Below are 54135 nucleotides of genomic sequence, written 5' to 3' on the forward strand. Positions count from 1 at the left end.
CGTCCGGCTTCCCCAGGTGCCGCAGCACCGCCGGCCACGAGCGGGCCGCCCAGGGGGTCGTCCCCTGCGCGAGGTCGCCCAGCACGGTGAGCGAGCCGAAGGCGGCCCGGCGGGCGATGGCCCGGCACTCCATCGGGGAGAGGTCCTGGGCCTCGTCGACCACGACGTGCCCGTACCCCTCGGGGTGCTCGACCAGCCCGGCGGCCTCGTCGAGCAGCACCAGGTCCGCGGCCGACCAGCGCGCCGACTTCCACGACCGCGGCGCCTTCGCCCACAGCACGGCCTTCTGCTCCTCGGCGTCCAGCACCCCCTCGGCGGCGACGGCCAGCGCCTCGGGATCACCCAGCAGTCCCGCCACCACCTCCTCCGCCCGCGCACGCGGCCACACGGTGTCGACGTACGCCGACACCGGCCGCGACCGCTCGATCCGGCGCACCCAGGCGGCGGCGCGCGGACCGCTGCGCCGTTCGGCCCGCTCCCGCACGGCCCGCACGATCCGGGCCCGCACCCGCTCCCGCCCGACGCCGTACGGCGGTTCCTCGGCCCGTACGTCCGTCACGATCCGCGTCAGCTCCTCCGGCCCGATCCGCCAGCGGTACGAACCGTCGGGCACGGCGAGGGAGTCGGCCCGGTCGGTGCGCACCCGCGCGTACAGGGCCCGGCGCAGCACCTCGGCCATCCGGGCGTCGTGTTTGACGACGGCGGCGCGCTCGTCGTCGGTGCCGGTGACCGGGTGCCGGGCGATCTCCTCGGCGAGGGTCGACTGCCGTACGCCGGTCTCGCCGAGGGCGGGCAGGACCTCGGAGATGTAGGAGAGGAAGGTGCGGTTGGGGCCGAGGACGAGCAGTCCGCCGCGCCGGATGCGCTGCGGGTGGGTGTAGAGCAGGTACGCCGCCCGGTGCAGGCCGACGGCAGTCTTGCCGGTGCCGGGGGCGCCCTGCACGCACACGGTCAGGCCCAGGTCCCCGCGGACGAGGTCGTCCTGCTCGGGCTGGATGGTGGCCGCGATGTCCCGCATGGGGCCGACGCGGGGCCGTTCGATCTCCCGGGTGACGATGCCGCTGACCCGCTCCTCTCCCCGCTCCAGGTGTTCGTCCTCCAGGCCGGTCAGGTCGGCGGAGTCGCCCCGGCTGCCGGGCGCCCAGCCGAACCGCCGGCGTACGGCGACGCCCTGCGGGTCGCGGGCGGTGGCCTGGTAGAAGGCGCGGGAGACGGGTGCCCGCCAGTCGATGACGAGGGGCGGGGCGGCGGGGTGTTCGGTGATCCGCAGCCGTCCGACGTGGTAGCTCTGCCCCGCGTGGCCGGTGCCGTTCCGCGAGAAGTCCAGCCGCCCGAAGAACAGCGGCCCCGGGGGCAGTTCCCGCAGCTCCTTGGCGTGACTGCGCAACCGGCGTCCGAGGACCTCGGCGTCGGCTCCGGAGGCGGAGACGTCCTCACCGGTGACGACCTGTTCGTCGGCGTCGTCGGCCATGGCGGCGAGGGCGGTGCGGCAGCGGTCGTGGTGTGCGCGTTCCCGGTCGAGGGCGGTCTCGGGTGGTGTCATTCCACCGAGCGTACCGAATAAGGCAACCGAGTAACATTTTTTACCGAGTATCTTCCATGCGGCCCTTCAAGCGCGGCAGCGTCTCCGCCAGCACCTCGAACGCCCGCCCGGCCGCCGCCACCGCGTCCCTCCGTACGTCGTCGATCCGCTCCCCCGCCGCGATCCGCCGCCAGTTCTCCTGCGCGAGGATCCGCCGTACGGCGATGATCTGCCCCGCCGCCAGCCGTGCGTCGAGCCCGCCGCCGAGCGCCCCGGCCAGCGCGTCCTCGGCCCGCTCCAGATGCCCGTACAACCGCGCGACCAGCGCCGGTGTGCCGTACAGCAGTGCGTGGAAGGCCAGTACCTCGGGATCGTCGTTGAGCCCGGTGACCGGATCGCACCGCCGGAGCCCGTCCAGGAAGTGCCGCCGCAGCGCCTCGACCGGCTCCGGCCCCTGCGCGGCCACCCGGGCGGCCTCGCCCTCGTGATCGGCGATCCGGTACAGGACGAGGTCCTCCTTCGCCGGGAAGTACCGGAAGAGCGTCGGCTTGGAGATCTCGGCCGCGGCCGCCACCTCGGCGACGGACACGGCGTCGAAGCCGCGCTCCAGGAAGAGCCGGATGGCGGTGTCCGACACGGTCCGGTACATCCGCCGTTTCTTGCGCTCCCGCAGGCCGATCTCACTCATGCGGCGAGCCTACGCACACGGCCTCCGGGACGGCGGCGGGCCGCTCGGCCGTGTGACGAGGCGTGCCCGGGTCAGCCCGGGAGGACGTCCACGGCCTTCCCGTGCTCCGCGCGCCAGCGCACGAGGGCGTCCGCGATACGGTCCGGGGCCGGCACGGAGGCGAGGCCCAGCGGGACGGCGGCACCGATCAGGACGCGGCGCAGCTTCCTTCCCGCGTCTTCCGGCCGGCGCCGGCCGGTGCCCTGTCCGGGGTCCGGTGCCAGGGCCGCGCGGATGACGTCGGTGAACACGGACTGGGCCTTCTTGAAGTCCATCAGCAGCCCCAGATCGCGCTGCCAGCCCTCCGAGCTGCCGGGGCGGACGTCTTCGACGGTGCTCACCCAGTGCCGGGTGAGCCTGCGGGCCTGCCACTCCGGATACCGCATGAGATACAGGTGGGTGGCCAGGTCGTAGAGCGGGTCGCCGACCATCGCGAGCTCCCAGTCGATGGTCCAGAGCCGCTGCCCGGAGCCGACGATGAGGTTCTCGCGGTGGAGATCGGCGTGGAGGAGGCAGAAAGGCCGCTCCGCCAGGCCCGACACGTGCTCCCTGAGGCTGTCGAACACGCCGGCGTCCACGCCGAGTTCGCCGAAGAGCGCCGCGAACTCGTCGAGGTTCGACAGGTAGACGTTCTCCTCCGTGAAGGAGACGAGCCGGTCGAGGAACCCGTTGGTGTCACCGTCCCGGGGGCGGTCCCTGGCTTCACAGCGCCGCTTGACCACGAGCGTCTCCGGCCTCACCCCGGCCAGCTCGCGGAAGAGACCGACGACCTGTCGGAGCAGCGGGCCGGGAACCGGGAGACCGGACCTCCGCAGCGCGCCCAGCGTCCGGCCCTCGATGAACCGCTGCAGGCGCAGGCCGCCGAATTCCGTGACCTGCGGGATGCTGCTGATCCGGCCGCTCAGCGCGGTCAGGAGCTGCTCCTCCGAGTCGAAACACCGCCGGTCGAACCAGAGCAGACCGGCGCGCGGCTCCCGGCACTTCCATCGTGTCGTCGAGGGCGCCCCCGCCTCGTCGCCCAGGGGAAACACATAGGTCTCGTGGTGATAGCCCTGGAGCGGTCCCTCGACCGCGCCCGGATTCCCGCACGCCTCGATCGCGTGCCGCCGGGCAGGGGAAGGTGTTTCGGGTGACATGGGCCCGTTTCTCGCGTGCTGGACCCTTCCGCGGGTTACAGAAGTGGCAGTACGTTACCCCCGCCACCGCCGTGCTTCCCGCCGGACTCGTCCGTCCACCGCGCGCGTTCCCCCGAAGGCGCCCCGGCTCACGGGCGTACGACGCCACGGCCCGGGACGCGCCCCCGGGCAGGTCCTCACCGGCGGAGCAACCGGAGGACCGGTTCCAGCGAGTCCACGACCGTCCTGGCGCCCGCGTCGCGCAGGAGCCTGCCCTTGCGCTCATTGCGCGCGTAGCCGAGGAAGGGGACGCCGGCCGCCTGGGCGGCGAGGAGGTCCGTCGGGGCGTCGCCGATCAGCAGGGCGGTCGCGGGGGCGGCGCCCATGGCGTTCAGGGCCCGGTTCACGCAGTGGGGGTCGGGTTTGAGGAGACCCAGCTCCTGGGTGCGTCCGTATATGTGCGGGGCGAAGCAGGCGCCGAGGCCGCGGGAGGCGAGGTACTCGCGCACCACACGCGGGGAGTTGTTGGTGGTGACGGCCAGCCGGGAACCCACCGCGGTCCAGGTGCGGATCAGCGGATCGGCGTACGGGGTGGGCATCGCCGATCCGGATGCCCGGAGTTCCTCCTGGGTGAGCCGTTCCTCCAGCTCGGCGACCAGGTCGCTGCCGGGATGCCGGCGGTCGACGGCGTGCAGGAGCACCTGCGGGTCCAGGGACTTGCGTTCGGTCTCGGTGAACAGGCCGTGCAGCCTCCGGCTCTCCAGCCAGGACGCCAGGTCGTTCGCCACCCGTTCCGCCGAGTGGCCCGCGAACAGGCGGCAGACGGGACCGTCGAAGTCCCACAGCACCACCCGGGCGCCTTTGATCAGGTGCCGCAGTGCGTTCGGTTCGTCGTCGGTCCGGGTCTCGTTCCGCTTCTCGGCCGTCACCGCGTCGGTCTGCTTCGTCTCAGAAGTCACTAGGAGAGTGTCAGGTCCGTCGTGATGGTTTCCCAGAGGGCGTCGAACCACTTCTGGGATTCCTCCACGAACGCCCGCTCCCGCTGTCCGTCCCGCTTGACGAAGGGGAAGAGGAGGGACTGGGAGCCCAGGGCGTCGTACATCTCCAGGGTGTGGCTCTCCCACTCCTCCTCGCGCCGGGTCAGCATGTAGTAGCCGATCAGTGCCTCCTCCCCGTTGAGCAGGTACAGCTTCACCGGCGGGGTGAAGGGCAGGGCCCGGAAGGAGACGCGCACGTCGACGCCGTGGGTGGCGCGCAGCGCGAGGAGGTTGTGCTGGAGCACGCGGGCCTGGGCGTTGCGCTGGGCCAGCCACCGCTCGTGCACCGGGTCGTCGTTGCCGTCGCGGCCCTCGACCGGAACGGGGAAGGCCAGGTTGATCCGCCGGGAGGGCAGCAGGATGCGGACGTCGACCGACTCGGGGCGGGTGCGGCCCTCGTGGATGTGCCGGACCGGTTCGCTCAGCGCCAGCATCAGGCTCTCGGCGGTCAGGCACACCGCGTCGATCCGTACGTGGGCCGTCGAGAACGCGGCCGTCAGGCGCGGTGCCAGCCCCACCGTCGTCGGCTGGGGCTCCTCCAGGGCGGAGGCGGGTTCGGCGATCCGCGGCGGGCTGCCCTTGCCCTGGTTGGTGAGCAGGCCGTCCTCCCGGAGGGTGTGCAGGGCCTGGCGAACGGTGCCGCGCTCCACGCCGAACTCCTCGGCCAGCTCCGCCTGGGTGGGCAGGCGGTCGCCCGTCCTGAGCTCACCGGACCGGATGCGTTCCCGCAGGATGTCGGCGATCTCCTGCGGCGAGACTCTGCTGCTGCCGTTCACTGCCACGTTCTCCTGAGCCACGACCAAACGCTACAACTTTGATCCATCTGAAGGGAGTTGTTTGAAAGTTGTTTGTGAGTAGGGGCCAAGTGGGGACAACCTCTACAGAGTTGGCAACCAACTTCTTCAAGTTGGCAGCTTCCTGGTTCCCTGGCCCCGCCCCGCACCCCGAAGGAGGAACACGCCATGCCCGTCCTCGCCCTCGTCTCCGCCGTCCTGGTCGTCACCGTCGAACAGCTCGTCCAGTGGCAGTACGGCGCGGCCGGCATCCTCGGCCTGCTGCTGCTCACCATAGGCGTCAGGGCCAACCGGCCGGGGGTCAGCTCCGCCGGAGCGGTCCTGCTCGCGCTGCTGGTGGCGAGGCCGGCCCTGTGAGGAGCCGCGGTGAGAAGCCACCGCCGTACCCGGCCCGTGGGAGACGTCAGCCCGTGAGCACCAGCTCCGAACTGATCGTCTCCCACAGTGCGTCGAACCACAGGTGCGACTGCTCCACGAACGCGGTGTCCCTCAGGCCGGGCCCCTGCTCGAAGCCGAACAGCAGGGACCGGACGCCCTGAGCGTCGTACGTCTCCAGGTACTCCTGGTCGATCTGCGCCTTGCCGCGCGCCAGCGTGTAGTAGGCGAACAGCGCCTCCTCCCTGTTGAGCAGGTACAGCTTCACCGGCGGGGTGAACGGCAGCGCGCGGAAGGAGACGCGCACGTCGACGCCGTGGGTGGCGCGCAGCGCGAGCAGATTGTGGCGCAGCACCTGCCCCTGGGCGTTGCGCTGCGCCAGCCACCGCTCGTGCACCGGGTCCTCGCCGCCGCCGCGCCCCTCGACCGGCACCGGGAAGGCGAGGTCGATGTTCCGGCTGGGCAGCAGCACCCGCAGGTCGACCTTGGCCGGTTTCAGCCGTCCGGAGTGGATCCCGCGCAGCGGCTCCCCGAGGGCCAGGGTGAGGGAGATCGAGGTCAGGCAGACGGCGTCGATCTCGACGTGCTCGGCCTCGAAGGCGGCGGCGATCCTGGGCGCGAGGCCCACGGTGGTGGGCAGCGGGGGCGCCGAGGGGCCGGTCGGTGCCCTGCCGGGGCCCGCGGCGACGGTCGCCGGGGCGCCCTTGGAGACGTTGGTGAGCAGTTGCTCGGACTGCAGGATGCGCAGCGCCTGGCGCACCGCGGGGCGCTCCACGCCGAACTCGGCGGCGAGCTGGGCCTGGGTGGGCATGCGCTGACCCGGCTGCAGCGCCCCGGACCTGATCCGCGCGCGCAGTTCGTCGGCCACCTCGCGGTGTGTCCTCTGTGGCCGCTGTGGCTTCTTCCGTCCATTGACGGAGGCGTGTTCCGGGTCCACGACAGAACCCTACAACTTCCCGCCATCTTCAGGCAGTTCAGCGAAGGGTGGTTATAAGCCTCTTCCAAGTGGCTATAACTAAGAGCAAGTTGGCAACCAACTCCTACAACCTGGTCGACCTCCCCAAGGGTTGGTCGGCAGGGAAAGGGTCGGGAGCCACGGACACCAAGGGGGACCGCCATGCCGCTCATCGCCATCGCCCTCGCGGCCCTGGCCATCGGGTTCGAGCAACTCGTCCAGTGGAAGTACGGGCCGATGGGAATCATCGCCTTCGTCGCCCTCACCGTGGGCATCAAGGCACGCAACACCACGATCAGCGGTATCGGCGCGGTCATCCTCGTGATGCTGCTCGCCCAGTCCGGCTGACAGCACACCGCACGGACCGCCGGCCGGGCTCCCTTCCGGAGGGGAGCCGGGAGTCCCGCCGACGGGCACCACCCGCACAACAACCACAACCACAACTGAACAGCTCGCTACGGATGAGAACCCACCCGTCGTCGGCGGAAGGAGACAGGCAGCGGGAGCGCGACAGCGACAGCGCTCAGCACACGTCCGGGCACCACGGTCGCCCGGACATACGCAGCAGGGCGTCGGCCTGACGGGCGGCGCCCGCTCGTTCTTCCCGGACCCGGCACGGCACGGCAGGGCGCACCGCGGACCCGTCCCCCGGCCACAGCGTCGAAGAGGTCCCCCCCGGCCCGCTCACACCAGCAGGTCGTCCACCTGCGCCTCCCCGTCCCGGTACCGGCGCGCGATCTCCGCGCCGCACTCGTCGGCCGTGCGCTGCAGCCGCTGCCGCCGCCGGGACACCTGCTGCTCGCAGAGCACGAGCCGCCCCATCGCGGTGTTCAGCTCCCCGTCCGTGCGGGCGCCCAGGTCGGAGAGCTCCACCTCGGCGAGCGTCTCGGCCGCCAGCCGCCGGTACTCCTCCCCCTGCGGCGTCCCCAGCGTCACGTGCCGGGCGGAGGAACGGTGCCGGGCCGGGGTGTCCCGCAGGATCTCCCCCAGCCGCTCGACGACGGACGCCTCCTCCGGCGCGACGACCGAGGGCGTCCCCTCCGGGAGGCGCCGGGCCAGCTCCGCCCGCAGGATGTCGATCCGCCCCTGCAGCAGCCGCCGTACGTAACTCAGGTCGGCCTCGTCACGCTGCGCGTCGCGCCGCACCGTCCGCAGCTCGGCCAGGCTGAGCACGATCAGATCGCGCACCGCCCGGTCCTCGGGCAGCACCGGGCTGTCCGTGCGCTGTGTGGGCGGCCGGCAGAACTCCCGTTCCCCGATTCCCCCGTGGGTCGACGAGACAGCCCCGAGCGGCTGTCCGATCCCTGGTGTGCTCATATGCCTCAACCGTCCCCTCGACCGGCATGTGCCAGCATCGTGCCACCCCGAGCGGCCACATTGTGAGCGAGTGCCCCCGATCCGCCCCAGATGGGCGTTAAGGAGTAAAAATAGCCCGGCCGGGGTCTCCCGTGGGCCGCCGTCGGCCGCCTGTTCGCCGACCGGCATGATGGTCGTATGCGAGCAGTGGTGCAGAGGGTCGACGGCGCGAGCGTGGTCGTGGACGGCGAGACGGTGGGGGCGATCGAGGGCGAGGGGCTGTGCGTCCTCGTCGGCGTCACCCACGGGGACACCAAGGAGAAGGCGGCGCAACTCGCCCGCAAGCTCTGGTCGGTGCGGATGCTCCAGGACGAGAAGTCGTGCAGCGACCTCGGCGCCCCGCTGCTGGTGATCAGCCAGTTCACCCTGTACGGCGACGCCCGCAAGGGCCGCCGCCCCACCTGGAACGCCGCCGCCCCCGGCGACGTCGCCGAGCCGCTGGTCGACGAGGTGGTCGCGCAACTGCGGGCGCTGGGCGCGACGGTGGCGACGGGCCGCTTCGGCGCGAAGATGAGCGTCTCGCTGACCAACGACGGCCCGTTCACCGTCCTGCTGGAGATCTGAGCCGTACGGCTGGAGATCCGAGCCGTACCGGCTGAGGAGAAGGTCTGATCCGTACGGCTCAGGGCTCGACGACGGTCTCCTGCGCGGCGGCCGTCTCCCCCGCGAGCAGCCGCGCGTCCACCGGCACGTTCCGCTTCACCAGCGCCAGCGCGACCGGCCCCAGCTCGTGGTGGCGTACGGACGTGGTGACGAACCCGATCTTCCGCCCGTCGGGACCGTCGTCGGCGACCCGGAGCTCGGTCCCGGCCACCGGCAGGTGCACCTCGCTGCCGTCCAGGTGCAGGAAGACCAGCCGGCGCGGCGGCTTCCCCAGGTTCTGCACCCGGGCGACCGTCTCCTGCCCCCGGTAGCAGCCCTTCTGCAGGTGCACGGCGCTGCCGATCCAGCCCAGCTCGTGCGGGATGGTGCGGTGATCGGTCTCGAAACCGAGCCGCGGCCGGTGCCGCTCGACCCGCAGCGCCTCGTACGCGAGGATCCCGGCGGCCGGCCCCGCCTTCTGTGCGTACGACTCCAGGTCGCCGCGCGGCAGGAACAGGTCCCGCCCGTACGGCGTCTCACGGACGGCGACCCCCTCGGGCACCTCCGCGATGGACCCGGCCGGCAGGTGCACCACCGCGGTGTCGGCGGTGCGGTCGGCGACCTCGACCCGGTAGAAGAACTTCATCGACTCCAGGTACGCGATCAGCGCCTCCCGGGTGCCGGGCTCGACGTGCGCCCAGACCGTCTCCCCGTCGTCGACCAGGTAGAGCGCGTGTTCGATGTGGCCGTTGGCGGAAAGTATCAGCGCCTCGGTGGCCTGGTGCGGCGGCAGGTCGCTGACGTGCTGGGTGAGCAGCAGGTGCAGCCAGGCCAGCCGCTCCGGACCGGAGACGGTGACGACCCCGCGGTGGGACAGGTCGACGAAACCGGTGCCGTCGGCGAGGGCGCGCTGCTCGCGGAACAGGTCGCCGTAGTGGGCGGCCACGCCTTCGTCCACGCCCTCGGCGGGAACGGCGCCGGGCAGGGTCAGCAGGGGGCTCTTCATGCGCCTAGCCTACGACTCGGTGGCCGGGGCCTTCCGGGAGCAGTCCTCGCACCGGCCGAAGATCGCGAAGTGCTTCATGTCGGTGTCGAAACCGAACTGCTCGCGCAGCTTGGCGGTGAACTCGGCGGCCACCGACAGGTCGGCCTCGATCACGTTCGTGCAGTCCCGGCAGACCAGGTGGATGTGGTGGTGCCGGTCGGCGAGGTGATAGGTCGGCGCCCCGTGCCCGAGGTGGGCGTGGCTGACCAGGCCCAGCTCCTCGAGGAGCTCCAGCGTGCGGTACACGGTGGAAATGTTGACCCCCGACGCCGTCTTCCTCACTTCGCCGAGGATGTCGTCGGGGGTCGCGTGTTCCAGGGTGTCCACGGCTTCGAGCACGAGCTGCCGCTGCGGGGTCAGCCGGTAGCCGCGCTGCCTGAGGTCGCTCTTCCAGTCGGTGCTCACCACACCCACGAGTCTAGGGGGTGTCGTTCGGATCAGGTCGGCTTCAGTGAGCGGTGCCTCATAGCCGAGCCGAGGGGGGTCTGGTGGTGGGGGCACCTCCCACGCCCTTCAGGCAGTGGGGGAGCATCGCAAGGCGGAGGAGGGCGCCAGGGCGGAGCCCTGGCAACCGACGACAACGCGGCGAGGTGCGGTGCCAGGCCCCGCGACCCCGGCATGATCCGAACGACACCCCCTGGGACCTCTTGGACGGAGGCCTACTTGAAGAAGGCGATCCCGTCGTCGGGCATGTCGTCGGGCAGGGCCTTGGCCCAGCGCTCGACCTCCTCCGGGGTGACGACCTTCTTCAGGTGCGCCGACATGTAGGGGCGCAGCTCGACCTCGGGGGTCTGCTTCTCGCCGACCCACATCAGGTCGCTCTTGACGTAGCCGTACAGCCGCTTGCCGCCGTTGTAGGGCCCCGAGGCGGCGGTGCGCGCGACCGCGTCCGTCACCAGGTCGATCTGCGGCTTCTGGTGGGCGAGCTCGCCGTACCAGATCTCGATGACGCCGTCGTCGCGGGTCATCGTCACCTCGACCTTGCGGTCCGCGTCGATCCGCCAGAAGCCGTGCTCCGACTCCAGCGGGCGGACCTTGTTGCCGTCGCCGTCCAGCACCCAGGTGTGGGAGCTGTACTCCAGGAAGTTCCGGCCGTCGTGGGTGAACGTGACCTCCTGGCCGAAGTTGCACTTCTCGGCGCCGGGGAAGTCGTGCACGCCCGCGCCGGCCCAGTTGCCGAGCAGGAAGGCGAGCGGGACGAGGTCCTTGTGCAGGTCGGACGGAATCTCGATCATGAGTGGAACTTCCTGGCGTCGGTGATCAGCGCTGGCCCTGGTACAGCTTCTTCACGGTCAGCCCGGCGAAGGCGAGAACGCCGACGGCGACGAGGACCAGCAGGATTTCGAAGAAGAGGATCACGGGGTGCTCCTTGAGCGGGGGTGCGATGGTGTGCACAGGACCGGGCCCCAGCTTACGCGGCCGGGGTCGGCCCCTGTCGTGCGAGGTGGTGCCTGCCGTACCTCAGCCCGGCAGCCGGCTCCGCGGCACGACCGTCCGCCGGAACGGCACGGCGGGCGCGGTGCCCTTCCGGAATGCGTGAGCCCGTCAGGCTGCGACAGCGGCGGCAGCCTGACGGGCTCACGGCCGGCCCGTACGAGGTATCCGGTGCGGGTGCCGGTGACCACGCCGAGCACGGCCGCGGCGGCGATCAGCACGGCCGTCCGCCCCCGCCGGCGTTTCCGGGGCGCCTTCGAGGCCGGGGCCTCCGGTGTTCCCGGGACTGGGACGGCCTCCGGCACATCCTCGGATCCCGGTGTGTCAGGGGCGTCGGCTGCTTCTCGGGGGTGTCCCAAGACGTCCCCCACAGAAGGTGAAGCGCGCATTCCGTCCACGCGTGCACAGGAGACCGACAGGCGGCGACCGGAGTTGCGGCGATCATGATTACGATTCGGTCATGGCGAAGAAGCTTGTGATCAAGGTGACCGCGGGAACCGACGCGCCCGAGCGCTGCTCGCAGGCGTTCACGGTGGCGGCGGTGGCCGCGGCCAGTGGTGTCGAGGTCTCCCTGTGGCTCACCGGCGAGTCCGCGTGGTTCGCCCTGCCGGGCCGCGCGGCCGAGTTCGAGCTGCCGCACGCCGCCCCGCTGCCCGACCTGCTGGACACGATCCTGGCCACCGGCCGGGTCACCCTGTGCACCCAGTGCGCGGCCCGCCGCGACATCACCGAGAAGGACGTCGTCGAGGGCGTACGGATCGCCGGTGCGCAGGTCTTCGTGCAGGAGGCGATGGCGGACGGGGCGCAGGCGCTCGTCTACTGAGCGGCCCGCCCTACCGGGGCCGCTTCCTGCCGTCCAGCTCGTCCCACCACTCGTCGGACTTCGGGTCGCCGGACGGATCGTCCCACCAGCGGTCCTCCGGCCCCCGCCGGTTGGCGACCATCGCGGCGACCGGCGGAATCACCATGGCCACCACGCACATGCCCACGGCCGCCGGCACCGACCACAGCCGCACCACGCCCCACGCCAGGACGAACAGCCCGACGCAGGTGCCCATCAGGGCGAAGTAGGCGTGCCGCCTGCGCGCGTACATAGGACCAGCGTAGGTCCGGACACGCCGAAGGGCCGCACCCCGGGCGTCCAACCCGTGGGGTGCGGCCCCTCGGCCGTTCCCGTGTCCTCAGACCGCGATCGCGACCTCGGCCAGACCGCCCTGCTGGGCGACGACCGTGCGGTCGGCGGTGCCGCCGGGCACCAGGGCGCGGACGGTCCAGGTGCCCTCCGCCGCGTAGAAGCGGAACTGTCCGGTGGCGGAGGTCGGGACCTCCGCGGTGAACTCGCCGGTCGAGTCCAGCAGACGGACGTAGCCCGTCACCGGCTCTCCGTCGCGGGTCACCTGACCCTGGATGGTGGTCTCACCGGGCTTGATCGTCGAGGCGTCCGGGCCGCCGGCCTTCGCACCGCACATGTCTTACTCCTGAGGGGGTCTGGAGAGGTCGGTCGGGAGGGATTACTTGCCGGGGCCGAGCTCGATCGGCACGCCGACCAGGGAGCCGTACTCGGTCCAGGAGCCGTCGTAGTTCTTGACGTTCTCCACGCCGAGCAGCTCGTGCAGCACGAACCAGGTCAGCGCGGAGCGCTCACCGATGCGGCAGTAGGCGATGGTGTCCTTGGCCAGGTCGACCTGCTCGGCCTCGTAGAGCGCCTTGAGCTCGTCGTCGGACTTGAAGGTGCCGTCGTCGTTGGCGTTCTTCGACCAGGGGATGTTGGCGGCCGACGGGACGTGACCCGGGCGCTGCGACTGCTCCTGCGGCAGGTGGGCCGGGGCGAGCAGCTTGCCGGAGAACTCGTCGGGCGAGCGTACGTCGACCAGGTTCTGGTTGCCGATGGCGGCCACGACGTCGTCGCGGAAGGCGCGGATGGACGTGTCCTGCGGCTTGGCCTTGTAGTCGGTCTTCGGGCGCTCCGGCACCTCGTCGCCGGGGACCAGCTCGCGGGCGTCGAGCTCCCACTTCTTGCGGCCGCCGTCGAGGAGCTTGACGTTCTCGTGGCCGTACAGCTTGAAGTACCAGTAGGCGTACGAGGCGAACCAGTTGTTGTTGCCGCCGTAGAGGACGACCGTGTGGTCGTTGCCGATGCCCTTGTCCGACAGGAGCTTCTCGAAGCCCTCCTGGTCGACGAAGTCACGGCGGACCGGGTCCTGGAGGTCCTTGGTCCAGTCGATCCGGATGGCGTTCTTGATGTGGTTCTTCTCGTAGGCGGACGTGTCCTCGTCCACCTCGACGATGGCGATGGTCGGGTCGTCCAGGTGCTCCTGGACCCAGTCGGCGTCGACCAGGACGTCGCTGCGGCTCATGTTCTTTCTCCTCCGGGGCAGTTGCGGCGGGGCGTGCGGGTGAGAGGGTGCGCGCGGCCTCACGGGGCCGGCGCACGGATGCCCTCAGCGGGGGCGGGGCGGGACAGCGGACGTCGACGTCCGCTCAGAAGTCAGAAAGAACGACAGAGCATGGCGGCGACACGGCACAGGTCCACTGCCCGCCGCTTCGTGAGATCCGCCTGTCCCCTCGACCGGAGGACGCTCGTCTGATCCTGCATGGGTCCGATCGTAAGGAGGGACGGGCGGGCATGTCACCGGTGTGTCGCATACTGAGACACGATCGTCCGTCATGCGGGATGACTCATCGCGGGAGCGGCCCCTCCCGCCCCCCGGCTCCTCCCGTTCCCGCCCTCACATCTGCCCTACGGACGCCCCCGTCTCGCCTGTCGGACAGCTCTCCCCGCCAAACCCTTCCCTACCCGACCAGACGGACGTCGGAACCCTTCACCGTGATGTCCACGCCGTCCTCCGCCGCCTCGACCTTGTCCAGCCGGATGCCACCGGGCAGTCCGTCGATCCTCTGCTCGAAGTCGGTGGTCCGCCGCACGCTGGACTCGACGATCTCGACCCCGCCGAACTCCGGGACCGCGTCGGCCTTCACGCGCACGGTGTCGCCGTCCACGACCGTCACGGAGCTGAGCACGGAGACCGGCTCGGGCAGCTCGGCGCCCAGCACGCTGGCCTCCAGGGCGACCTTGATCTTCCCGTTGCCCCCGTCGGACAGGCCGACGATCCTGGCGGTGACGCCGGGGGCCACCCGGCTGGGCTCGGACTTGCCGGCGGCCTTCAGCAGCTCGTCGTAGGCGATGGTGGCGGTGCCGGTGGCGCTGTCGGCGACGGCGGAGCTGAAGTCGGTGGAGAAGTCGACGCCGTGCATGTCCGCGCGCAGGTCGGCGATACGGATCCGCTGGGCGCCGTCACCGGTGCCGGCCTCGTAGTCCCGGATCCCCACCTCCACCTCGTCGAGGGTGCCGCCGGCGAGCTGGGTGAGGAAGGGGAAGCCGTTGATCGACACGTCGGGGGTGCTCGCCAGGTTCTCGGTCGCCTTCAGGCGGTCCGCCGCCTCGCCCTCCGCGAAGTTGACGGCCACGCGGTCGACGACGACGAAGATTCCGCCGAGTATCACGATGACGATGAGCAGTATTCGCAGTGCGCGCATGCGGTGTCCCCCACCTGGCGGTTTCGACGAGGCCGTGCCGCGAGGGTAACCCTGTGGGGGGTGGGAGCCGGGGGATTGTCGATCACCTGTGACAAGGGACCGCGCCGCGGGCATCCCACCCGCCGGCCGTCAGGCGGACAGCCGCCCCAGGACGTACACCGCGGGGGCCGCCGCGGCCAGCGGCAGGGCCACGCCCGCCGTGAAGTGGACGAAGCGGGACGGGTAGTCGTACGAGGCCACCCGGTGGCCGATCAGTGCGCAGACCGCCGCGCCCGCACCGAGCGCCGCCCCCGCCGGACCGTCGACGGCGTACCCCGCCCCGGCCGCCGCCGGCAGCGCGACCACCACGGACACCGGCGTCGGCAACGGCAGCGCCCGCGCCACCGCCCCCGCCGCCACGGCCACCGCCCCCGCGGTCACCGCGGACGCGTCCGCCGCCAGGTACCCGCCCGCCGCGATCGCCAGCGCCGCCGCCACGACCGTCGCCATCAGGCCGTACATCCGCTCGTCGGGATCCGCGTGCGACCGCAGTTGCAGCACCAGCGACAGCAGCACCCACACCCCCAGCGTCCCCAGGATCGCCGCGGGCGACCGGTCGGACACCAGCAGCGCCGCGTCCGCGGCCAGCGCGCCGAGGAACCCCAGCGCGATGCCCTGCCGGGCCGGCCACATCCCGTTCAGCCGGAACCAGCCCGCCGCCGTGAGCCCCTGCAGCACCACCAGTGGCACCAGCAGCGCGTACGTCCCCAGCGCCGCCCCGCCCGCCAGCAACAGCCCCAGCAGCGCGGTGAGCACCGCCGGCTGCATCCCGGGCTCGATGATCGGCGACCGCCCCTCGGCCCGCGCCCGCTGCGCGTCGGTGACCCGCGAGTTCCCGGCCAGCGTGGCCGGCCCGTACTCGGGCCCGGCCTCAGGAACGGCCGGACCCGCGGCCACCGGAGCCGGGTCCGGGGCCATCGGGGCCATCGGAGCCGCCGGGGCCATCGGGGCCGGAGCCGCCGTCACCGGCGGCTGCATCCGCGTCTCCCACGTCTGTCCCTGCCACTGCTGCGTGTACTGCTGGTCCGCGTACGGATCCTCGTACGCCTGCGGCTGCCCCGGCCACACGCCCTGAGCCCGCTGCGGATCCTGGTACGGGTCGTACGCCTCGTACGGCTGGTTCGTCATCGCTCACCCTCCTGCGAACGGCGGAAGCACCTCGACCGTGCCGCCGTCGGCCAGCCGTACCGTCTCATGCGCGCGCTTCCCCACGGGATCACCGTCGACGAGGAACGAGCACCGCAGCAGCACGCGCGCGAGTTCACCGGGGTGCCGCCCGCGCACCGCGTCGAGCGCGCCGGCGAGCGTGGCCGCCTCGTACGCCTCCTCGGCCACCCCGGCCGCGGCCTTGGCTGCGGCCCAGTACCGCACCGTGACCTTTGCCATCTGCTGATCCTCAATCGGTCGACGACGAACACCGTCAGGCTAGCCCGCTCGGCTCGCCACCCAGTCCCCGATCCGCCCCAGCAGCGCCTGGGGTGCCGCGTTCTCCGCGTGCCCCATGCCGGACTCGACCCACAGCTCCCCGTGCTCCCCGGCGGCGGCCGCCAGCATCCGCGGGTGGTCGAGCGGGAAGTACCCGTCCTGGTCCCCGTGGACGATCAGCAACGGCGTGGGCGCGATCCGCGGCACCGCCTCGACGGGCGACAGCGGCACCGGGTCCCACTGCCGGTGGTGGATCCGCGTCCGCAGCCCGTACCGCCCCACCAGGCGCCCGGACGGCCGGGTCACCAGCCAGTGCAGCCGCCGCATGGGGGCGGTCCCCCGGTAGAACCACCGCGCGGGCGCGCTCACGGAGACGACGGCGTCGACCCCGGCGTCCCGGCCGGCCGCGGCGTGCCGCAGCACCACCGAGCCGCCCATGGAGAACCCGACGGTGGCCACCCGCGCGTACCCCAGTCCACGCGCCCACCCCACCGCCGCCGCGAGGTCGAGCACCTCCCGGTCCCCCACGGTCGACCGCCCGCCCGACGCCCCGTGCCCCCGGAAGGAGAACGTCACGACACCGCCGTACCGCGCGAGGGCCCGCGCCGCCCGCCGCACGTGCGGCCGGTCCGCGTGCCCGGTGAACCCGTGCGCGACCACGAACACGAGATCCCCCGGAGAAGCGGTCCCCGGTTCGTATACGGAATCGATCGCCACCCCGTCCGCGGTGCGCAGGAATGTCCGCAAAGGCTTACCGCCCCGCGTTACGCCGACCGTCTCGGAATATGGACGAATGGTGGATCGATCGGTGGATCGCGCCACATGACCTGCCGGACCGGTGTTCATGTCGGCTATTCTGCTGCGAAGAGGACTCGGGCAGCGAAGCCCCCGGGTCCTTTTGTGCTTTCGGAAGCGTTGTATACGAACGCGGGAAACCGCGGGTGTACGGGCCGTCGAACGCACACGGCAATGCCGTAAACGTCCTCGCAGGTACCGAGGAGGAACCAGACGTTATGGGCGAGCGAACCGTGCACGAGCGAACGACGACGACCCGGGCCGGTGGGGTGCGATGAGCTCTCTGCTGCTCCTGACCAACGCGCTCCAGCCGTCGACGGAGGTGCTCCCCGCCCTCGGCCTGCTGCTGCACAACGTGCGGGTGGCGCCCGCGGAGGGCCCGGCGCTCGTCGACACCCCCGGCGCCGACGTGATCCTGGTCGACGGCCGGCGCGACCTCCCACAGGTCCGCAGCCTGTGCCAGTTGCTGCGCTCCACCGGCCCCGGCTGTCCCCTCGTCCTGGTGGTGACCGAGGGCGGCCTGGCCGCCGTCACCGCGGACTGGGGCATCGACGACGTCCTCCTGGACACCGCGGGCCCGGCCGAGGTGGAGGCGCGCCTGCGCCTCGCCATGGGCCGCCAGCAGATCGTCAACGACGACTCCCCGATGGAGATCCGCAACGGCGACCTGTCGGTCGACGAGGCGACGTACTCCGCGAAACTCAAGGGCAGGGTCCTCGACCTGACGTTCAAGGAATTCGAACTGCTCAAATACCTCGCGCAGCACCCCGGCCGGGTCTTCACCCGCGCCCAGTTGCTCCAGGAGGTCTGGGGCTACGACTACTTCGGCGGCACCCGCACGGTCGACGTCCACGTACGGCGCCTGCGCGCCAAACTCGGCCCCGAGCACGAATCACTGATCGGCACGGTCCGCAACGTCGGCTACCGGTTCGTCACTCCTGAGAAGCCCGAGAAGACCGAGAAGCCCGAGAGGCCGGCCCGCGCCGCGGAGGACACCGAGGCCGAGGAGCGGACGGAGACCGCGGAAGCGGCGGAATCCAAGGTGTGATACGCCCTGCCCGTACCGGGTATATCCGCGTAGACTCCGCGCGTGGCCAAGGTAACCAGGGATGATGTGGCGCGGCTGGCGGGGACGTCCACCGCCGTCGTCAGCTATGTCATCAACAACGGACCCCGGCCGGTCGCCCCGGCCACGCGCGAGCGCGTCCTCGCCGCGATCAAGGAGCTGGGGTACCGGCCGGACCGGGTCGCCCAGGCGATGGCCTCACGGCGCACGGACCTCATAGGCCTGATCATCCCGGACGCCCGTCAGCCGTTCTTCGGCGAGATGGCGCACGCGGTCGAGCAGGCCGCCTCCGAGCGCGGGAAGATGGTCCTGGTCGGCAACACGGACTACATCGCCGAGCGCGAGGTCCACTATCTGCGGGCCTTCCTCGGGATGCGGGTCTCCGGCCTGATCCTGGTCAGTCACGCGCTCAACGACCAGGCCGCCGCGGAGATCGACGCGTGGGACGCCCGGGTCGTGCTGCTGCACGAGCGCCCGGAGGCGATCGACGACGTCGCCGTCGTCACCGACGACCTCGGTGGCGCCCAGCTCGCCGTGCGCCACCTGCTGGAACACGGCAACGAGTACGTGGCCTGCGTCGGCGGCACCGCGGAGACCCCCGCCGTCGGCGACCCGGTCTCCGACCATGTCGAGGGCTGGCGGCGCGCGATGGAGGAGGCCGGGATACCGACCGAGGGCCGTCTCTTCGAGGCCCCGTACAACCGCTACGACGCCTACCGCGTCGGCCTGGACATCCTCTCCGGTCCGGACCGTCCGCCCGCGGTCTTCTGCTCCACCGACGACCAGGCGATCGGCATCCTGCGCGCCGCGCGGGAGCTGCGCATCGACGTGCCGGGGGAGCTGGCGGTCGCCGGGTTCGACGACATCAAGGAGGCGGCGCTCGCGGACCCGCCGCTGACCACGGTCGCCTCCGACCGTTCGGCGATGGCCCGCTCGGCGGTCGACCTCGTCCTGGACGACGGCGTACGGGTGGCGGGCTCGCGCCGCGAGCGGCTGAAGGTGTACCCGTCCCGGCTGGTGGTACGCCACTCCTGCGGCTGCAAGTAAGCGGGTCCCCGCCGGTCGCGGACCCGGCGGTCGCCACCGAGGCCCCGGCGGTCTTTATATCGGGCATACGAGGTTCTGCCGGGCTTCTCAGCACACGCTCAGCTCGCTCTCATGGTCGGGCGCGAGGCTCGGAGCCATGACCGAGAGCCTCCGCCCCAGTGGTGAGTACGGAAACCCCGCCCCGGTGAACCCCGAGTGGCCGCCCCCGCCGGCGTACGCGCCGCCCCGGCAGCCCGCGCCGGAGTTCGCGCAGGAGCCCGCACCGCAGCCCTCCTCGGCGTTCACGCAGGAGTTCGCGCAGGAGCCCGCCCCGCAGCCCGCGAAGAGGAAGCGCGCCCGGGGGCCGGCGGCCCTGCTCGCCGCCGTGGCGATCGTCGCGGCGGCCGTGGGCGGCGGCACCGCCTACGGAGTACAGGAGCTGACCGGCAACGACACCGTGGCCTCCGGCTCGACCAGCACCAACGTCGTGCCGTCGAGCCAGAGGGGCACGGTGTCCGGCGTCGCCGAGGCGGTCACCCCGAGCATCGTCGAGATCAACGCGTCCTCGAACGCCGGCTCCTCCACCGGCTCCGGTGTGATCATCACGTCCGACGGCGAGATCATCACCAACAACCACGTGGTGTCCGGGGCCTCGTCGATCGAGGTGCGGACCAGCGACGGCAAGACGTACACGGCGGAGATCGCCGGCACCGACAGCGGCAAGGACCTCGCCCTGATCAAGCTGAAGGACGCCTCCGGACTACGGGCGGCCACCCTCGGCGACTCCGACGGCGTGCGGGTCGGCGACCAGGTCGTGGCGATCGGCTCCCCCGAGGGCCTGACCGGTACGGTGACCAGCGGCATCGTCTCCGCCCTCGACCGTGACGTGACGGTCTCGACGGACGAGAGCGAGGGGCAGCAACAGCAGCGGCAGGGCGGCGGCTGGCCGTTCGAGTACGGCGGCCAGGAGTTCAACGGCGACACGGGGAGCTCCACGACCACGTACAAGGCGATCCAGACCGACGCGTCCCTGAACCCGGGCAACTCCGGCGGCGCCCTGATCGACATGAACGGCGACATCATCGGCATCAACTCCGCGATGTACTCGGCGAGCGGCAGCGGCTCGTCCTCGGCCGACGCGGGCAGTGTGGGCCTGGGCTTCGCCATCCCGGTCAACACGGTGAAGTCGGACCTGTCGGCGCTGCGCTCCGGCTCGACGACCTGACGCGCCGCCCGCGTGACGTGCGAGGCTGAAGGCCTGACACCGTAGAGAGCCGTGAGGAACCCCGAGCCCATGAGCCCCGCAGAAGGCGACCGTGACCCCCAGCGCATCCTGATCGTCGACGACGAGCCGGCGGTGCGCGAAGCGCTCCAGCGCAGCCTGGCCTTCGAGGGGTACGGCACCGAGGTCGCCGTCGACGGCGCGGACGCCCTGGAGAAGGCGGCGGTCTACCGGCCCGACCTGCTGGTCCTGGACATCCAGATGCCCCGGATGGACGGCCTGACCGCGGCCCGCCGCATCCGCGCCACCGGCGACACCACGCCCATCCTGATGCTGACCGCCCGGGACACCGTCGGCGACCGGGTGACCGGCCTGGACGCGGGGGCGGACGACTACCTGGTCAAGCCGTTCGAGCTGGACGAGCTGTTCGCCCGCATCCGCGCGCTGCTGCGCCGCAGCTCGTACGCGGCGGCGCTGGCCGCCTCCGCCGAGTCCGACGACGTCCTCTCCTTCGCCGACCTGCGCATGGACCTGTCGACCCGTGAGGTCACGCGGGGCATCCGGCGGGTGGAGCTGACCCGTACGGAGTTCACCCTCCTTGAGATGTTCATGGCGCACCCGCGCCAGGTGCTCACCCGTGAGCAGATCCTGAAGGCGGTCTGGGGCTTCGACTTCGAGCCGTCGTCCAACTCGCTCGACGTGTACGTCATGTACCTGCGCCGCAAGACCGAGGCGGGCGGCGAGCCGCGCCTGGTGCACACGGTGCGGGGGGTGGGGTACGTACTGCGGCAGGGCGGCGCGGAGTGAGCGGGCTGGTCCGCCGCGTCCGCGCGCTGCCCATCCGGGCCCGGCTGTCGCTGCTGGTGGCGGCGGCGGTGGCGTTCGCGGTGGCGGCGGTGGCGGTGGCCTGCTGGTTCGTGGTGAAGAGCGTGCTGGTGAGCTCGCTGGACGAGGCCCTGAGGGCGAACCGCATGAACGGGCAGCAGGTGAGCAAGTACCTCGACCTGCGCACCGGTCTGTGCGCCCACGACCCCGTCACCCACGAACAGAACCCCTTCGGTTCGTCCGTGCAGCTCGTGGACACCAAGGGCGGGAGCTGCCTCATCATCGGCACGGAGGAGGTCCCGCTCACCGACGCCGACCGCGCCGTCGCCGAGGGCACGTCCACCGACGCGCTGCACCAGGCGACGGGGTCCGACGGCGGGCAGTACCGGGTCTTCACCTACACCGTGCCCGGCCTGCGGGACGTCGCCGTCTCCGCCGCCCGGCCGCTGAACGAGGTGAACGACTCCCTCAGCAACCTCGCGCTGGTGCTGGTCTTCGTCGCGGGCGCGGGGGTCGTGGGCGCCGCCGCCGCCGGTCTCTGGGTGGCCCGTACCGCCCTGCGTCCCGTGGACGAGCTGACCAGGGCCGTCGAACACGTCGCCCGCACCGAGGACCTCACCGTCCGCATCCCCGTGGAGGACGATTCGGAGGACGAGATCGCCCGCCTCTCCCGCTCCTTCAACTCCATGACGTCCGCGCTGGCCAGCTCCCGCGACCTCCAGCAGCAGCTCATCGCGGACGCCGGCCACGAGCTGCGCACCCCGCTCACCTCGCTGCGCACCAACATCGAGCTCCTCACCCGCAGCGAGGAGACGGGCCGCCCGATCCCGGAGGCCGACCGCAAGGCCCTGCTCGCCTCCGTGAAGGCGCAGATGACGGAGCTGGCCGCGCTCATCGGCGACCTTCAGGAGCTGTCCCGCCCGGACACCGGCCAGCACGCGGGCCGCGCGCAGATCGTCGCCTGGCAGGACGTCGTCGAGTCGGCCCTGCGCCGCGCCCGGCTGCGCGGCCCGGAGCTGACCATCACGGCGGACGTCCACCCCTGGTACGTACGGGCGGAGCCGTCGGCGCTGGAGCGGGCGGTGGTCAACATCCTGGACAACGCGGTGAAGTTCAGCCCCGGGGGCGGCACGATCGACGTACGCCTGACCGACGGCGTCCTCACCGTCCGCGACCACGGCCCCGGCATCCCCGCCGACGAACTCCCGCACGTCTTCGACCGGTTCTGGCGCTCCCCGAGCGCCCGCGCCCTCCCGGGCTCCGGCCTCGGCCTGTCCATCGTGGCCCGCACGGTGCAACAGGCGGGCGGCGAGGTGTCCTTGACCCGGGCGGACGGCGGCGGCACGACGGCCACGGTCCGCCTGCCGGGCGCCCCGACCCCACCGCCCGAGGTGCCGTAGGCGGGGCGGCAACCTTTCCGTGCCGGGCGGCGACCGATCGTCGTCCCCTCCCCCCACACGGAACGGATCGCCGCATGAGCGAGCACCGCAGCAGGGCCCGGCACCGCAGGTCCGGGAAGTTCCTGGCCGTCGGCCTGCCGCTGGCCCTGGCCACCGCCGGAACACTGGTCTACGGCACGGACCTCCTCCCCCAGCAGCAGGCGTCCGCCGCGACGGCGACCGCCGCCCCCGCCTGGGCCACGGCCACCGCCGACGGCTTCGCCTCCGTCGACGCGCTCGGCCAGAGGGGCACGTACGGCGGCCGGGACGGACGGACCGTCACCGTCCGGACGCAGGCGGACCTGGAGAAGTACGCCACGGCCGCCGAGCCGTACGTCATCGTCGTGGCCGGGACGATCACGACGAACCCGGTCGGCAAGGAGATCAAGGTCGCCTCCGACAAGACGATCGTGGGCTCCGGCACGTCCGGGCACATCGTCGGCGGCGGCTTCTTCCTCGGCCAGGGCGTCCACAACGTGATCATCCGCAACCTGACGATCCGGGACGCCTACCAGGGCGTCTGGAACGACAAGGAGCACGACTTCGACGCGGTCCAGATGGACGGCGCCCACCACGTCTGGATCGACCACAACGACCTGCGGAACATGGCGGACGGTCTGATCGACGTCCGCAAGGACAGCACGTACGTGACCGTCTCCTGGAACAGGATGAGCCACAACAACAAGACGTTCGGCATCGGCTGGACCGAGAACGTGCTGACCGACATCACGATCCACCACAACTGGATCCGCGAGACGGAACAGCGCAACCCCTCCACCGACAACTGCGCGCACGCGCACCTCTACAACAACTTCCTGGAGGACGTCTCCGGCACGGACATCACCTCCTCCTACGGCAACTACTCGCGCGGCGGCACGAGGATGGTCCTGGAGAACAGCTACTTCCAGGGCATGAGGAACCCGGTCGTCAAGGACACGACGGCGACGGTCGTCCAGCGCGGCAACGCCTTCTCGGGCACGTCGGGCCGCAACGAGAGCGGCGGTACGGCGTTCGACCCGAAGGCGTACTACCCCTACACGCTCGACAAGGCGGCCGACGTGCCGGTCCTGCTGAAGTCGGGCACGGGGCCGCGTCCGACCACCGGCACGACGGCGTCGGCGGCATCGGCGGAGGCGTCGACGAAGGCCGTGGCGGCCACCACGCTCACCGTCGCCCAGGACGGCAGCGGCCAGTACAGGACGGTCCAGGCGGCCGTGAACGCCGTCCCCGCGAACAACGCCTCCCGCGTCGTCGTCTCCATCGAGCCGGGCACGTACCGCGAGACGGTCAAGGTTCCGTCGAACAAGCCGCACGTCACCTTCCAGGGCACCGGCGGCAGCCGCAAGGACACGGTGATCGTCTACGACAACGCGTCGGGCACGCGCAAGCCGGACGGCTCGGGCACGTACGGCACCTCCGGCAGCGCCACGGTCGCCGTCGAGGCCGACGACTTCCAGGCCCGCAACCTCACCATCGCCAACGACTTCGACGAAGGCGCCAACCAGTCCCTCTCCGGCCACCAGGCGGTCGCCCTGCGCACGGCGGCCGACAAGATCCTCCTCGACGGCGTGATCGTCGAGGGCGACCAGGACACGCTCCTGCTGGACACTGCCGCCAAGGACAGGCTGGGCCGGGTCTACGTCACCGACTCCTACGTCGTCGGGAACGTCGACTTCATCTTCGGCCGGGCGACCGCGGTGATCGACCGCTCGGTCATCACCCTGAAGAAGCGCTGGGACGGTTCTTCCGCCGGTTACGTCACGGCCCCGAGCACGGCGGCGAACCGCAAGGGCATCCTCATCGCCAACTCGACGGTCAACGGCGACGTCTCCGACCGCACCTTCCACCTCGGCCGCCCCTGGCACGCCGGCGGCGACGCCTCCCTGGACCCGCAGACCACGGTCCGCAACACCACCCTCAGCGCCGCGATCCGCACCACGCCCTGGACCGACATGAGCGGCTTCTCCTGGAAGGACGACCGCTTCGCCGAGTACAGGAACACGGGCGCGGGTTCCGGTTCCGCGAGCTCCGACCGCCCCCACCTGACGGACGCCCAGGCGGCCGACCAGGAGGTCGCCGACTGGCTGGCGGGCTGGACGCCCTCGGCGTCCTGACCCCGCCTCTCGCACCAGGTCCCACGCCGTCCTCCCGGCGTGGGACCGGACGCCTCAGTGGAAACCGAGCATTCCGGGGGAGTCGATGTCCACGGTGACCACACCGGGCGGATAGGCCTCTTCGCGGCCCGTCAGCAGGATCGACATGCCGGTGAACTCGGGACGCGGTAGCGCGCAGTACAGGGCGTGACAGGTGTCCGAGCCTCCGTAACCGTCACGGATCATGGTTCCGACACTGACCGAGGCGACCGTACCGAGATCGTCGACGACGACCGACGAGAAGGCGAGCACGCGCTGCGCGGCGCCCGCGTCCTCCGACTCCGCCTGCATCAGACAGAGCGCGGGGACCCGAAGGAGGTCGCCCGGGGTACGGGCCATGTTCCCCGCGAGAAGGTTCAGCGTCTTGTGCCCGTCCGCGAGGGCTCGAGTGGCACTCGTGTCCAGGATGATCATGCGGCCGCGTTCCGGGCGACGCGAGCCTTCTCGGCAGCCATCCGGTAGATGTTGCCGAGTACGTCAGGGGCCCGGTCGAACTCCTCGTCGCTGATGTCGAGGCCGATCACCTCGCGCACGACCTGCCGGTCGGCTGCGACTCGTTCGGCGATCTGCTCCGCGGTGGGCTGCTCCGAGGCCAACTGCTCGACCAGCTGCCCAAGGGTCATGCCCCGCTCCTTCGCGACCTGGGCGAGGTGGTCGCGGGTCTGCCGGGACACCTGGATGGTGGTGTGGTCTGCCATAGCTTCACCATAGGCACACTTCAGTGGCGCGCGGGCCGATCCGATCGGATCACCCGAAAGAGGGGTTTGTGACACGCTTCCCCCATGTCGACACCACCCGACGGGCTGCCCGTCTACCGCGTACTGACCGGACCCGATGACGCCTCGTTCTGCCGTCGGGTGAGCGAGGCACTCGCCACGGGGTACCGCCTGCACGAAGGGCCGTCGGTGACGTTCGACGGGGAGCGGGTGATCGTCGCTCAGGCAGTGGTGTGGGGCGACATGGGGGACTGAGACATGCGTCGGGGCCGGTACGAGGCGGTGAACACGCCTCGTACCGGCCCCGTCAGTGCCTACCGCACGATGGTGATGCGGTCCGCCTTCGGCGGGGCGATCGGGTTCGTCGCCGTCGAGTGGGCGGTCAGGTACCGCTCCAGGGCCGCCAGGTCGTCCTCGCCGACCAGGTCGTTCGTGCCCTCGCCCAGGGTCGCGAAGCCGTCGCCGCCGCCCGCGAGGAAGCTGTTCGTCGCGACGCGGTAGGTGGCGGACGGGTCGATCGCGGAGCCGTTGAGCTTGATGGAGTCCGTGACCACGCGGTCCGCGCCGGACTTCGTCAGGTCCAGGGTGTAGGTCAGTCCTGAGGAGATCTGGAGGATCTTCGGTGCCGCCTCGTTCGGGCCGCTGACCTGCTCCTTCAGGGCCTGGATGACCTGTGCGCCCGTGAAGTCCTGGAGGTTGACCGTGTTGGCGAACGGCTGGACGGTGAAGCCTTCGGCGAAGGTCACCACACCGTCGCCCTCCGCACCGCCGGCCGCGTGGGTGAGCGACGCGCGGATGCCGCCGGGGTTCATCAGCGCCAGGTCGGTCTCCGCGTCCAGCGTCCTGCCGTACTCCAGTTGCGCGTCGGCGATCAGGTCACCCAGCGGGGACTCCGTGCCGTCCTTCACGATGTCACCGGAGATGTAGCCGATCGGGCGGTTGCCGATGGGGGCGGCGAGGGTGTTCCACTTGCCGATCAGCGCGGTCATGTCGGGCGCCTTGGGGACGTCCCGGGTCACCACGTGGTTCGCGGACTTCACGGCCGTACGGGCGATGTCACCCGTCGCGCGGTCGTAGGTCAGCGTGGTGTCGGTGTAGAGGCGGCCGAAGGACGCGGCCGAGGTGACCATGCGGGGCTTGCCCGCCGGGTCGGGGACGGTGCACACGTACGCGTTGTGGGTGTGACCGGTGACCAGCGCGTCCACCTGGGGCGTGATGTTCTTCGCGATGTCCGCGATCGGGCCGGAGATGCCGTCGCCCGCGCCCGGGGAGTCGCAGTCGTAGTTGTAGGAGGACGAGGCCGGGAAGCCGCCCTCGTGGATGAGCGCCACGATCGACTTCACGCCCTGGCGCTGGAGCTCCTTGGCGTACTTGTCGATCGTCTCGACCTCGTCCTTGAAGGCGAGGCCCTTCACGCCCTCCGCCGAGACGATGTCCGGGGTGCCCTCCAGGGTCACGCCGATGAAGCCGACCTTGACGCCCTGCTTCTTCCACACCCAGTACGGCTTGAGGAGGGGCTTCTTCGTCTTCTCGTCCAGGACGTTCGCCGCCAGGTACGGGAAGTCGGCGCCCTTGAACTCCTTGTCGGTGTAGCAGCCCTCGTCCGGGTGGCAGCCGCCGCTCTGAAGACGGGCCAGTTCGGCCGCGCCCTCGTCGAACTCGTGGTTGCCGACGCTCGTCACGTCCAGGTCGAGCTTGTTCAGCGCCTCGATGGTGGGCTCGTCGTGGAAGAGGCCCGAGATGAGCGGGGACGCGCCGACCATGTCACCGCCGGCGGCGGTGATGGAGTAGCGGTTGCCCTCGCGCGCCTCGCGCAGGTGGGTGGCGAGGTACTCCACACCGCCCGCGTCCACGGTCTTCGTCGTGCCGTCAGGCTGGAGTTCGGTGACCCGGCCGGAGGAGCCGGACGGCGGCTCCAGGTTGCCGTGCAGGTCGTTGAAGGACAGCAGCTGCACGTCCTGGTAGCGGCCGGGGTGGGACTTGCCCTTGTTCCCGTGGTTCTCGTCCGCCGTCGCCGACCCGGGCAGGGCGGCCGCGGCCAGGGCGCCGACGGTGAGCACACCGGCGGCGGTCGCGAGAAGACGGTTCGTACGACGTCTGCGGCGCTGGTGGTGCGCCGGGGATGTGGCTGGCATGCGCCCCCCTGAGGGTCCGAGTGGGTACCGGCGCAGCCTAGAGTCAACGCGCGTAGCGCGACAGGGTCTTCAAGGTTACGGCCTGGTTTAACTTTCGCCGACACCGTTGCCGTCCGTTTTGCGGCCGCCTCCCCTTAACCTCGTACGCATGACCAGCGACGACTTCGCACGGCCCGGCCGCCCCCGCTCGCTCCAGACGTATGCCGCGCTCGGCCCCGGGCAGACCGAGGCGGTGCTCGCCCTGCTCGCCGAGGCCGCCCGCGTCGACGGACAGCAGGCGGTGTCCGAGCAGGGGCGGTTGCAGCTGCGCGGCGGGGAGCGGGACGGGGTCTCGCACCTGCTGCTCTCCGTCGACGACGAACTCGTCGGATACGCCCAGCTGGAGGACACCGATCCGGTGGAACCGCCCGCCGCCGAGCTGGTCGTGCACCCCTCGTACCGGGGCCACGGACACGGGCGGGCGCTCGGTTCGGCACTGCTCGCCGCCTCCGGGAAGCGGCTGCGGGTGTGGGCGCACGGCGGCCACTCCGCCGCCCGGCACCTCGCGCAGGTCCTCGGGCTGACGCTGTTCCGGGAACTGCGGCAGATGCGGCGGCCGTTGGCCGGCCTCGACCTGCCCGACCCGGTGCTGCCGGACGGCGTGACCGTACGCACCTTCGTGCCGGGCCGGGACGACGCCGCCTGGCTCGCGGTGAACGCCGCCGCGTTCGCCCACCATCCCGAGCAGGGCGCCCTCACCCAGCGCGACCTCGACGACCGCAAGGCCGAGGCGTGGTTCGACCCCGAGGGGTTCTTCCTGGCGGAGAAGGACGGCCGGCTCGTCGGCTTCCACTGGACCAAGGTGCACGCGGCGGAGCGCCTCGGTGAGGTGTACGTCCTCGGGGTGAGCCCCGACGCCCAGGGCGGCGGCCTCGGCAAGTCACTGACCACGATCGGGCTGCGGCACCTGGCGGACCGGGGTTTGCCGACGGCCATGCTCTACGTCGACGCCGACAACAAGGCGGCGGTCTCCGTCTACGAGCGGCTGGGCTTCGTCACGCACGAGACGGACCTGATGTACCGGACGGAGACCTGAGCCCCCGGAAGGTGACGCGGCGCCTCGGTTCCGTCGCGCACACCGCGCCCACCAGCAGCGCCGCGCACAGCAGCACCGCCCAGCGGTCGTGGCCCGCCGCCCACCTCGCATCGTCCGGGGTCGTGAACAGGGCCCAGCTCCCGGGGGTCAGCAGCGGGCCCAGGACGGACCCGACGAGCAGGAACGCGGCGACCGCCTGACCCGGCCGGGCGCCGTCCCCGCGGCGGATCGCGAACGCCGCCCCGGCCAGGGCGAGGGCGAGGGCCGTCACCGCCTCCAGGGTGATCGCGGCGGCCGGGGGGCGTACGGGCGCGGGCACCAGGAGCAGTACGGCGGTCCACCACACGGCGGCGACCGGGGCCACGAGGAGGACGCGCAGTCCGTGGCGGACGGCCCGCCGGGTGGGGACGGCGGCCGTGGTGTGCCGGGCCGGGTCGTCCAGCACGAAGGCCGCTCCCAGCGCGAAGGTCACGGCGGACGCCCGCAGCGCGTTCAGCGCCAGCCGGCCGTCCGACCCCTCGCCCATCAGCCTCGGCGCGGCGGCGAGCAGCAGGCCCAGGGTGCCGGCCGCTCCGATCGCCTTCCAGGGCATGGTCCGTACGGTCGGCCGCAGCAGGGCCGCGTCCACGGTCCTCACAGGCACTCGTCCTCCGCCTCCGGTTCGTCCAGGCCCAGCAGCTGCGCGACCCGGTCCGTCGTCACCTCCGGGGCCGTCAGCTCGGCCCAACGCGCCTTCACCTTCGCGGCGGTCCCGTCCTCCGGACGCCGCAGCAGCTCGCGCACCACCTCCGTCTGCGCGGCGGTCATGGACAGCGGGTTCGTCTGCGAGAGGACGCCCGCGGAGCCGGTGTCGCTGTCGTCCAGGCGCACCCGCCGCAGGTCGGACATCGGGTCGGGCCGGCCGGCGAGCGCCAGCCACATCACGGTGACCATCCGGCCGTCGCACATCTCACCCGTCCCCGCCTCGGTGCCCGTGATCAGCACACCGGCCACGGCGACGGCGAACTCCGGGACCCGGTTGCCGCCCCAGGCCGTGCCGACGGTGATCTCGCCGGGGCGGGTGGCCGGGGCGATCGCCGCGTCGCTGTCCAGGCCGTAGCGCGCCTCGACCCGCTGCCGTACGACGAGCGGCCGGTTCTGCGCGGTGCCGCCCGCGAGGGAGCGCACGCTGTTCAGGACCTCCGCCCAGTCGTCGGTGCGCACTCCCCACGCCGGGAAGGCGCAGTACGTCACGGCGCCCCGTTCGGCGCACCGCTGTTCCTTCTCCGGGGTGACGGAATACCGCGTACGCGCCTCGGTCGTCTCCGGCGACACGCCCTGGGACTGGGCCACCGCGCCCACCAGGGTCAGCACCACCGCCCCGGCGGTGCCCACCCGCACGGTCCGCAGCCGGGCGCCCCCGGAGACCAGCACCGCGAGCAGGGCCGCGCTCAGTGCGAGACCCGTGAGGTAGAGGGCGTGCCAGGCGGCGGGGCGGCCCAGCAGCTCGGACGGCAGCGTGTTGGAGGTGTACTCGCCGACCGTCAGCGACAGCCACCGCGTCCACCTCTCGCCACCGGCGTCGGTGATCAGCAGGGAGAAGAACAGGAGGACGACGAGCAGCAGCGGGGCCGCGAAGGGGGCGGCCAGCAGCCGGCCCAGCAGCACCCCGAGGGCACCGAGCACCAGGACGGACAGCGGCCCGGCCAGCAGCTCGCCCGGCGAACCGTGCCCGACCGCGCCGGGCTTGAGCGCCTCCCAGATGAACTGGCCGGCCACGCACACCCCGGTGAGCAGCGCGACGACCGCGACGGACAGCAGGTGCGCGGCCGTACGGCGCCACGGCTGGACCACCAGCACGTCGAGGTGCCGGTCGGTGTCGTACCGCCGGGAGCGCAGCACGGCCTGGTTGACGCAGAGCAGCACCGCGAGGCCGACGAGCAGGGGCGCGCCCTGGGTGGCTCGGTCGGCGTCCTGCAGCGCGGGGAAGCCGTCCCAGGAGGTGCGGGTCTTCCACACCGTCGCGCCGAGGTACACCGCGAAGGCGACGAGGACCGGCACCCGCAGCAGGAGCCGGTGGGTCTCGAAGCGGGCCAGGGTGAGGACGGCCGCCCAGGACGCGCGGGGGCCGGACGTCGTGGCCGTGGCGGCCGGGGGCCCGGCGGTGAGCGTGGTCATGCGGCCACCTCCGTGTCCGTGCCGTGGAGGCCGTCGAGGGTGAGCAGGTAGCCGTCCTCCAGGGTGGGTTCGAGGAGGTCCGCGCCGGCGGGCGGGTCGCCCACGTTGCGGAAGGTGCCGAGTCCGGTGCGCCAGCCGGCCTTCGCGCCCGGATCGCGTTCGGTGCTGCTCCACACCCGGCCGGCGGCCCGCGCGGTCAGCTCGGCGGGGGTGCCGTCGAAGCGGACGGTGCCGTCGGCCAGGACGACGACCCGGTGGCAGAGCATCGCCACGTCCTCGGTCTGGTGCGTGGACAGCAGCACCGTGCGGCCCTCACCGGCCCGCGCGATCAACTCCCGGAACCGCATCCGCTGTTCCGGGTCGAGTCCGACGGTGGGCTCGTCGAGGACGAGGAACGCGGGATCGCCGACGAGCGCCGCCGCCAGCGCCACCCGCTGCCGCATCCCGCCGGACAGCTTGCGGATCCGTTTGCCGCGTACGTCGCCGAGGCCGGCCTCGTCGAGCACCCTGCGCACCTCGCGGTGGCGGGCGGCGCGGTCGGTGAGCTCCTTGAGGATCGCCACGTAGTCGACGAACTCGAAGGCGGTGAAGTCGGGGTGGAAGCCGGGCGTCTGCGGCAGGTAGCCGAGGTTGCGCCGGACCTCCTGCCGGCCGCGCGAGGTACCCGGGTCGTGACCGAGCGCCGTGAGGGAGCCCCGGTCGGCCGGTACGGCGGTGGCGAGCACCCGCAGCAGCGTGGTCTTGCCCGCGCCGTTGGGCCCGAGCAGCCCGGTGACACCGGCGGACAGCCGCAGCGACACGTCGTCGAGGGCGCGGACACCGCCGTAACGGAGGCTCAGCCCGGAGGCGGAGACGGTGGGGGTCATACGTAACTCCCGTACAGGTGGATGAGGTCGGGGGCGGTCAGACCGCGTTGCCCCGGCTGAGGTCGAAGCGGTCCCGGAGCAGGACCAGCAGGGCGGCGGCGAGTGCGGTGACCGCCGCCGACACGCCCTGCCCGGCCGCGGTGAACGGGGCGAGCGGGCCGTCCCCGCCGGCCCGGGCGGCGTCCGCCGTGAGCAGCAGCGCGATCCAGCCGCCGCCGACGAGGGACGGGCCGAGCACCGGGCCGAGCCGGGCGGTCAGCGCGAGTCCGGTCGCGGTGAGCGCGAGGGCGGGCAGCAGCCAGGCCAGGGCGTACAGCCCGTACCCGGGCAGGGCGAGCGTGGCCAGTCCGTTGAGGCCGAGCCCGGCGCCGAGCACTGCCACCGTGCGGATCATCAGCAGCCGGAAGCCGTGCGTCGGGGCGACGACCGCCATCTCGTACGTCGGGTCCAGCGCGGGCCCGTACGACAAGGCGACCCCGGCGAGCGGCAGCAGCGGTGCGAGGGCGAGGAAGAGGGCGGGGGAGCCGCCGGTGCCGTGACCGGCGGTGACGGCCACGGTGAGCAGGAGGACCGCAGTGACCGCGCCCAGCCAGGAGCGGCGCAGCGCCGGGGTGGCGACGAGCAGCCGCGCGGTGTGGTCGGCGATGCCGAGCCGCAGCAGCAGCGACTCCAGGAATCCGGTCCTGGGTACGTCCAGTTCGGCGTCGAGCCGGTCCCATCCGGCGTCGAGGGCGACCGGGTCGCTCACCTCGGCGAGGACGGTGCGGCAGTGCGCGCAGGCGGTGAGGTGGGTGTCGGCCGACCAGAGCACGGGCGGCTCCAGGTCACCTTGCGCGTACGCCCGCAGGTCGTCTTCGGACACGTGCCAGCCCGTCGTTCCGTACGTCATGCCAGCGCCTCCCGGAGTTGCCTGCGGGCCCGCATCGCCCGCGTCTTGACCGTGCCCGGCGGGATGCCGAGCAGGACGGCGGCCTCACGGGTGGTCAGCCCGTCGACGACCGTCGCCTGGAGCACCGCGCGCAGTTCTGGTGACAGCCGGACCAGCGCACCGGCGAGGTCCCCGTGCTCCACCCCCGCGAGCACGCGGTCCTCCGCCGAGACCTCGTCCCGGTGCCGCAGCCGCGCCAGCGTCTGCCGCAGCCGGCCCCGCGCGCCGGCGCCGCGCAGGGCGTCGACCAGCCGGCGGGAGGCGATCCGCCACAGCCAGCCGGCCGCGTCCCCGTCCTCCCGGTACCGCGCGCTCCCCCGCCACACCGCCAGGAACGTCTCCTGCACGACGTCGTCGACGATGCCCGCGTCGGCGCACCGGCCGCGCATCCGGGCGGTCAGCCACGGCGCGTACCGCCGGTACAGCTCCTCGAAGGCGCGCCGGTCCCCGTCCGACGCGACGGCGCGCAACAGCTCCCCGTCGCTTCTCGTTTCGCTCACATCCCCCTCATCGGACGACCCCCGCCGTTCGGTTCGGGGGAGCGCGATTGACTTTCCCACCGTCTTGCAACCCCCTTTCACTGCTTAAGTAGTGAAAGGGGGTTGCCGAGTGGTCGACTACCGGATCGACCGGCGCAGCGGCGTGGCCACCTACGTCCAGATCGTGCAGCAGACCAAACAGGCCCTGCGCCTGGGCCTGCTGGAACCCGGCGACAAGCTGCCCACGGCCCGCGAGGTCGTCGAGGCCACCGCCGTGAATCCCAACACCGTGCTGAAGGCCTACCGCGAACTGGAACGCGAGGGGCTGGTGGAGGCCCGGCGCGGCCTCGGCACCTTCGTACGGCGTTCCCTGGGCGCCACCCCCGCCGACTCCCCGCTGCGCGCTGAGCTGGAGGACTGGGCGTCCCGGGCCCGCGAGGCCGGTCTCGAACGGGAGGACGTGGCCGCGCTCTTCACCGCCGTACTCGAAACGCACTACCCCACGCACCCGAAGACCCCCCAGGGAGACCCGTCATGACCGGCCCGGCCATCGAGGCGGACGCGCTCGGCAAGCGCTTCGGCCGGCGCGCCGCCCGGGCGCTGCGCGACTGTTCCTTCCGGCTGCCCGCCGGCCGCGTCTGTGCCGTCGTCGGCCCCAACGGTGCGGGCAAGTCCACGCTGCTCGCGATCGCCGCCGGGCTGCTCGCCCCCACCGACGGCACGATCACCGTCCTCGGCACCGACCCGGCGTCGGCCCGCCCCCGGGTGGGCTTCGTCGACCAGGCCAAGCCGCTGTACCCGCAGCTCACGGTCGACGAGACGCTGCGCATGGGCGCCGATCTGAACCCCGGCCGCTGGGACGCGGACACCGCGCGGCGGATCGTGGCCGGCGGCGACCTGAACCCGGGGAAGCGGATCCGCGCGCTCTCCGGCGGCCAGCGCACCCGCGTGGCCCTCGCGCTCGCCCTCGCCAAGCGGCCCGAACTGCTGCTCATGGACGAGCCGATGGCCGACCTCGACCCGCTGGCCCGGCACGAACTGATGGGCGTACTGATGGGGCAGGCCGCCGCGCACGGCACGACGATCGTGATGTCCTCGCACGTCGTCGCCGAGCTGGAGGACTCCTGCGACCACCTGCTGCTGATCGGCGGCGGCCGGGTCCGGCTCGTCGGTGAGATCGACGACCTGCTGGCCGCCCACACCCGCGTGTCCGCCCCGGCGGAGACCGAGCCGGCCCCGCACGACGTCGTGGAGTCCCGCACCACCGGCCGCCAGGTCAGCGCGCTGATCCGCCCGGCCGGACCGCCGCCCGGCGACTGGCGCACCGTCGCACCGTCCCTGGAGGAGCTCGTCCTGTCCTACCTGCGCAACCCCGGCGCCCCCGCACTCACCCCGGCGCCCGACACCACGGAGACCGCCGCGTGACCGCCATCCTGACCACCGCCCCGTCCGAGACCACCACCGGCCCCGCCCACGCGCCCCGCCAGCTGCGCTGGCTGATACGGCTGCACCGCCCCGGCCCTCCTCGCCGGTGCGGTACTCGTGCTGCTGACCGGTGCGGGGCTGCTGTGGCTCGGCGGTCCGCTCGCCGACGCCTCGGCGACGGCCTGGAAGCAGTACAACGCCTGCTCCTACGACGAGAACTGCTCCTACGACCAGGACGCCATCCTCCGCTACAAGGACGTGTACAACTACACGACCTACGCCGTGCTCGCCGTGCCGTTCCTGGTCGCCGCGTGGGCCGGCGGCTCGCTCACCGGCCGTGAGATGGAGTCCGGCACGGCCCGCCTCGCCTGGACGCAGGGCGTCTCCCCGGCCCGCTGGCTGGCCTCCCGGCTCGCTTTCCCGGCCGCACTGACCCTCGCGGCGACCGGCCTGCTCGCCCTGCTGCACCGCCTCGCCTGGACCGCGGCCGAGGGCCGCGTCGACACCGCCCTGTCGTGGGACCACTACCCCACCTTCTACGCCAACGGCACCGTCCCGGTGGCTCTCGCCCTCGCCGGGCTGGCCGCGGGCGTCCTCGCGGGGCTGCTGCTGCGCCGTGCGATGGCCGCGCTCGCCGCGGCCGCCGTCGTGCTCGGGGCGCTGTGGGCGGCCGTCCACGCCGCCCTGCCGCAGCTGTGGCCCGCGGTCACCAGGGTGAGCAGTCTGCGGGACGGCCCGACGGGGGACGGCATCTGGGTCGGGCAGGGTGTGGTGACCGCCGACGGCGACCGGCTGGCCGCTCCTTGCTACACCAGCATGATGCCCGGCTGCGAGGCGAGCCTGTCCGACGTGCACGCCGTCGGCTTCTACCGCGACCTCCACCCCGCCGCCCACTACTGGCCGCTCCAGCTGGTCGCCTCCGGCATCGTGCTCGCCGTCGCCGCACTCCTGGCCTACGCGGCCTTCCGCCTCCTCCGCCACCGCACCCCCTGACACCCACGTCCGTACGTCCCTCCCGGGGGGGGAGGGACGTACGGCTCCCCGCGCCGGACCCCGCACCCCCGCGAGCCGCCGCCCGATATCCCGGACGTCATGTCTCCGTAACCGTCGATTCAGACAGGCTTGCGACGCTCGGCCAATGAATCCCGCTGTGCCAGAGGCTTCGCCGCCCCGAAGGGTGAACGGGGGGAACGGGGACGCCCCAGGGCCCCCACCGCTCCCACCCGCGTTTTCCGACGCGCCCGTGACGCCGGTGGCGCGGAACAATGGGGTCATGAGCCAGCCCAGCACCCAGGCACAGGTACAGCACCCGCAGCCCTCCGTGGGCTCCATCGCCGCCCACCGCCCGCACACCGTGGCCGGAACGGTCTCCGACCTGGAACCCGACATCGACGCGGACCTCGACGGTTACGAGGAGTCGGTGGCCGACGGCGCCACCCCGCTCCCGCAGGGCCGTTTCCTCGACCGGGAACGGAGCTGGCTCGCGTTCAACGAACGCGTCCTCGAGCTCGCCGAGGATCCCGCCACCCCGCTACTGGAGCGCGCCAACTTCCTCGCGATCTTCGCCAGCAACCTGGACGAGTTCTTCATGGTCCGCGTGGCCGGACTGAAGCGCCGCATCGCCACCGGTGTCGCCACCCGCTCCGCCTCCGGTCTCCAGCCGCGCGAGGTGCTGGAGATGATCTGGGCCCGCTCCCGCGAGCTGATGGCCCGGCACGCCGCCTGCTACCACGAGGACGTCGCCCCCGCGCTCGCGGAGGAGGGCATCCACCTGGTCCGCTGGAACGAGCTGACGGAGAAGGAGCAGGCCCGCCTGTTCACCCTCTTCCGGCACCAGATCTTCCCGGTCCTCACCCCGCTCGCGGTCGACCCCGCGCACCCCTTCCCGTACATCTCCGGCCTGTCGCTGAACCTGGCCGTGGTGGTGCGCAACCCGGTCACCGGCCACCGGCACTTCGCGCGGGTCAAGGTGCCGCCGCTGCTGTCCCGCTTCCTGGAGAGCTCCCCCGGCCGGTACGTCCCCATCGAGGACGTCATCGCCGCACACCTGGAGGAGCTGTTCCCGGGCATGGAGGTGCTGCAGCACCACGCCTTCCGGCTCACCCGCAACGAGGACCTGGAGGTCGAGGAGGACGACGCGGAGAACCTGCTCCAGGCGCTGGAGAAGGAGCTCATGCGGCGCCGCTTCGGACCGCCGGTGCGCCTCGAGGTCGAGGAGTCCATCGACCGCGAGGTGCTGGACCTGCTGGTGCGCGAGCTGAAGGTCGGCGAGGCGGAGGTGTACCCGCTGCCGGGCCCGCTCGACCTCACCGGTCTGTTCCGCATCCACGGCCTGGACCGGCCCGAGCTGAAGTACCCGAAGTTCATCGCCGGCACGCACCGCGACCTCGCGGAGGTCGAGTCGGCGTCCCAGCCCGACGTCTTCGCCGCCCTGCGCAGCCGGGACGTGCTGCTGCACCACCCGTACGACTCGTTCTCCACCTCCGTGCAGGCGTTCCTTCAGCAGGCCGCCGAGGACCCCGACGTGCTGGCCATCAAGCAGACCCTGTACCGCACTTCGGGCGACTCCCCCATAGTCGACGCGCTGATCGACGCCGCCGAGGCCGGCAAGCAGGTGCTGGTCCTGGTCGAGATCAAGGCGCGTTTCGACGAGCACGCGAACATCAAGTGGGCGCGCAAGCTGGAGGAGGCCGGCTGCCACGTCGTGTACGGCCTGGTCGGCCTGAAGACCCACTGCAAGCTGTCCCTGGTGGTCCGTCAGGAGGGCGAGACGCTCCGGCGGTACAGCCACGTCGGCACCGGCAACTACCACCCGAAGACGGCCCGCCTCTACGAGGACCTCGGGCTGCTCACCGCCGACCCGCAGGTCGGCGCGGACCTCTCCGACCTGTTCAACCGGCTCTCCGGCTACTCCCGCCGCGAGACCTACCGGCGCCTGCTCGTCGCCCCCAAGTCCCTGCGGGACGGTCTGGTCTCCCGCATCGACAAGGAGGCCCAGCACCACCGTGCCGGGCGGCCCGCCTACGTCCGCATCAAGGTCAACTCGATGGTCGACGAGGCCGTCATCGACGCCTGCTACCGGGCGTCGCAGGCGGGCGTACCGGTCGACATCTGGGTGCGCGGCATCTGCGCGATCCGGCCGGGCGTGGCGGGCCTGTCGGAGAACGTGCGGGTACGGTCCGTCCTCGGCCGCTTCCTCGAACACTCCCGCGTCTTCGCCTTCGGCAACGGCGGCGAGCCCGAGGTGTGGTTCGGCAGCGCGGACATGATGCACCGCAACCTCGACCGCCGTATAGAGGCGCTGGTACGGGTCACCGACCCCGCGCACCGGGCGGCTCTGAACCGGCTGCTGGAGACCGGCATGTCGGACACCACCCAGTCCTGGCACCTCGCCGCGGACGGCGAGTGGACCCGGCACGCGACGGACGCGGACGGCCAGCCCCTGCGCAACGTCCAGGAGATGCTCATAGACGCCCGGAGGCGCCGGCGTGGCACAGCTACACCCTGACCCGACGGACCCCACGGCCCTGGCCGGTTATCTGCGGGCCCAGGCGACCGAATTCCTCCGCGCGCTGCGCCTCCACCGGGAGACCGGTGCGGGCGCGGCGGCGTCGGAGGGTTCCGTCGAGGCGGCCCGCGCGCTGCGCCGCGCGGCCCGCCGCGTCAGCGCGAGCCTGCACACCTTCCAGCCGGTCCTGGACCCCGACTGGTCGGAGGCGATGCGCCCCGAACTGGCCTGGGTCTCCGGCACCCTGGCCCTGGAACACGCCTACGCCTCCCGCCTGGACCAGCTCCTCCTCGCCCTCCACCGCCTGTCGGGGGCATCGCCCCGCACACCGGTCCCGGCCGCCAGGACGCTCGCCGCGGCCGCCGACGGCGAGAAGTCCCCGCAGGGGCCACCCGCACCCGGCCACGAGACCCGCACGGGCGGTGCGGGCCGGAACGGCTTCCCGGCCGAAGGCGAAGCCGAGGCCGAACACCGCACCGCCACGGCGACCGCCCCCGGAGGGCCCCGCACCGCCACGGCCACCGCCCCCGGAGCGCCCCGCACCACCACGGCGACCGCCCTCGGAGGGCCCCGCACCACCACGGCCACCGCCCTCGGAGGGCCCCGCACCACCACGGCCACCGCCGACCGCAAGGTCACCACCCCCGACCGGGGAAACCTGACCGTCGGTGCCGCCAAGGCCGGCGCGCTGCTGGACCGCCAGCTGACCCTGGCGAGGACCCGGGCGCACTCCACCGCCCTGCAGGCCCTCGGCTCCTCCCGCTTCCACGCGATCGCCGACAAGGTCGCCGTACTCGCCAGCGAGGTCCCCCTCTCCCCGGCGGCGGCAGCCGGCGCCGACCTCCGCCCGCTCGCCGACGCCGCGCGCGAGCGCCTCACCGACGCCGTCGCCGCGCTGCCCCTGCTCACCGCGGGCAGCCCGTACAACGCCGAGGCGCTGATCCACGGGCTCTCCCCGGACCCCGCCCCGCATCCGCAGGACGCCCCCTGGCACCAGGTCCGGCTCCTCCTGCGCCTGCACCGCTACGCCCTGGAGGTCCTCCACGCCGACCCGGACCCGGCCCTCCTCGCCGCCGGCGAGGCACTGGACCGGCACCGTGACGCCTCCGAGGCCGCGGCCGCCGCCGCGCAGGCGGCCCGCACCCCGCGGATCGCCCCGGCCACGGCGTACGCGCTGGGTGTGCTCCACGCCGACCAGCGGCATGAGGTGGAGGCGGCGCGGTACGCGTTCCAGCGGGTCTGGCGGAAGGAAGCCGCCGGCGCGTTAGAGGGAGGCACCCGGTGAGCACCCCGCACTCCGAGCACACGCACACGCACGCACCGCACCGCACCCTCACCGTCCAGGCCGCCGGCTGCGTCCTGTGGCGCCGCTCCCCCGTGACCGGCGAGCTCGAGCTCTGTCTCGTGCACCGGCCGAAGTACGACGACTGGTCCTGGCCCAAGGGCAAGCTCAAGCCCGGCGAGGACCCGCTGGCCGGTGCCCTGCGCGAGGTCGCCGAGGAGACGGGCCACACCGCCGTCCCGGCCGCCGAGCTTCCCAGCGCGCACTACCTGGCGAACGGCCGCCCCAAGCGGGTCCGCTACTGGGCGGCCGAGGCCGTCTCCGGCGCGTTCACCCCGAACGACGAGGTCGACCGCATCCTGTGGCTCTCCGCCGACGAGGCCCGACGGCACCTCACCGAGGCCCGTGACCGGGCCCTCGTCGACGCGCTGATGCGGTCGTTCGCACACATGTAGCGACATGGCGAGCGCCGGGCGACGGAGGAGCGGAGGAAGGCCGTCGCCGCGGAGACGGAGCGCGAGGCCGCGACGGTCCGGCGGGCGCTCGATGTCCTGGGCCTCACAAAGGGCGCGGCACGGCGCGGCATACCGCGTACGCCACGGGTCTCCAGGACGGGATCGGCCCGTGTCCTCGACGTAAGCGTTCCGTGACCTCACCGCACCGTCCGCAGGGGTTCACCCCACGTTCATTTACGCCCATCGGCAGCTTCACCTGATCTGCCTAATTTCGGCCTTACCGATACGGAGCGCAGCCCGAAAGCGCGTCTGTATCACCCAGGCTTGTTCGTCTTCAACGCCACTCCTCGCACGCCGCCGAATTCAGGACGGCGGCTCCTGGAAGGAACTCCCTTAAGTGAAGCTTCAGCGCAAGAACCGGCGGGCCCTCGCTCTCGGTGCTCTCGCCGTCTCCGGCGCCCTGGCCCTCACGGCGTGCGGCTCCGACGACACTGGTGACAACGGCAGCGGCGATGCCACCACGAGCACGCAGGCCGGCAACATCAAGTGTGACGGCGCCAGTGGCCAGCTCCTCGCCGACGGCTCGTCCGCGCAGAAGAACGCGATCGACGCGTGGGTGAAGCAGTTCGCCGCCGCGTGCAAGGGCGTTCAGATCAACTACAAGGGTGGCGGCTCCGGCGCCGGCATCACCGCGTTCACCCAGGGCACGGTCGGCTTCGCCGGCTCGGACTCCGCGCTGGACCCCGAGGAGATCACCGCCACCAAGGAGGTCTGCTCCGGCGGCCAGGGCATCGACCTGCCGATGGTCGGCGGCCCGATCGCCGTGGCGTACAACCTCGAGGGTGTCGACAACCTCGTCCTGGACGCGCCGACCCTGGCGAAGATCTTCAGCGACAAGATCAAGAACTGGAACGACCCGGCGATCGCGAAGCTGAACCCCGACGCCAAGCTCCCCGACCTGAAGATCCAGGCGTTCCACCGCTCCGAGGACTCCGGCACCACGGACAACTTCACCAAGTACCTGATCAAGACCACCCCGGAGAACTGGAAGTACGAGGGCGGCAAGGCCTGGACGGCCCCCGGCGGCCAGTCCGCGTCCGGCTCCTCCGGTGTCGCCCAGCAGGTCAAGCAGACCAACGGCGCGATCAGCTACATGGAGCTCTCCTACGCCAAGGGCTCCTCCGTGGTCGCCATCGACACGGGCGCCTCCGAGCCCGTCCAGGCCTCGGTCGAGGGTGCCACCAAGGCCATCGCGGACGCCAAGGTCGTCGGCACCGGCAAGGACCTGGCCCTGGAGCTGAACTACGCCACCAAGGCCGAGGGCGCCTACCCGATCACCCTGGTCACCTACGAGATCGTCTGCGACAAGGGCAACAAGGCGGAGAGCCTGCCGACCGTCAAGGCGTTCCTCAACTACATCGCCAGCGAGGACGGCCAGCAGGTCCTCGCCGACAACGACTACGCCCCCATGCCCGACGAGATCATCACCAAGGTCCGCAGCACCATCGCCGGCCTGAGCTGACCCGAGTGTGCGGCCCGGTCCCCGCGGGGCCGGGCCGCACCGTCCGGTGCACCGCCGCCAGGAGCCCCGCGCACAGCGGGGCGCCGCAGACCGGAGAACCCGATGGACATAACCACCAAGACACCTCCTCTCCCACCACAGCCGACCGTGGCCGAGCAGAAGCGCACCGTCCGCGGCGCCACCCGTCCCGGAGACCGCGTCTTCCTCGGTCTCGCCCGCGGCTCGGGCATCTTCCTGCTGGTGATCATGGCCGCCATCGCGGTCTTCCTCACCTGGCGTGCCGCCGTCGCCATCAGCAAGAACGAGGGCAACTTCCTCACGACCTTCGAGTGGAACACCGGCGGCACCGAGCCGGTCTTCGGCATCGCGGTCCTGGCCTACGGCACGGTCGTCTCCTCGGTCATCGCCATGGTCATCGCGGTCCCGATCGCCGTCGCCATCGCGCTGTTCCTCACCCACTACGCCCCGCGCAGGCTGAGCGGCCCGATCGCCTACGTGATCGACCTGCTCGCCGCCGTACCGTCCATCGTGTACGGCCTGTGGGGCGCCCTGATCCTCGTACCGCACATGAACGGCCTCTTCGGCTGGCTGAACGACTACTTCCGCTGGACCGGCATCTTCTCGTGGGAGGAAGGGCCGGCCCGCTCGATGCTCACCGTCGGCATCCTGCTCGCGATCATGATCCTGCCGATCATCACCAACGTGAGCCGTGAGGTGTTCCGGCAGGTCCCGCGGATGAACGAAGAGGCCGCCCTGGCTCTCGGCGCCACGCGCTGGGAGGTCATCCGGATGTCGGTGCTGCCCTTCGGCCGTTCCGGTGTGATCTCCGCCTCGATGCTCGGCCTCGGCCGCGCGCTCGGCGAGACGATGGCCGTCGCCACCGTGCTCTCCCCGGACTTCCTGATCCACGGCAGCCTGCTCAACGCGGGCGGCGGCACCTTCGCCCAGAACATCGCCAGCAAGTTCGGCGAGGCGGACGAGTTCGGCCGTGACGCGCTGATCGCCTCCGGTCTCGTCCTGTTCGTCATCACCCTGCTGGTCAACGGCGCGGCCCGCATGATCATCGCCCGCCGCAAGGAGTACTCGGGGGCCAACGCATGAGCACCACGACCGTCCAGCACCCGAGCACGCTCCAGGGCGCCCGGCTGCCGAAGTGGTCCCCCTGGGCCATCGCCGCGGGTTCGCTCGCCGTCTCCATCGGCCTCGGCCTGGCCACCGGCATCGAGAGCAGGGTCCAGTGGGGCCTGATCGCCGCGCTGCTCTTCGTCCTCGGTACGTACTTCATCGCCGCCGGCGTCGAGGGCAAGCGCCAGGCCAAGGACCGCGTCGCGACCTCGCTGGTCTGGGTCGCCTTCCTGCTCGCCGTGGTGCCGCTGGTCTCCCTGGTGTGGACGACCGTCTCCCGCGGTGTGAAGGTCCTCGACGGCTACTTCCTGAGCCACTCCATGGGCGTCGTCGCCGACACCGAGCCCGGCGGCGGCATCTACCACGCCATCATCGGCACCGTGGAGCAGGTCGGCATCGCCACCCTGATCGCCGCGCCGATCGGCGTGCTCACCGCGATCTACCTGGTCGAGTACGGCCGCGGTCACCTGGCCCGCGCCGTCACCTTCTTCGTCGACGTGATGACCGGCATCCCGTCGATCGTCGCCGGTCTGTTCATCCTCAGCCTCCTGCTGATCTTCGACCTGGGCTTCTCCGGCTTCGCGGGCGCACTCGCCCTCGCGATCCTGATGATGCCGGTCGTGGTCCGCTCCACGGAGGAGATGCTCAAGCTCGTCCCGAACGAGCTGCGTGAGGCGTCCCTGGCGCTGGGCGTGCCCAAGTGGCGCACCATCCTGAAGGTGGTCCTGCCGACGGCGGTCGGCGGTATCACCACCGGTGTGATGCTGGCGGTCGCCCGTATCGCCGGTGAGACCGCACCCGTCCTGCTGCTGGTGTTCGGCAACCCGTTCATCAACAACGACCCCTTCGACGGGGCGCAGGCGTCGCTGCCGCTGTACGTCTACCAGCAGTACGCGAACAGCGCGGGTTCGGAACCGGCGTACGACCGTGCCTGGGCCGCGGCTCTCACCCTGATCGCCTTCGTGATGATCCTCAACCTCGCGGCCCGCGGCATCGCCCGCTGGAAGGCCCCGAAGACCGGTCGCTGACGCGGCCATACAGCGACCGATCGCAAGACTTTCCCGAAAGAAGCAGTGATTTCCATGGCCAAGCGCATCGATGTCAGCGGCCTCAACGCCTACTACGGCTCGTTCCTGGCCATCGAGGACATCTCGATGACCGTCGAGCCCCGCTCCGTGACGGCCTTCATCGGCCCGTCCGGCTGCGGCAAGTCCACCTTCCTGCGCACGCTCAACCGCATGCACGAGGTCACCCCCGGCGGCCGGGTGGACGGCAAGGTCATGCTCGACGACGAGAACCTTTACGGCGTCGGCATCGACCCGGTGTCCGTGCGCCGCGAGGTCGGCATGGTCTTCCAGCGCCCGAACCCGTTCCCGACGATGTCGGTCTACGACAACGTGGCGGCGGGCCTGCGCCTGAACGGAAAGTACAAGAAGTCCCAGCTGGACGACGTCGTCGAGAAGTCCCTCAAGGGCGCCAACCTCTGGAACGAGGTCAAGGACCGCCTGAACAAGCCGGGCTCCGGCCTCTCCGGCGGCCAGCAGCAGCGTCTGTGCATCGCGCGGGCGATCGCGGTGGAGCCGAAGGTCCTCCTCATGGACGAGCCCTGCTCCGCCCTGGACCCGATCTCCACCCTCGCCATCGAGGACCTGATCGGCGAGCTGAAGGAGCAGTTCACGATCGTCATCGTGACGCACAACATGCAGCAGGCGGCGCGTGTCTCCGACCGCACCGCCTTCTTCAACCTGGCGGCCGTCGGCCAGCCCGGCAAGCTGATCGAGATCGACGACACGGAGCGCATCTTCTCCAACCCGTCGGTTCAGGCCACGGAGGACTACATCTCCGGCCGCTTCGGCTAGACCGTGGAACTCCTCGCGGTGCTGCATGGCGGTGCCACCGCGAGGCACAAAAGGGCCCGCCCCCGGCTCCCGGGGGCGGGCCCTTTCACGTACCTGCATAGCCGCGGGCAGTCGTGCCGCTGGGGCGGCACGGGTGGGCGCGACGGCGCCCGGCAAGCGCCGGCCAGCGAAACCCACCCCCGCCCAGCAGGCACCGGGGTCGGCTGAGCCGGGGGGTGTCACGCAGCCCGGCGTGAGCGGGGTGCCGTCGCGCCCACCCCCTCCCCCATCGCCCTGCGGCACGACTGCCCGCGGCTACGCGACACGATTGCCCGCGGAGTACGGCGGCACGGCTACAGCACAGCCAGATTCACCAGCCCGAACGACAACGCGGCCACCGCAGCCGCCGCCGGCATGGTGATGAACCACCCGAGAACGATGTTCTTGGCCACCCCCCACCGCACGGCGTTGACCCGCTTCGTCGCCCCCACACCCATGATCGCCGAAGTGATCACATGCGTCGTGGAGATCGGCGCGTGGAACAGGAACGCCGACCCGAACATGATCGACGCACCCGTCGTCTCCGCGGCGAACCCCTGAGGCGGATCAAGCTCGATGATCTTCCGCCCCAGCGTCCGCATGATGCGCCACCCGCCCGCGTACGTCCCCGCGGACAGCATCACCGCACAAGCGATCTTCACCCACACCGGAATCGGATCGCCGTAGTCCTCGACATCCGCGATGACCAGCGCCATCACCACGATGCCCATCGTCTTCTGCGCGTCCTGCAGACCGTGTCCCAGCGCCATCCCCGCCGCGGAAACGGTCTGCGCGATCCGGAACCCCCGCTTGGCCTTGTGCGGATTGGCCCGCCGGAAGATCCACAGGATCACGGTCATCACCAGGTACCCGGCGAGCAGACCGACGACCGGCGACACGAACATCGGGATGACGATCTTGTCGACCACCCCGTCCCAGTAGACGGTCGTCCCCCCGGCCAGCGCGGCCCCGACCATGCCCCCGAACAGCGCGTGCGACGACGACGACGGCAGTCCGAAGTACCAGGTGATCAGGTTCCAGACGATCGCCCCGACCAGCGCGGCGAAGAGGATCCCCATCCCCTTCGACCCCTCGGGTGTCTGGATCACCCCCTCACTGACGGTCTTGGCGACCCCGGAGCCCATGAACGCGCCGGCGAGGTTCATCACGGCCGCCATCGCCAGCGCCGCCCGGGGCGTCAGCGCCCGCGTCGACACGGACGTGGCGATCGCGTTCGCCGAGTCGTGGAAGCCGTTCGTATACGTGAAGAAGAGCGCGACGCCGATGGTCACGACCAGAGCGAAGGTGTCCATGAAGTGCTCAGGACTCCTTGACGGCGATGGTCTCCACCGTGTTCGCCACGTGCTCGAAGGCGTCGGCCGCTTCCTCCAGTACGTCCACGATCTGCTTGAGCTTCAGCACCTCGATCGCGTCGTACTTGCCGTTGAAGAGGTGGGCCAGCAGCTTGCGGTGGATCTGGTCGGCCTGGTTCTCCAGCCGGTTGACCTCGATCCAGTACTCGGTGAGGTTCTCCATGGTGCGCAGGTGCGGCATGGCCTCCGCGGTCAGCTCCGCCGCCCGCGCCAGGACCTCGATCTGCTGCTCGACACCCTTGGGCAGCTCCTCGACGTTGTAGAGGACGACCAGGTCGACGGCCTCCTCCATGAAGTCCATGATGTCGTCGAGGGAGGACGCCAGGGCGTAGATGTCCTCACGGTCGAACGGCGTGATGAACGAGGAGTTCAGCTGGTGGAAGATCGCATGCGTGGCGTCGTCACCTGCGTGTTCCGCGGCCCGCATACGCTCTGCGATCTCGGCCCGGGCGGAGGGGTCCGCCCCGAGCAGTTCCATCAGGAGTTTCGAGCCCGTGACGATGTTGTCCGCGGACGCGGCGAACATGTCGTAGAAGCTCGTCTCCCTGGGGGTCAGACGAAAGCGCACGTGGGGTCCTCAGTGAGCATCGGTTTCGGTCAGGCTGATGCTAGGCGCATCATCCGGCCACGACGAGCGGGCCGCCCACCAGTGTCGCCCATCGGGCAGAGTGATGAGTACGAGGGCGGTCCGAGGTCCGTTTCCGGCCGCTGCGCACGTCATCGGCCAAGAGGCCTATACCCAGCAAAATTCGCTACCATATACCCACCAGGGGTATGTGTCGCCCGTCAGTGCACCAGGAGGACGCGATGACGACCACCGAGACCGGCGCGGACGCGCCCTCCACTCCGGATGTGACGGACGTAACGGACGCGACGGACGTGACGGACGTGACGGACGTGACGGACATCGTGACCGATCACGACCGCGGCATCCACGGCTACCACAAGCAGAAGCAGGAGCACCTCAAACGCCTGCGCCGCATCGAGGGCCAGATCCGCGGCCTGCAGCGCATGGTCGACGAGGACGTCTACTGCATCGACATACTCACCCAGGTGTCCGCCTCCACCAAGGCGCTGCAGTCGTTCGCGCTGCAACTGCTGGAGGAGCACCTGCGCCACTGCGTCGCGGACGCGGCCGTCAAGGGCGGCGACGAGATCGACGCGAAGGTCAAGGAGGCGACGCAGGCCATCGCCCGCATGCTCCGGACCTGACCGGCCGCGTCAGGGACGGTCCGGCTCCGCCCGCGCCTCGGCCACCCGCAGCACCTCGTCGATGCTCTCCAGGCTGAGCCGCTCCTCGGCGTTGGAGGCGGCGATGATCAGCTCCCCGCAGAGTTCGATCTCGGCGAGCGCCACGTGGTCCTGCACCGGAACCGTCCCACCGCCGAGCGGTGCCACGCGCCTCACCTCACCTCTGTCGTCACCGACTTCCTAGAGTAGGGAGCGCCCTACACGCCGCGCATGGCACGGAAGGGCTAGTTCAGGCCGGTCACTCCCGGCCTTCCCCCTCCCCCCGGCTCACTCCGCGGCGATCCGGCCCGCGTAGATGTCCTCGCCCCCGGGAAGCCGTACGTCGGCCGGGGCCCCGAAGTCGTACAGCAGTGTGGTCGAGGCGACCGCGACGGGCTCGTCCTGCCGGCCGTTGACGAAGCTGAACCGGTGCCGGAGTTTGCGGATCCGCCCCTCGTCGTCGAGGTAGACGTCGAACGGCACCCGCGCGGTGGCGAACCCTTTCGCCGCCGCGCCCAGCGCCTCCCGGTTCGCGCCCGAGGCGTCCCGCGAGGCGTGCCGCAGGTCGGCGGTCCCCCGGTAGTGGCGCACTTTCGCCCCCGCGACCTCGGTCCGCTCGACGAACGTCGCCGACCGTGTCCCGCGCAGCACCTCGGCGGCGGCGAACGGATCGGTCGCCCCGCCGGTGACGAGGTTCCCGTCGGACAGCGTCCCGGTGTCCACCCGCACCCACTTGTCGGCGGGCACCCCGGCCCCCCGGTTCTTCATGAAGAGCGCGCCGGGGGCGAGCAGTTCCGTGATGGGCCGCCGGACGACCTTCCCGGCCGGATCCTTCGGCAGCAGCACCTTCAGCCGCCCGAGCCGCCTGCGGTAGTCGTACACGCCCTCGCCCCGGATGGTGACCCGGGTCCCGCCGGCCGCCATCTCCAGGGAGGTGGTCGCCCTGGAACTCCCGGCGTCCACGAGCGCGTCGGCGGCCCCTCTCAGCACTCGCACCGGATCCCCGACGGGAGCCCCTTGGCTCAAGGCGTCACTTCTCGCACAACTCACGCCACCGAGCCCCAGACAGCACACCACCCCGATCCCAGCCACCACGCCGCGCATCCGAGCCATGCCCGGTTAACGACCGATAAATGACCCCGTCACGCCGGCGATCAGGGCGCTACCGTGGTCGACGTGCCGCACCAGGACGACGCCCCGCCCCCCGCTTCCCACACCACGACCACCACCGAACAGGGCCCCTTCTGCACAGCCCACTGCACCTGCGGCTGGCGGGGCCCGGCCAGAAGAGCCAGAAGCCAGGCCAGAAAAGACGCCGCGAACCACACGGGCGAGTGACGCAACTACACGTAACTGCGGGCAATCGTGCCTCCCCCAGTGCCTTAAAGGCCTGGGAGGTACCCCCAGGGCGGCACGGGTGGGCGGTGGGGGCACCTCCCGCTCGAGCGGAGCCGAGAGTGGGGGAGGCACCCCGTAAGCGCCGAGCCGCGCACCCCCCCAGCAGCAGAAGCCGGCTCAGGCCGCCAGGTCCCGCTGCTCCGCCCCCGGCGCCCCACTCCGCGAGGCCCCCGGAGCAACCCGTCCCCGCTCGGCCTTCCGCCGAGCGGAAACCAGCCACCCACCCCGAGGCGACCGCTCGACCGCCCGCATCAGCGGTGTCAGCAACGCCATCGCGAGCGGCGACAACAGCAACGCGACCGCCGTACCGAGCGCGAGCCCGCCCACGACGTCCGTCGGATAGTGCACACCCATGTAGACCCGGATGAACCCGCCCAGCAACCCCAGCACCAGCCCGACGATCCCGAGCCGCCGGTTGACCAGGAACAACCCCACCGCCAACGCCATGCAGAGCGTCGCGTGATCGCTCACGAACGAGTAGTCGTTCTTCCCGTCGACCAGGACCTCGAGCCCCTCATGGTCGAGGAACGGACGCCGCCTTTCCACGAACCCACGTATCGGCACGTTCACCAGCACGGCGACGCCCGCCGCGAGCGGGGCCCACACCAGGCCCGCCACGGCCGGAGCCGCGTCCTCGCCGCCCCGCCGCCTGACACCCCACCAGCACCACACCAGCAGTCCCACCAGGGCGAAGAGCAGGCCGAACTCGCCCACGAACTCCATCACATGGTCGAACCACGTCGGTGCGGCCTTCGCCAGGCCATTGATGTCATACAGCAGGTCGACGTCGGGGTTCGACCCGGAATCGGCGAGTCCAGCCATAGCGCTGCGGCCCCTTCGTCATATCTTCCGACGCACAGTTCGCACGCCGCTCCCGCCACCCCCGTGGTTTGTAGATCCGCTCGTCCGATCGGCTACGACAACAGGAACGCACGGCCCCCGTTGATACGTTCCACACTCCACCGAATGATCACGCAGACGTTATCGAAGAGAGATACGTCTCCGCAGCTCAGGGGGCGGGTTGACGCTCCGCTCACACCGTGGTGGGCAGTGCTTTCGCGCCATCCTCGGTGACCCGGGTGGCACCAAAGTAGTCAGGAGTGTCGATCGGGTCGAATCGGATCACGGCCCCGGTCCGGGGCGCGTCGATCATGTACCCGCCGCCGACATAAATACCCACATGCCGGATGGCCCGGGAATTGGTGAGGTCGTCCGAGAAGAACACCAGATCACCCGGCAGCAGTTCGTCCCGCTTCGGATGCGGCCCCGCGTTGTACTGGTCGTTGGCCACTCGCGGCAGCGTGATCCCCACGCTCTCGTACGCCGCCTTGGTCAGCCCCGAGCAGTCGAACCGTCCTCCCTGCTCAGGCGTGCCGTTACCGCCCCACAGGTACAGCGTCCCGAGCTTCTTCTGCGCGTACGCGATGGCCCCGGCGGCCTGCTTCGACGGATCGACCCGCCCCACCGGCGCGGCGAAGCTCTCCTCCAGCGCCCGGATCCGCTTGACGTAGTTCTGCGTCTCCTCGTACGGCGGAACACCCCCGTACTTGATCACCGCGTACGCCCCCGCGTTGTACGAGGCGAGCATGTTTTCGGTCAGGTTCCCGCCGACGTCCTTCACATAGGACGCGAGCGCGCAGTCGTACGCCGCCGCCGACGGAATCGCGTCCTTCGGGTCCCACACGTCACGGTCCCCGTCCCCGTCTCCGTCGATCCCGTGCGTGGCCCATGTGCCGGGGATGAACTGGGCGATGCCCTGCGCCGCGGCGTGGCTCTGCGCCTTCGGGTTGAATCCGCTCTCCTGGTAGAGCTGGGCGGCGAGCAGGGCCGGGTTGATGGCGGGGCAGTGGTTGCCCCACTTCTGCACGAGCGCCTGATACGCGGCCGGCACGCTCCCCTTGGCCAGGGTCTTGGCCGCCCCGCCGCCCACTCCGTTGACGAGGTTCCCGGCGATGACGTAGACCCCGACGACGAGCAGCATCACGAAGGCGAGCGCGGAACTGACGGCGATCCCCGCCGCGATCCATGCCTTGCGCATCGTCAACCGCCCCTCGTCGTCCGGCAGTCCACCGCCGCACGTCAGTGTAGAGGTGGCACCCGTCCTTCGGAATGATCACAGAGGACTTTGGCGCGGTTGCTACGGCAGGCCGCTCCAGCCGCATTCCGCCCACAGCACCTTCCCTCCGGAGGGCCCTCCCGGTTCGCCCAGCAGCGATGCGCCCCAGGCGTCGGCGTACGCCCGTACGAGGGCCAGGCCCCGTCCGCTCTCCGAGGCTTCGTGCGGCATGACGCCGTGGGCGAAGCCGGCGCCCAGCCCGGAGGGGATGGTCGAATCCTTGTCCCAGACGCCCACCCGGAGCTGACCTGACGCCATGGGCCGGATGTGCAGCGCGTACGGGCCGCCGGTGTGCAGATGGGCGTTGGTCAGCAGCTCCGAGGCGAGCAGTTCGGCCGTGGGGGCGAGTTCGCCGAGCTCGTAGGCGGCCAGTACGGACCGCAGGGTCGAGCGGGCGATCCCCGGTGAGCGTGGATCGCGCGAGAGGTGGAGGGTGTAGGACCAGGGCGGGGCTACGGTGGACATGGAAGTCTCCGATCAGTGAGGGCGGTTGGGTGAGTGCGAACGGTTGCCCAGTGGCATGCCGACCCGTCGATCGGTGCGCTTCTGAGCGGGGCGCCTGCAACTAAGCTAGCCGGAAACGTAAAACCCTTTACACGGTTCTAGCGAAACCCCACATACTGCACTCGTGTGAGTGACATGCACGGCAAGGAGGCGGACCAGCCCGTGAGAAGCAATCCGACGGGTCGCCAGCTTCGCTTGGGCGCTGAACTGCGCAAACTCCGGGAGCGCGCGGGCCTGACGGCCGTCGAGGCCGGTCAACTCCTCGGCGTCAAGCCGAACCAGATCAGCAACATAGAGGCGGGACGAGCGGGCGTGAGCCCCGAGCGCGTCCGCGCCATGGCCTGCCACTACGACTGTGCCGACAAGGCCCTCGTCGAAGCCATCGCCGGAATGACGGGCGAGCGCAGGCGCGGCTGGTGGGAGGAGTACCGCAACCTCCTGTCGCCCGCGCTACTCGACCTGGCCGAGCTTGAGCACCACGCCACCCACCTGCGCGGCTCCGTGACCGTCCACATCCCCGGGCTTCTGCAGACCACCGATCACGCCCGTTCCCTGTTCCGTCAGGTCGTGCCCGAACTCGCGCCGCCCGACATCGAGCACCGCGTCTCGTTCCGCATCAAGCGCCAGACCGTGATCTACCGGGACAACCCGACGCCGTACTTGGCCCTCATTCACGAAGCCGCGTTGCGCATGCAGTTCGGGGGCTCCTCCATCGCCGGAGCACAACTGCGGCACCTGCTGGACATGAGCGAGCGGGAACACATCACCATCAAGGTGATCCCGTTCGCCGCCGAAGGCTTCCCGGGGTCGGGGCAGTCGATCTTCTACTCGTGCGGGCCCGTCCCCCAGCTCGACACGGTCCACCTCGACCAGTCACACGGCCCCACCTTCCTCGATGCCGAGGCCCAGCTCGGCAAGTACCGCGCCGTCCTGGAGCGGGTGGAAACTCGCGCCCTCACCCCCGAGAAGTCACGGGACCTCATCCACACCATCGCCCAAGACCTCTGAAGGGAACCGAGATGCCCCAGCTCACCTGGCAGAAGTCGTCGTACTGCGGCGAGGGCGACTCCTGCGTGCACGTAGCCGCCACCCCCGACGGGATCCACATAACCGAGTCCGCCGACCCCGGCGGAGCGATCCTCACCACCACCCCCGACGCCTTCCGCACCCTTCTCCACTCCCTCAAGGGAGAACCGCACCGGGACCCCCAGGCCCCCGCCCTCGAAGTGACCACCGCCGACGACGACGGCCGCACCGTCCGCCTCCACGCCCCCGGCGCCCCCACCGTCACCACCGACCGCCGCCGCTGGGACGCCTTCGTTCAGGGCGTACGCGCGGGCGAGTTCGACCACTTCACGGCATAGCTCGATCAGGGCGCTCCGATACCGAACGGAAGCCGTCACGGTTCGTTGTGAAGAATCACCCAGCGTGATACACAGAGTGACGATACGACTCTTCACCCATCGGAACGCGCCCCTACCGGAGTACGGCGCGCGCCGGTGGCAAGCTATTCGTACGAAACCCGCCAACAGATGACGCCAAGTAGACATGCGACAGCCTCATCGTCGGCGACAATGAGGTCTGACCCCTGCACCAACGCAGGGGGTACAGAACTACCCATACAGGGGCGGTGACTTACATGTTCTTCGCGGCCGACGAGGGAGACATCAACACCATTATCGGCGGGATCGCTCCGGATTGGGGCCCCTTCGGCAGCCTGGGCAACGAAGCCAAGATCATGATCGAAGTGGTCATGGCGGTCGCCATCCTCATCTGCCTGGGTATCGCCATCTGGGGGGCGGCCAAACAGCGCATCGGCGCCACCGCGTTGAGGGACACGTTCAGTGCCGAACAGGGCAAGGGCCTCATCATCGCGGGGCTCACGGGCGTCTTCATCATCGGCTCGCTCGGCACGCTGTTCACCATCGTGTACGGAATGGCCGTGTAGCCCCGCTCCATCGCTCCCGGCCGGGCACGCCCGGCGCCCCCTCCATCCCACCCGCCCGTCGTGCCCACCGGCTGAGGTTGCGTTTCCCTGATGTCCAGTCACCACACCGCGCCCGCGCGGAGACCAGCACGGCTACCGTCGTACATGGAGTACGCGGAGTACGAGGTGTTTCCGCACGACGCTGAGGGGGCGTACGCGGCATGAGTCTCGGAGACGACACGGGCCAGACCCGCACCCGGATGCCGGAGCGGGGCGGTGATCCGTACGGCGGTGCGCGCAGAGGCGGCCGTTCGTCGTCGCGCAGCCTGGTGACGGTGGTCGGCGTGGTGGTCCTCCTGATCGCGGCGATCGCCTTCGCGAACCGTGGAGGCGGCGATTCCGCCGCGGAGGAGGGCGACGGCTCCGGCGACTCCCCCAAGTCGGCGGCGACGGCCCCGTCGGGCGAGAAGCCGGTGGACACGAAGGCGTCCGGCATCCCGTCGGGCTTCGCCCACGACCGGCAGGGGGCGGAGAGCGCGGCGGCGAACTATGCGGTGACGCTGGTCTCCGCCGACATCCTCAAGCCCGCGCGACGGACAGAGATCGTCCGCCAGGTCTTCGTCGCCGACAAGCAGGCGTCCCTCAAGGACCGCTTCAACCGGGCGTACACCAAGGAATTCCTGAGCAACCTCGGTCTCGACGAGAACGGCAACGCGGCGGCGGACAACCCTTACATCTCGCGCACCATGCCGGTCGGCACCAAGGTCACGAGCTACTCGGACACCGCAGCCGCCATCGAGGTCTGGTGCACGGGGGTGTTCGGTACGGCCGGCGAGAAGACGACCAACCCGGTCACCAGCGACTGGTTCACCATGTCGCTCCAGCTGCACTGGGCGGACGACGACTGGAAGGTCGACAGTTTCTCGCAGAAGGACGGCCCCGCGCCCGTCCCCGGAGACGAGAAGGCGTCCACCGCCGAGGAGATGGCCAAGGCCGTCCAGGAGTACGGAGGCTTCACCTATGCCCGGTAGCCCGCGCCTCGTACTCAGGATCGCCGCCGCCCTCGCAGCCGTACAAGCCTCTGTCCTGCTGCTGGCGACCCGTGCCACGGCGGCGCCCACGCCGTCGCCCACCCCGACCCCTACGCCGTCGGACGACAACTGCGACCTCATCGTCGGCCCCGCCAAGGACTACTGCGAACGAGGCGAAAGCGGCGGCACCTCAACCGGCGGTTCCTCCACCCTCAACGACCCCACCACCGCCCTCGACCCCCTCGCCTCCCTCGCCCAGGGCTGCGCCGACGCCGCCTCCTGGACCATCAAGCAGCTCAGCAAAGCCGTCGACGAGACCGCGAACGTCGACTTCACGAACGCCCAGTTCCGTCAGCAGTACGCCATCGTCTTCGCGGCGTCGGCGATCCTCACCCTCGTGCTCTGGCTGCTCGCGGTCACCAAGCGGGCGGTGCGCGGTGTCCCCTTCACCACCGCCCTCTCCGAAGCCATCGGCTTCCTCTGGCTGACCGTGCTCGCCTCCGCCTTCACCCCGCTGATCCTCTACACCGTCGTATC

Annotated in this window: 61 protein-coding genes and 2 pseudogenes (2 of these 63 only partly in view); 28 read left to right on the forward strand and 35 right to left on the reverse strand. The window is 71.2% G+C overall.

Features of this window, described 5'->3' with window-relative positions:
* The 5 genes from ACF1DX_RS20205 to ACF1DX_RS20225 all read right to left on the reverse strand — a co-directional run.
* Window positions 1-1543 carry the 5' portion of a HelD family protein gene (locus ACF1DX_RS20205; protein ID WP_391792525.1) on the reverse strand. Its footprint begins 485 nt before the window's first position, so 1543 of the gene's 2028 nt are visible here — the first part of the coding sequence; the start codon lies at window positions 1541-1543; its stop codon lies beyond the left edge, outside the window.
* Between the two features lie 40 nt (window positions 1544-1583).
* Window positions 1584-2210, reverse strand: a complete 627-nt coding sequence (locus tag ACF1DX_RS20210; protein WP_391792526.1) for a TetR family transcriptional regulator — start codon at window positions 2208-2210, stop codon at window positions 1584-1586.
* 71 nt (window positions 2211-2281) lie between these two features.
* Window positions 2282-3385: a phosphotransferase gene (locus ACF1DX_RS20215; protein ID WP_391792527.1), complete on the reverse strand. Its 1104-nt coding sequence runs from the start codon at window positions 3383-3385 to the stop codon at window positions 2282-2284.
* A gap of 176 nt (window positions 3386-3561) precedes the next feature.
* Window positions 3562-4323, reverse strand: coding sequence for an HAD family hydrolase (locus tag ACF1DX_RS20220; protein WP_391792528.1), 762 nt, complete (start codon window positions 4321-4323; stop codon window positions 3562-3564).
* Entirely contained in the window at window positions 4323-5204 is an 882-nt protein-coding gene (locus tag ACF1DX_RS20225; protein WP_391792529.1) for a GntR family transcriptional regulator, read from the reverse strand. Before ACF1DX_RS20225 ends, ACF1DX_RS20220 begins: the two co-directional genes overlap by 1 nt.
* Window positions 5205-5363: 159 nt before the next feature.
* Between ACF1DX_RS20225 and ACF1DX_RS20230 the strand changes: the two genes are divergently transcribed.
* Window positions 5364-5552 carry a hypothetical protein gene (locus ACF1DX_RS20230; protein WP_391792530.1) on the forward strand — a complete coding sequence of 63 codons (189 nt, stop codon included), beginning with the start codon at window positions 5364-5366 and terminating at the stop codon, window positions 5550-5552.
* A gap of 46 nt (window positions 5553-5598) precedes the next feature.
* On the opposite strand, the gene ACF1DX_RS20235 is transcribed toward ACF1DX_RS20230, so the two are convergent.
* Window positions 5599-6507 carry a FadR/GntR family transcriptional regulator gene (locus tag ACF1DX_RS20235; protein WP_391792531.1) on the reverse strand — a complete coding sequence of 303 codons (909 nt, stop codon included), beginning with the start codon at window positions 6505-6507 and terminating at the stop codon, window positions 5599-5601.
* Between the two features lie 180 nt (window positions 6508-6687).
* Between ACF1DX_RS20235 and ACF1DX_RS20240 the strand changes: the two genes are divergently transcribed.
* Window positions 6688-6873, forward strand: coding sequence for a hypothetical protein (locus ACF1DX_RS20240; RefSeq protein ID WP_030864209.1), 186 nt, complete (start codon window positions 6688-6690; stop codon window positions 6871-6873).
* 175 nt (window positions 6874-7048) lie between these two features.
* Here ACF1DX_RS20240 and ACF1DX_RS20245 read toward each other — a convergent pair.
* Window positions 7049-7189 (reverse strand): annotated as a pseudogene (locus tag ACF1DX_RS20245) (GNAT family N-acetyltransferase); the annotation flags it as partial.
* Between the two features lie 20 nt (window positions 7190-7209).
* On the reverse strand, window positions 7210-7842 hold the full coding sequence (locus tag ACF1DX_RS20250) for an aerial mycelium formation protein (protein ID WP_391792532.1): 633 nt from the start codon (window positions 7840-7842) through the stop codon (window positions 7210-7212).
* Window positions 7843-8019: 177 nt separating this feature from the next.
* On the opposite strand from ACF1DX_RS20250, the gene dtd reads away from it, so the two are divergent.
* Window positions 8020-8445, forward strand: coding sequence for a D-aminoacyl-tRNA deacylase (gene dtd, locus ACF1DX_RS20255; RefSeq protein WP_391792533.1), 426 nt, complete (start codon window positions 8020-8022; stop codon window positions 8443-8445).
* Between the two features lie 58 nt (window positions 8446-8503).
* On the opposite strand, the gene ACF1DX_RS20260 is transcribed toward dtd, so the two are convergent.
* The 4 genes from ACF1DX_RS20260 to ACF1DX_RS20275 form a co-directional block, all read right to left on the reverse strand.
* Entirely contained in the window at window positions 8504-9469 is a 966-nt protein-coding gene (locus tag ACF1DX_RS20260) for a YgfZ/GcvT domain-containing protein (protein WP_391792534.1), read from the reverse strand.
* Window positions 9470-9478: 9 nt separating this feature from the next.
* Window positions 9479-9916 (reverse strand): Fur family transcriptional regulator, encoded by a 438-nt coding sequence (locus ACF1DX_RS20265; RefSeq protein WP_030864194.1) that lies wholly within the window; start codon window positions 9914-9916, stop codon window positions 9479-9481.
* Window positions 9917-10167: 251 nt separating this feature from the next.
* Window positions 10168-10743, reverse strand: coding sequence for an FABP family protein (locus tag ACF1DX_RS20270; protein ID WP_391792535.1), 576 nt, complete (start codon window positions 10741-10743; stop codon window positions 10168-10170).
* A 25-nt stretch (window positions 10744-10768) separates the two neighbouring features.
* Window positions 10769-10903, reverse strand: coding sequence for a hypothetical protein (locus ACF1DX_RS20275; protein ID WP_391792595.1), 135 nt, complete (start codon window positions 10901-10903; stop codon window positions 10769-10771).
* A 499-nt stretch (window positions 10904-11402) separates the two neighbouring features.
* Here ACF1DX_RS20275 and ACF1DX_RS20280 point away from each other — a divergent pair, with 499 nt between their 5' ends.
* Entirely contained in the window at window positions 11403-11765 is a 363-nt protein-coding gene (locus ACF1DX_RS20280; protein ID WP_391792536.1) for a DsrE family protein, read from the forward strand.
* 10 nt (window positions 11766-11775) lie between these two features.
* Here the strand turns inward: ACF1DX_RS20280 and ACF1DX_RS20285 are convergent, their stop codons facing one another.
* From ACF1DX_RS20285 to ACF1DX_RS20320, 8 genes are all read right to left on the reverse strand, one after another.
* Window positions 11776-12036 (reverse strand): DUF3099 domain-containing protein, encoded by a 261-nt coding sequence (locus tag ACF1DX_RS20285; RefSeq protein ID WP_030864186.1) that lies wholly within the window; start codon window positions 12034-12036, stop codon window positions 11776-11778.
* Window positions 12037-12123: 87 nt separating this feature from the next.
* Window positions 12124-12411, reverse strand: a complete 288-nt coding sequence (locus ACF1DX_RS20290; RefSeq protein WP_004986406.1) for a DUF1416 domain-containing protein — start codon at window positions 12409-12411, stop codon at window positions 12124-12126.
* A 42-nt stretch (window positions 12412-12453) separates the two neighbouring features.
* On the reverse strand, window positions 12454-13299 hold the full coding sequence (locus ACF1DX_RS20295; protein WP_391792537.1) for a sulfurtransferase: 846 nt from the start codon (window positions 13297-13299) through the stop codon (window positions 12454-12456).
* A gap of 131 nt (window positions 13300-13430) precedes the next feature.
* Complete coding sequence (locus ACF1DX_RS20300; RefSeq protein ID WP_382052532.1) at window positions 13431-13538, reverse strand: putative leader peptide; 108 nt, start codon at window positions 13536-13538, stop codon at window positions 13431-13433.
* Window positions 13539-13735: 197 nt separating this feature from the next.
* Window positions 13736-14479 carry a DUF2993 domain-containing protein gene (locus ACF1DX_RS20305; RefSeq protein WP_391792538.1) on the reverse strand — a complete coding sequence of 248 codons (744 nt, stop codon included), beginning with the start codon at window positions 14477-14479 and terminating at the stop codon, window positions 13736-13738.
* A gap of 129 nt (window positions 14480-14608) precedes the next feature.
* Window positions 14609-15646 (reverse strand): hypothetical protein, encoded by a 1038-nt coding sequence (locus ACF1DX_RS20310; RefSeq protein ID WP_391792539.1) that lies wholly within the window; start codon window positions 15644-15646, stop codon window positions 14609-14611.
* A 3-nt stretch (window positions 15647-15649) separates the two neighbouring features.
* On the reverse strand, window positions 15650-15904 hold the full coding sequence (locus tag ACF1DX_RS20315; protein ID WP_030864179.1) for a MoaD/ThiS family protein: 255 nt from the start codon (window positions 15902-15904) through the stop codon (window positions 15650-15652).
* A gap of 39 nt (window positions 15905-15943) precedes the next feature.
* Window positions 15944-16789, reverse strand: coding sequence for an alpha/beta hydrolase (locus ACF1DX_RS20320; protein WP_391792540.1), 846 nt, complete (start codon window positions 16787-16789; stop codon window positions 15944-15946).
* A 223-nt stretch (window positions 16790-17012) separates the two neighbouring features.
* On the opposite strand from ACF1DX_RS20320, the gene ACF1DX_RS20325 reads away from it, so the two are divergent.
* From ACF1DX_RS20325 to ACF1DX_RS20350, 6 genes are all read left to right on the forward strand, one after another.
* Window positions 17013-17786, forward strand: coding sequence for a response regulator transcription factor (locus ACF1DX_RS20325; protein WP_391792541.1), 774 nt, complete (start codon window positions 17013-17015; stop codon window positions 17784-17786).
* A 42-nt stretch (window positions 17787-17828) separates the two neighbouring features.
* Window positions 17829-18851, forward strand: a complete 1023-nt coding sequence (locus ACF1DX_RS20330; protein ID WP_391792542.1) for a LacI family DNA-binding transcriptional regulator — start codon at window positions 17829-17831, stop codon at window positions 18849-18851.
* A gap of 136 nt (window positions 18852-18987) precedes the next feature.
* Window positions 18988-20055: a S1C family serine protease gene (locus ACF1DX_RS20335; RefSeq protein WP_391792543.1), complete on the forward strand. Its 1068-nt coding sequence runs from the start codon at window positions 18988-18990 to the stop codon at window positions 20053-20055.
* A 69-nt stretch (window positions 20056-20124) separates the two neighbouring features.
* On the forward strand, window positions 20125-20859 hold the full coding sequence (locus tag ACF1DX_RS20340) for a response regulator transcription factor (protein WP_391792544.1): 735 nt from the start codon (window positions 20125-20127) through the stop codon (window positions 20857-20859).
* On the forward strand, window positions 20856-22277 hold the full coding sequence (locus ACF1DX_RS20345; RefSeq protein WP_391792545.1) for a sensor histidine kinase: 1422 nt from the start codon (window positions 20856-20858) through the stop codon (window positions 22275-22277). The genes ACF1DX_RS20340 and ACF1DX_RS20345 overlap by 4 nt, the downstream gene beginning before the upstream one ends.
* A gap of 74 nt (window positions 22278-22351) precedes the next feature.
* The gene (locus tag ACF1DX_RS20350) at window positions 22352-24430 is read left to right on the forward strand and encodes a pectinesterase family protein (protein WP_391792546.1); all 2079 of its coding nucleotides are present in this window, start codon (window positions 22352-22354) and stop codon (window positions 24428-24430) included.
* Window positions 24431-24484: 54 nt separating this feature from the next.
* Here ACF1DX_RS20350 and ACF1DX_RS20355 read toward each other — a convergent pair whose 3' ends face one another.
* Together ACF1DX_RS20355 and ACF1DX_RS20360 are read right to left on the reverse strand one after the other, a co-directional pair.
* Window positions 24485-24883: a hypothetical protein gene (locus ACF1DX_RS20355; RefSeq protein WP_391792547.1), complete on the reverse strand. Its 399-nt coding sequence runs from the start codon at window positions 24881-24883 to the stop codon at window positions 24485-24487.
* Entirely contained in the window at window positions 24880-25167 is a 288-nt protein-coding gene (locus tag ACF1DX_RS20360; RefSeq protein ID WP_391792548.1) for a hypothetical protein, read from the reverse strand. The genes ACF1DX_RS20355 and ACF1DX_RS20360 overlap by 4 nt, the downstream gene beginning before the upstream one ends.
* Window positions 25168-25251: 84 nt before the next feature.
* Between ACF1DX_RS20360 and ACF1DX_RS20365 the strand changes: the two genes are divergently transcribed.
* Window positions 25252-25440, forward strand: coding sequence for a DUF1737 domain-containing protein (locus ACF1DX_RS20365; protein ID WP_391792549.1), 189 nt, complete (start codon window positions 25252-25254; stop codon window positions 25438-25440).
* Between the two features lie 59 nt (window positions 25441-25499).
* Here the strand turns inward: ACF1DX_RS20365 and ACF1DX_RS20370 are convergent, their stop codons facing one another.
* On the reverse strand, window positions 25500-27320 hold the full coding sequence (locus tag ACF1DX_RS20370) for a bifunctional metallophosphatase/5'-nucleotidase (protein ID WP_391792550.1): 1821 nt from the start codon (window positions 27318-27320) through the stop codon (window positions 25500-25502).
* Between the two features lie 148 nt (window positions 27321-27468).
* Between ACF1DX_RS20370 and mshD the strand changes: the two genes are divergently transcribed.
* On the forward strand, window positions 27469-28395 hold the full coding sequence (gene mshD, locus ACF1DX_RS20375) for a mycothiol synthase (RefSeq protein WP_391792551.1): 927 nt from the start codon (window positions 27469-27471) through the stop codon (window positions 28393-28395).
* Here mshD and ACF1DX_RS20380 read toward each other — a convergent pair.
* Genes ACF1DX_RS20380 through ACF1DX_RS20400 form a run of 5 tightly spaced genes read right to left on the reverse strand, consistent with a single transcriptional unit; the run spans window position 28355 to window position 32846 of the window.
* Window positions 28355-29032: an ABC transporter gene (locus ACF1DX_RS20380; RefSeq protein WP_391792552.1), complete on the reverse strand. Its 678-nt coding sequence runs from the start codon at window positions 29030-29032 to the stop codon at window positions 28355-28357. The genes mshD and ACF1DX_RS20380 overlap by 41 nt on opposite strands.
* A complete protein-coding gene (locus ACF1DX_RS20385; protein WP_391792553.1) occupies window positions 29029-30552 on the reverse strand; it encodes an ABC transporter permease in 1524 nt (507 codons plus the stop codon). Before ACF1DX_RS20385 ends, ACF1DX_RS20380 begins: the two co-directional genes overlap by 4 nt.
* Entirely contained in the window at window positions 30549-31418 is an 870-nt protein-coding gene (locus ACF1DX_RS20390) for an ABC transporter ATP-binding protein (RefSeq protein WP_391792554.1), read from the reverse strand. The genes ACF1DX_RS20385 and ACF1DX_RS20390 overlap by 4 nt, the downstream gene beginning before the upstream one ends.
* Before the next feature lie 37 nt (window positions 31419-31455).
* Entirely contained in the window at window positions 31456-32307 is an 852-nt protein-coding gene (locus tag ACF1DX_RS20395) for a zf-HC2 domain-containing protein (protein ID WP_391792555.1), read from the reverse strand.
* Complete coding sequence (locus tag ACF1DX_RS20400) at window positions 32304-32846, reverse strand: RNA polymerase sigma factor (RefSeq protein WP_391792556.1); 543 nt, start codon at window positions 32844-32846, stop codon at window positions 32304-32306. The genes ACF1DX_RS20395 and ACF1DX_RS20400 overlap by 4 nt, the downstream gene beginning before the upstream one ends.
* A 109-nt stretch (window positions 32847-32955) precedes the next feature.
* Here ACF1DX_RS20400 and ACF1DX_RS20405 point away from each other — a divergent pair, with 109 nt between their 5' ends.
* From ACF1DX_RS20405 to pstB, 10 genes and pseudogenes are all read left to right on the forward strand, one after another.
* Window positions 32956-33363, forward strand: coding sequence for a GntR family transcriptional regulator (locus ACF1DX_RS20405; protein WP_391792557.1), 408 nt, complete (start codon window positions 32956-32958; stop codon window positions 33361-33363).
* Window positions 33360-33854 (forward strand): annotated as a pseudogene (locus tag ACF1DX_RS20410) (ATP-binding cassette domain-containing protein); the annotation flags it as partial. The gene ACF1DX_RS20405 and the pseudogene ACF1DX_RS20410, both read left to right, overlap by 4 nt.
* A gap of 513 nt (window positions 33855-34367) precedes the next feature.
* Window positions 34368-35243 carry an ABC transporter permease gene (locus tag ACF1DX_RS20415; RefSeq protein ID WP_391792558.1) on the forward strand — a complete coding sequence of 292 codons (876 nt, stop codon included), beginning with the start codon at window positions 34368-34370 and terminating at the stop codon, window positions 35241-35243.
* Window positions 35244-35523: 280 nt separating this feature from the next.
* Complete coding sequence (locus ACF1DX_RS20420; RefSeq protein ID WP_391792559.1) at window positions 35524-37758, forward strand: RNA degradosome polyphosphate kinase; 2235 nt, start codon at window positions 35524-35526, stop codon at window positions 37756-37758.
* On the forward strand, window positions 37739-39043 hold the full coding sequence (locus tag ACF1DX_RS20425; protein WP_391792560.1) for a CHAD domain-containing protein: 1305 nt from the start codon (window positions 37739-37741) through the stop codon (window positions 39041-39043). Before ACF1DX_RS20420 ends, ACF1DX_RS20425 begins: the two co-directional genes overlap by 20 nt.
* Window positions 39040-39495, forward strand: coding sequence for an NUDIX hydrolase (locus ACF1DX_RS20430; protein WP_391792561.1), 456 nt, complete (start codon window positions 39040-39042; stop codon window positions 39493-39495). Before ACF1DX_RS20425 ends, ACF1DX_RS20430 begins: the two co-directional genes overlap by 4 nt.
* Before the next feature lie 397 nt (window positions 39496-39892).
* The gene (gene pstS, locus ACF1DX_RS20435) at window positions 39893-41017 is read left to right on the forward strand and encodes a phosphate ABC transporter substrate-binding protein PstS (RefSeq protein ID WP_391792562.1); all 1125 of its coding nucleotides are present in this window, start codon (window positions 39893-39895) and stop codon (window positions 41015-41017) included.
* A gap of 102 nt (window positions 41018-41119) precedes the next feature.
* On the forward strand, window positions 41120-42118 hold the full coding sequence (gene pstC / locus ACF1DX_RS20440; protein WP_391792563.1) for a phosphate ABC transporter permease subunit PstC: 999 nt from the start codon (window positions 41120-41122) through the stop codon (window positions 42116-42118).
* A complete protein-coding gene (gene pstA, locus ACF1DX_RS20445) occupies window positions 42115-43170 on the forward strand; it encodes a phosphate ABC transporter permease PstA (RefSeq protein WP_391792564.1) in 1056 nt (351 codons plus the stop codon). Before pstC ends, pstA begins: the two co-directional genes overlap by 4 nt.
* A 54-nt stretch (window positions 43171-43224) precedes the next feature.
* Window positions 43225-44001, forward strand: coding sequence for a phosphate ABC transporter ATP-binding protein PstB (gene pstB / locus ACF1DX_RS20450; RefSeq protein ID WP_391792565.1), 777 nt, complete (start codon window positions 43225-43227; stop codon window positions 43999-44001).
* A 332-nt stretch (window positions 44002-44333) separates the two neighbouring features.
* Here the strand turns inward: pstB and pitH are convergent, their stop codons facing one another.
* Together pitH and ACF1DX_RS20460 are read right to left on the reverse strand one after the other, a co-directional pair.
* The gene (gene pitH / locus ACF1DX_RS20455) at window positions 44334-45332 is read right to left on the reverse strand and encodes a low-affinity phosphate transporter PitH (protein WP_391792566.1); all 999 of its coding nucleotides are present in this window, start codon (window positions 45330-45332) and stop codon (window positions 44334-44336) included.
* A gap of 7 nt (window positions 45333-45339) precedes the next feature.
* A complete protein-coding gene (locus ACF1DX_RS20460; RefSeq protein WP_290001794.1) occupies window positions 45340-45960 on the reverse strand; it encodes a DUF47 domain-containing protein in 621 nt (206 codons plus the stop codon).
* Window positions 45961-46199: 239 nt separating this feature from the next.
* Between ACF1DX_RS20460 and ACF1DX_RS20465 the strand changes: the two genes are divergently transcribed.
* On the forward strand, window positions 46200-46604 hold the full coding sequence (locus tag ACF1DX_RS20465) for a metal-sensitive transcriptional regulator (protein ID WP_391792567.1): 405 nt from the start codon (window positions 46200-46202) through the stop codon (window positions 46602-46604).
* A 9-nt stretch (window positions 46605-46613) separates the two neighbouring features.
* Here ACF1DX_RS20465 and ACF1DX_RS20470 read toward each other — a convergent pair whose 3' ends face one another.
* The 5 genes from ACF1DX_RS20470 to ACF1DX_RS20490 form a co-directional block, all read right to left on the reverse strand.
* Window positions 46614-46799, reverse strand: coding sequence for a hypothetical protein (locus ACF1DX_RS20470; protein ID WP_073934247.1), 186 nt, complete (start codon window positions 46797-46799; stop codon window positions 46614-46616).
* Window positions 46800-46910: 111 nt separating this feature from the next.
* A complete protein-coding gene (locus ACF1DX_RS20475; RefSeq protein WP_391792568.1) occupies window positions 46911-47735 on the reverse strand; it encodes a hypothetical protein in 825 nt (274 codons plus the stop codon).
* A 402-nt stretch (window positions 47736-48137) separates the two neighbouring features.
* Window positions 48138-48842, reverse strand: coding sequence for a phosphatase PAP2 family protein (locus ACF1DX_RS20480; RefSeq protein WP_391792569.1), 705 nt, complete (start codon window positions 48840-48842; stop codon window positions 48138-48140).
* A 211-nt stretch (window positions 48843-49053) separates the two neighbouring features.
* Entirely contained in the window at window positions 49054-50058 is a 1005-nt protein-coding gene (locus tag ACF1DX_RS20485; RefSeq protein ID WP_391792570.1) for an NlpC/P60 family protein, read from the reverse strand.
* Between the two features lie 99 nt (window positions 50059-50157).
* A complete protein-coding gene (locus ACF1DX_RS20490; RefSeq protein ID WP_391792571.1) occupies window positions 50158-50601 on the reverse strand; it encodes an ATP-binding protein in 444 nt (147 codons plus the stop codon).
* A gap of 174 nt (window positions 50602-50775) precedes the next feature.
* Here ACF1DX_RS20490 and ACF1DX_RS20495 point away from each other — a divergent pair, with 174 nt between their 5' ends.
* The 5 genes from ACF1DX_RS20495 to ACF1DX_RS20515 all read left to right on the forward strand — a co-directional run.
* Window positions 50776-51648, forward strand: a complete 873-nt coding sequence (locus ACF1DX_RS20495; protein WP_391792594.1) for a helix-turn-helix domain-containing protein — start codon at window positions 50776-50778, stop codon at window positions 51646-51648.
* Between the two features lie 11 nt (window positions 51649-51659).
* Window positions 51660-52004, forward strand: a complete 345-nt coding sequence (locus ACF1DX_RS20500) for a DUF397 domain-containing protein (RefSeq protein WP_391792572.1) — start codon at window positions 51660-51662, stop codon at window positions 52002-52004.
* Window positions 52005-52279: 275 nt separating this feature from the next.
* Window positions 52280-52588, forward strand: coding sequence for a hypothetical protein (locus ACF1DX_RS20505; RefSeq protein ID WP_030829533.1), 309 nt, complete (start codon window positions 52280-52282; stop codon window positions 52586-52588).
* Window positions 52589-52788: 200 nt separating this feature from the next.
* Window positions 52789-53598: a hypothetical protein gene (locus tag ACF1DX_RS20510; protein ID WP_391792573.1), complete on the forward strand. Its 810-nt coding sequence runs from the start codon at window positions 52789-52791 to the stop codon at window positions 53596-53598.
* Window positions 53588-54135: the start of a hypothetical protein gene (locus ACF1DX_RS20515; protein WP_391792574.1), read on the forward strand. It continues 790 nt past the right edge of the window; the window shows 548 of its 1338 coding nt (coding positions 1-548); the start codon lies at window positions 53588-53590; its stop codon lies off the right edge, out of view. The genes ACF1DX_RS20510 and ACF1DX_RS20515 overlap by 11 nt, the downstream gene beginning before the upstream one ends.

Origin of the sequence: Streptomyces sp. NPDC014676 (genome assembly GCF_043084105.1) — a bacterium.
Classification (GTDB): domain Bacteria; phylum Actinomycetota; class Actinomycetes; order Streptomycetales; family Streptomycetaceae; genus Streptomyces.

What these genes read in the sequence shown, in the direction of transcription:
- ACF1DX_RS20210 (WP_391792526.1), bottom strand. Translation starts at nt 2,210, where the DNA reads ATGAGTGAGATCGGCCTGCGGGAGCGCAAGAAACGGCGGATGTACCGG.
- ACF1DX_RS20215 (WP_391792527.1), bottom strand. Translation starts at nt 3,385, where the DNA reads ATGTCACCCGAAACACCTTCCCCTGCCCGGCGGCACGCGATCGAGGCG.
- ACF1DX_RS20230 (WP_391792530.1), top strand. Translation starts at nt 5,364, where the DNA reads ATGCCCGTCCTCGCCCTCGTCTCCGCCGTCCTGGTCGTCACCGTCGAA.
- ACF1DX_RS20240 (WP_030864209.1), top strand. Translation starts at nt 6,688, where the DNA reads ATGCCGCTCATCGCCATCGCCCTCGCGGCCCTGGCCATCGGGTTCGAG.
- ACF1DX_RS20250 (WP_391792532.1), bottom strand. Translation starts at nt 7,842, where the DNA reads ATGAGCACACCAGGGATCGGACAGCCGCTCGGGGCTGTCTCGTCGACC.
- dtd (WP_391792533.1), top strand. Translation starts at nt 8,020, where the DNA reads ATGCGAGCAGTGGTGCAGAGGGTCGACGGCGCGAGCGTGGTCGTGGAC.
- ACF1DX_RS20260 (WP_391792534.1), bottom strand. Translation starts at nt 9,469, where the DNA reads ATGAAGAGCCCCCTGCTGACCCTGCCCGGCGCCGTTCCCGCCGAGGGC.
- ACF1DX_RS20270 (WP_391792535.1), bottom strand. Translation starts at nt 10,743, where the DNA reads ATGATCGAGATTCCGTCCGACCTGCACAAGGACCTCGTCCCGCTCGCC.
- ACF1DX_RS20280 (WP_391792536.1), top strand. Translation starts at nt 11,403, where the DNA reads ATGGCGAAGAAGCTTGTGATCAAGGTGACCGCGGGAACCGACGCGCCC.
- ACF1DX_RS20285 (WP_030864186.1), bottom strand. Translation starts at nt 12,036, where the DNA reads ATGTACGCGCGCAGGCGGCACGCCTACTTCGCCCTGATGGGCACCTGC.
- ACF1DX_RS20290 (WP_004986406.1), bottom strand. Translation starts at nt 12,411, where the DNA reads ATGTGCGGTGCGAAGGCCGGCGGCCCGGACGCCTCGACGATCAAGCCC.
- ACF1DX_RS20295 (WP_391792537.1), bottom strand. Translation starts at nt 13,299, where the DNA reads ATGAGCCGCAGCGACGTCCTGGTCGACGCCGACTGGGTCCAGGAGCAC.
- ACF1DX_RS20300 (WP_382052532.1), bottom strand. Translation starts at nt 13,538, where the DNA reads ATGCAGGATCAGACGAGCGTCCTCCGGTCGAGGGGACAGGCGGATCTC.
- ACF1DX_RS20305 (WP_391792538.1), bottom strand. Translation starts at nt 14,479, where the DNA reads ATGCGCGCACTGCGAATACTGCTCATCGTCATCGTGATACTCGGCGGA.
- ACF1DX_RS20310 (WP_391792539.1), bottom strand. Translation starts at nt 15,646, where the DNA reads ATGACGAACCAGCCGTACGAGGCGTACGACCCGTACCAGGATCCGCAG.
- ACF1DX_RS20315 (WP_030864179.1), bottom strand. Translation starts at nt 15,904, where the DNA reads ATGGCAAAGGTCACGGTGCGGTACTGGGCCGCAGCCAAGGCCGCGGCC.
- ACF1DX_RS20320 (WP_391792540.1), bottom strand. Translation starts at nt 16,789, where the DNA reads ATGAACACCGGTCCGGCAGGTCATGTGGCGCGATCCACCGATCGATCC.
- ACF1DX_RS20325 (WP_391792541.1), top strand. Translation starts at nt 17,013, where the DNA reads ATGAGCTCTCTGCTGCTCCTGACCAACGCGCTCCAGCCGTCGACGGAG.
- ACF1DX_RS20335 (WP_391792543.1), top strand. Translation starts at nt 18,988, where the DNA reads ATGACCGAGAGCCTCCGCCCCAGTGGTGAGTACGGAAACCCCGCCCCG.
- ACF1DX_RS20340 (WP_391792544.1), top strand. Translation starts at nt 20,125, where the DNA reads ATGAGCCCCGCAGAAGGCGACCGTGACCCCCAGCGCATCCTGATCGTC.
- ACF1DX_RS20350 (WP_391792546.1), top strand. Translation starts at nt 22,352, where the DNA reads ATGAGCGAGCACCGCAGCAGGGCCCGGCACCGCAGGTCCGGGAAGTTC.
- ACF1DX_RS20355 (WP_391792547.1), bottom strand. Translation starts at nt 24,883, where the DNA reads ATGATCATCCTGGACACGAGTGCCACTCGAGCCCTCGCGGACGGGCAC.
- ACF1DX_RS20360 (WP_391792548.1), bottom strand. Translation starts at nt 25,167, where the DNA reads ATGGCAGACCACACCACCATCCAGGTGTCCCGGCAGACCCGCGACCAC.
- ACF1DX_RS20365 (WP_391792549.1), top strand. Translation starts at nt 25,252, where the DNA reads ATGTCGACACCACCCGACGGGCTGCCCGTCTACCGCGTACTGACCGGA.
- ACF1DX_RS20370 (WP_391792550.1), bottom strand. Translation starts at nt 27,320, where the DNA reads ATGCCAGCCACATCCCCGGCGCACCACCAGCGCCGCAGACGTCGTACG.
- mshD (WP_391792551.1), top strand. Translation starts at nt 27,469, where the DNA reads ATGACCAGCGACGACTTCGCACGGCCCGGCCGCCCCCGCTCGCTCCAG.
- ACF1DX_RS20385 (WP_391792553.1), bottom strand. Translation starts at nt 30,552, where the DNA reads ATGACCACGCTCACCGCCGGGCCCCCGGCCGCCACGGCCACGACGTCC.
- ACF1DX_RS20390 (WP_391792554.1), bottom strand. Translation starts at nt 31,418, where the DNA reads ATGACCCCCACCGTCTCCGCCTCCGGGCTGAGCCTCCGTTACGGCGGT.
- ACF1DX_RS20395 (WP_391792555.1), bottom strand. Translation starts at nt 32,307, where the DNA reads ATGACGTACGGAACGACGGGCTGGCACGTGTCCGAAGACGACCTGCGG.
- ACF1DX_RS20420 (WP_391792559.1), top strand. Translation starts at nt 35,524, where the DNA reads ATGAGCCAGCCCAGCACCCAGGCACAGGTACAGCACCCGCAGCCCTCC.
- pstC (WP_391792563.1), top strand. Translation starts at nt 41,120, where the DNA reads ATGGACATAACCACCAAGACACCTCCTCTCCCACCACAGCCGACCGTG.
- pstA (WP_391792564.1), top strand. Translation starts at nt 42,115, where the DNA reads ATGAGCACCACGACCGTCCAGCACCCGAGCACGCTCCAGGGCGCCCGG.
- pstB (WP_391792565.1), top strand. Translation starts at nt 43,225, where the DNA reads ATGGCCAAGCGCATCGATGTCAGCGGCCTCAACGCCTACTACGGCTCG.
- pitH (WP_391792566.1), bottom strand. Translation starts at nt 45,332, where the DNA reads ATGGACACCTTCGCTCTGGTCGTGACCATCGGCGTCGCGCTCTTCTTC.
- ACF1DX_RS20465 (WP_391792567.1), top strand. Translation starts at nt 46,200, where the DNA reads ATGACGACCACCGAGACCGGCGCGGACGCGCCCTCCACTCCGGATGTG.
- ACF1DX_RS20475 (WP_391792568.1), bottom strand. Translation starts at nt 47,735, where the DNA reads ATGGCTCGGATGCGCGGCGTGGTGGCTGGGATCGGGGTGGTGTGCTGT.
- ACF1DX_RS20480 (WP_391792569.1), bottom strand. Translation starts at nt 48,842, where the DNA reads ATGGCTGGACTCGCCGATTCCGGGTCGAACCCCGACGTCGACCTGCTG.
- ACF1DX_RS20485 (WP_391792570.1), bottom strand. Translation starts at nt 50,058, where the DNA reads ATGCGCAAGGCATGGATCGCGGCGGGGATCGCCGTCAGTTCCGCGCTC.
- ACF1DX_RS20490 (WP_391792571.1), bottom strand. Translation starts at nt 50,601, where the DNA reads ATGTCCACCGTAGCCCCGCCCTGGTCCTACACCCTCCACCTCTCGCGC.
- ACF1DX_RS20495 (WP_391792594.1), top strand. Translation starts at nt 50,776, where the DNA reads ATGCACGGCAAGGAGGCGGACCAGCCCGTGAGAAGCAATCCGACGGGT.
- ACF1DX_RS20500 (WP_391792572.1), top strand. Translation starts at nt 51,660, where the DNA reads ATGCCCCAGCTCACCTGGCAGAAGTCGTCGTACTGCGGCGAGGGCGAC.
- ACF1DX_RS20505 (WP_030829533.1), top strand. Translation starts at nt 52,280, where the DNA reads ATGTTCTTCGCGGCCGACGAGGGAGACATCAACACCATTATCGGCGGG.
- ACF1DX_RS20510 (WP_391792573.1), top strand. Translation starts at nt 52,789, where the DNA reads ATGAGTCTCGGAGACGACACGGGCCAGACCCGCACCCGGATGCCGGAG.